The organism is Microtetraspora sp. NBRC 16547 (assembly GCF_030268965.1).
Taxonomy (GTDB): Bacteria; Actinomycetota; Actinomycetes; order Streptosporangiales; family Streptosporangiaceae; genus Microtetraspora.
In genome coordinates this window covers 1-57671 of the sequence record NZ_BSSE01000020.1, presented here as the reverse complement: position 1 = coordinate 57671, position 57671 = coordinate 1, and the positions used below count along the sequence as shown (strand labels likewise).

53 protein-coding genes and 1 riboswitch (1 of these 54 running past the window's edge) are annotated in these 57671 nt (G+C 70.3%); of the genes, 30 read left to right on the top strand and 23 right to left on the bottom strand.

All coding sequences use genetic code 11. The features are described from left to right. Positions 1-502: the 5' portion of a FadR/GntR family transcriptional regulator gene (locus QSK17_RS24695; RefSeq protein WP_285707602.1), read on the bottom strand. The gene continues 212 nt to the left of window position 1, outside the view; the window shows 502 of its 714 coding nt (coding positions 1-502); it begins with the start codon at positions 500-502; the stop codon falls past the left edge of the window. Between the two features lie 71 nt (positions 503-573). On the opposite strand from QSK17_RS24695, the gene QSK17_RS24690 reads away from it, so the two are divergent. From QSK17_RS24690 to QSK17_RS24680, 3 genes are read left to right on the top strand one after another with little or no spacing between them, the layout of a single operon-like run. Beyond that, positions 574-1290 (top strand): (Fe-S)-binding protein, encoded by a 717-nt coding sequence (locus QSK17_RS24690; protein ID WP_285707694.1) that lies wholly within the window; start codon positions 574-576, stop codon positions 1288-1290. Beyond that, positions 1287-2711, top strand: a complete 1425-nt coding sequence (locus tag QSK17_RS24685) for a lactate utilization protein B (RefSeq protein ID WP_285707601.1) — start codon at positions 1287-1289, stop codon at positions 2709-2711. Before QSK17_RS24690 ends, QSK17_RS24685 begins: the two co-directional genes overlap by 4 nt. Continuing rightward, a complete protein-coding gene (locus QSK17_RS24680; protein ID WP_285707600.1) occupies positions 2708-3373 on the top strand; it encodes a LutC/YkgG family protein in 666 nt (221 codons plus the stop codon). Before QSK17_RS24685 ends, QSK17_RS24680 begins: the two co-directional genes overlap by 4 nt. Here QSK17_RS24680 and QSK17_RS24675 read toward each other — a convergent pair. Continuing rightward, on the bottom strand, positions 3363-4430 hold the full coding sequence (locus QSK17_RS24675) for a baeRF2 domain-containing protein (protein WP_285707599.1): 1068 nt from the start codon (positions 4428-4430) through the stop codon (positions 3363-3365). The two genes, QSK17_RS24680 and QSK17_RS24675, sit on opposite strands and share 11 nt — an antisense overlap. A gap of 11 nt (positions 4431-4441) precedes the next feature. Then, the gene (locus QSK17_RS24670) at positions 4442-4762 is read right to left on the bottom strand and encodes a DUF2795 domain-containing protein (RefSeq protein WP_285707597.1); all 321 of its coding nucleotides are present in this window, start codon (positions 4760-4762) and stop codon (positions 4442-4444) included. A gap of 79 nt (positions 4763-4841) precedes the next feature. Between QSK17_RS24670 and QSK17_RS24665 the strand changes: the two genes are divergently transcribed. The 10 genes from QSK17_RS24665 to QSK17_RS24620 all read left to right on the top strand — a co-directional run bounded on the left by QSK17_RS24665 (position 4842) and on the right by QSK17_RS24620 (position 18946). Continuing rightward, positions 4842-5921, top strand: a complete 1080-nt coding sequence (locus QSK17_RS24665) for a GNAT family N-acetyltransferase (RefSeq protein WP_285707596.1) — start codon at positions 4842-4844, stop codon at positions 5919-5921. A gap of 153 nt (positions 5922-6074) precedes the next feature. Further along, a complete protein-coding gene (locus QSK17_RS24660) occupies positions 6075-6986 on the top strand; it encodes a sirohydrochlorin chelatase (protein WP_285707595.1) in 912 nt (303 codons plus the stop codon). Positions 6987-7001: 15 nt separating this feature from the next. Next, positions 7002-8090: a nicotinate-nucleotide--dimethylbenzimidazole phosphoribosyltransferase gene (gene cobT, locus QSK17_RS24655; RefSeq protein WP_285707594.1), complete on the top strand. Its 1089-nt coding sequence runs from the start codon at positions 7002-7004 to the stop codon at positions 8088-8090. A 145-nt stretch (positions 8091-8235) separates the two neighbouring features. Then, a complete protein-coding gene (cobA, locus tag QSK17_RS24650) occupies positions 8236-9468 on the top strand; it encodes a uroporphyrinogen-III C-methyltransferase (RefSeq protein ID WP_285707593.1) in 1233 nt (410 codons plus the stop codon). Further along, positions 9465-12665 carry a GTPase gene (locus QSK17_RS24645; protein ID WP_285707592.1) on the top strand — a complete coding sequence of 1067 codons (3201 nt, stop codon included), beginning with the start codon at positions 9465-9467 and terminating at the stop codon, positions 12663-12665. Before cobA ends, QSK17_RS24645 begins: the two co-directional genes overlap by 4 nt. Then, positions 12662-14293: a P-loop NTPase family protein gene (locus QSK17_RS24640; RefSeq protein WP_285707590.1), complete on the top strand. Its 1632-nt coding sequence runs from the start codon at positions 12662-12664 to the stop codon at positions 14291-14293. Before QSK17_RS24645 ends, QSK17_RS24640 begins: the two co-directional genes overlap by 4 nt. 161 nt (positions 14294-14454) lie before the next feature. Further along, positions 14455-15081: a single-stranded DNA-binding protein gene (locus QSK17_RS24635; protein WP_285707589.1), complete on the top strand. Its 627-nt coding sequence runs from the start codon at positions 14455-14457 to the stop codon at positions 15079-15081. A gap of 317 nt (positions 15082-15398) precedes the next feature. After that, complete coding sequence (locus QSK17_RS24630) at positions 15399-16691, top strand: GGDEF domain-containing protein (protein ID WP_285707588.1); 1293 nt, start codon at positions 15399-15401, stop codon at positions 16689-16691. A gap of 31 nt (positions 16692-16722) precedes the next feature. Further along, positions 16723-18387 (top strand): energy-dependent translational throttle protein EttA, encoded by a 1665-nt coding sequence (gene ettA / locus QSK17_RS24625; protein ID WP_285707587.1) that lies wholly within the window; start codon positions 16723-16725, stop codon positions 18385-18387. Between the two features lie 64 nt (positions 18388-18451). Further along, entirely contained in the window at positions 18452-18946 is a 495-nt protein-coding gene (locus QSK17_RS24620; protein ID WP_352231837.1) for an acyl-CoA thioesterase, read from the top strand. A gap of 410 nt (positions 18947-19356) precedes the next feature. Here the strand turns inward: QSK17_RS24620 and QSK17_RS24615 are convergent, their stop codons facing one another. The 3 genes from QSK17_RS24615 to QSK17_RS24605 form a co-directional block, all read right to left on the bottom strand. Then, positions 19357-19725, bottom strand: coding sequence for a globin (locus tag QSK17_RS24615; protein WP_285707586.1), 369 nt, complete (start codon positions 19723-19725; stop codon positions 19357-19359). Between the two features lie 34 nt (positions 19726-19759). Beyond that, positions 19760-20722, bottom strand: coding sequence for a mechanosensitive ion channel family protein (locus QSK17_RS24610; RefSeq protein WP_285707585.1), 963 nt, complete (start codon positions 20720-20722; stop codon positions 19760-19762). Positions 20723-21166: 444 nt separating this feature from the next. Continuing rightward, on the bottom strand, positions 21167-21427 hold the full coding sequence (locus QSK17_RS24605) for a hypothetical protein (RefSeq protein ID WP_061260529.1): 261 nt from the start codon (positions 21425-21427) through the stop codon (positions 21167-21169). A gap of 330 nt (positions 21428-21757) precedes the next feature. On the opposite strand from QSK17_RS24605, the gene QSK17_RS24600 reads away from it, so the two are divergent. From QSK17_RS24600 to purU, 4 genes are all read left to right on the top strand, one after another. Beyond that, on the top strand, positions 21758-23353 hold the full coding sequence (locus QSK17_RS24600) for an NsdA family TPR-like regulatory protein (protein ID WP_285707583.1): 1596 nt from the start codon (positions 21758-21760) through the stop codon (positions 23351-23353). Next, positions 23350-23853, top strand: coding sequence for a GNAT family N-acetyltransferase (locus QSK17_RS24595; RefSeq protein ID WP_285707582.1), 504 nt, complete (start codon positions 23350-23352; stop codon positions 23851-23853). The genes QSK17_RS24600 and QSK17_RS24595 overlap by 4 nt, the downstream gene beginning before the upstream one ends. 245 nt (positions 23854-24098) lie before the next feature. Next, positions 24099-25979: a tetratricopeptide repeat protein gene (locus QSK17_RS24590; protein ID WP_285707581.1), complete on the top strand. Its 1881-nt coding sequence runs from the start codon at positions 24099-24101 to the stop codon at positions 25977-25979. Positions 25980-26048: 69 nt separating this feature from the next. Then, on the top strand, positions 26049-26897 hold the full coding sequence (gene purU, locus QSK17_RS24585) for a formyltetrahydrofolate deformylase (protein ID WP_285707580.1): 849 nt from the start codon (positions 26049-26051) through the stop codon (positions 26895-26897). A gap of 89 nt (positions 26898-26986) precedes the next feature. Here the strand turns inward: purU and QSK17_RS24580 are convergent, their stop codons facing one another. Next, positions 26987-29044, bottom strand: coding sequence for a prolyl oligopeptidase family serine peptidase (locus QSK17_RS24580; RefSeq protein ID WP_285707579.1), 2058 nt, complete (start codon positions 29042-29044; stop codon positions 26987-26989). Between the two features lie 313 nt (positions 29045-29357). On the opposite strand from QSK17_RS24580, the gene QSK17_RS24575 reads away from it, so the two are divergent. The 3 genes from QSK17_RS24575 (at position 29358) to QSK17_RS24565 (ending at position 31043) form a co-directional block, all read left to right on the top strand. After that, entirely contained in the window at positions 29358-29867 is a 510-nt protein-coding gene (locus tag QSK17_RS24575; RefSeq protein ID WP_285707578.1) for an HNH endonuclease, read from the top strand. A gap of 12 nt (positions 29868-29879) precedes the next feature. Beyond that, positions 29880-30707: a GNAT family N-acetyltransferase gene (locus QSK17_RS24570; protein ID WP_285707577.1), complete on the top strand. Its 828-nt coding sequence runs from the start codon at positions 29880-29882 to the stop codon at positions 30705-30707. Between the two features lie 126 nt (positions 30708-30833). Then, positions 30834-31043 carry an FmdB family zinc ribbon protein gene (locus QSK17_RS24565; RefSeq protein ID WP_084259568.1) on the top strand — a complete coding sequence of 70 codons (210 nt, stop codon included), beginning with the start codon at positions 30834-30836 and terminating at the stop codon, positions 31041-31043. Between the two features lie 42 nt (positions 31044-31085). Here QSK17_RS24565 and QSK17_RS24560 read toward each other — a convergent pair whose 3' ends face one another. From QSK17_RS24560 to QSK17_RS24550, 3 genes are all read right to left on the bottom strand, one after another. Beyond that, the gene (locus QSK17_RS24560) at positions 31086-31562 is read right to left on the bottom strand and encodes a helix-turn-helix transcriptional regulator (RefSeq protein WP_285707576.1); all 477 of its coding nucleotides are present in this window, start codon (positions 31560-31562) and stop codon (positions 31086-31088) included. Between the two features lie 157 nt (positions 31563-31719). Continuing rightward, positions 31720-33558: a dihydroxy-acid dehydratase gene (gene ilvD, locus QSK17_RS24555; RefSeq protein WP_285707575.1), complete on the bottom strand. Its 1839-nt coding sequence runs from the start codon at positions 33556-33558 to the stop codon at positions 31720-31722. A gap of 66 nt (positions 33559-33624) precedes the next feature. After that, positions 33625-34329, bottom strand: coding sequence for a nuclease-related domain-containing protein (locus tag QSK17_RS24550; protein ID WP_285707574.1), 705 nt, complete (start codon positions 34327-34329; stop codon positions 33625-33627). A 259-nt stretch (positions 34330-34588) separates the two neighbouring features. Here QSK17_RS24550 and QSK17_RS24545 point away from each other — a divergent pair, with 259 nt between their 5' ends. Genes QSK17_RS24545 through QSK17_RS24535 form a run of 3 tightly spaced genes read left to right on the top strand, consistent with a single transcriptional unit; the run spans position 34589 to position 36719 of the window. After that, positions 34589-36010 (top strand): amidase, encoded by a 1422-nt coding sequence (locus QSK17_RS24545; protein ID WP_285707572.1) that lies wholly within the window; start codon positions 34589-34591, stop codon positions 36008-36010. 50 nt (positions 36011-36060) lie between these two features. Then, positions 36061-36354 (top strand): hypothetical protein, encoded by a 294-nt coding sequence (locus tag QSK17_RS24540; protein ID WP_285707570.1) that lies wholly within the window; start codon positions 36061-36063, stop codon positions 36352-36354. A 5-nt stretch (positions 36355-36359) separates the two neighbouring features. Further along, positions 36360-36719: a TPM domain-containing protein gene (locus QSK17_RS24535; RefSeq protein ID WP_285707568.1), complete on the top strand. Its 360-nt coding sequence runs from the start codon at positions 36360-36362 to the stop codon at positions 36717-36719. Positions 36720-36725: 6 nt separating this feature from the next. Here the strand turns inward: QSK17_RS24535 and QSK17_RS24530 are convergent, their stop codons facing one another. The 4 genes from QSK17_RS24530 to pepN all read right to left on the bottom strand — a co-directional run bounded on the left by QSK17_RS24530 (position 36726) and on the right by pepN (position 42486). Next, entirely contained in the window at positions 36726-37691 is a 966-nt protein-coding gene (locus QSK17_RS24530; RefSeq protein ID WP_285707567.1) for a hypothetical protein, read from the bottom strand. A 25-nt stretch (positions 37692-37716) separates the two neighbouring features. Further along, entirely contained in the window at positions 37717-39135 is a 1419-nt protein-coding gene (locus QSK17_RS24525) for a DUF2207 family protein (RefSeq protein ID WP_285707565.1), read from the bottom strand. Between the two features lie 2 nt (positions 39136-39137). Further along, on the bottom strand, positions 39138-39686 hold the full coding sequence (locus QSK17_RS24520) for a LemA family protein (RefSeq protein WP_285707563.1): 549 nt from the start codon (positions 39684-39686) through the stop codon (positions 39138-39140). A gap of 232 nt (positions 39687-39918) precedes the next feature. Beyond that, complete coding sequence (gene pepN, locus QSK17_RS24515) at positions 39919-42486, bottom strand: aminopeptidase N (RefSeq protein WP_285707561.1); 2568 nt, start codon at positions 42484-42486, stop codon at positions 39919-39921. Positions 42487-42649: 163 nt separating this feature from the next. Here pepN and QSK17_RS24510 point away from each other — a divergent pair, with 163 nt between their 5' ends. Both QSK17_RS24510 and QSK17_RS24505 read left to right on the top strand, forming a co-directional pair. Continuing rightward, positions 42650-43270 carry a mycothiol-dependent nitroreductase Rv2466c family protein gene (locus QSK17_RS24510; protein ID WP_285707559.1) on the top strand — a complete coding sequence of 207 codons (621 nt, stop codon included), beginning with the start codon at positions 42650-42652 and terminating at the stop codon, positions 43268-43270. A gap of 128 nt (positions 43271-43398) precedes the next feature. Beyond that, positions 43399-44805 (top strand): aldehyde dehydrogenase family protein, encoded by a 1407-nt coding sequence (locus QSK17_RS24505; protein ID WP_285707557.1) that lies wholly within the window; start codon positions 43399-43401, stop codon positions 44803-44805. Here QSK17_RS24505 and def read toward each other — a convergent pair. Further along, the gene (def, locus tag QSK17_RS24500) at positions 44802-45290 is read right to left on the bottom strand and encodes a peptide deformylase (RefSeq protein ID WP_285707555.1); all 489 of its coding nucleotides are present in this window, start codon (positions 45288-45290) and stop codon (positions 44802-44804) included. The two genes, QSK17_RS24505 and def, sit on opposite strands and share 4 nt — an antisense overlap. Before the next feature lie 116 nt (positions 45291-45406). Between def and QSK17_RS24495 the strand changes: the two genes are divergently transcribed. Further along, on the top strand, positions 45407-45874 hold the full coding sequence (locus tag QSK17_RS24495) for a ribose-5-phosphate isomerase (RefSeq protein WP_285707554.1): 468 nt from the start codon (positions 45407-45409) through the stop codon (positions 45872-45874). A 6-nt stretch (positions 45875-45880) separates the two neighbouring features. Here QSK17_RS24495 and QSK17_RS24490 read toward each other — a convergent pair whose 3' ends face one another. Both QSK17_RS24490 and QSK17_RS24485 read right to left on the bottom strand, forming a co-directional pair. Further along, a complete protein-coding gene (locus QSK17_RS24490; RefSeq protein WP_285707551.1) occupies positions 45881-46042 on the bottom strand; it encodes a hypothetical protein in 162 nt (53 codons plus the stop codon). 9 nt (positions 46043-46051) lie between these two features. Further along, the gene (locus QSK17_RS24485; protein WP_285707549.1) at positions 46052-47296 is read right to left on the bottom strand and encodes a GNAT family N-acetyltransferase; all 1245 of its coding nucleotides are present in this window, start codon (positions 47294-47296) and stop codon (positions 46052-46054) included. 121 nt (positions 47297-47417) lie between these two features. Between QSK17_RS24485 and QSK17_RS24480 the strand changes: the two genes are divergently transcribed. The 3 genes from QSK17_RS24480 (at position 47418) to QSK17_RS24470 (ending at position 50546) form a co-directional block, all read left to right on the top strand. Continuing rightward, entirely contained in the window at positions 47418-48530 is a 1113-nt protein-coding gene (locus QSK17_RS24480; protein ID WP_285707548.1) for a PP2C family protein-serine/threonine phosphatase, read from the top strand. Between the two features lie 75 nt (positions 48531-48605). Then, the gene (locus QSK17_RS24475; RefSeq protein ID WP_285707546.1) at positions 48606-49913 is read left to right on the top strand and encodes a M50 family metallopeptidase; all 1308 of its coding nucleotides are present in this window, start codon (positions 48606-48608) and stop codon (positions 49911-49913) included. 276 nt (positions 49914-50189) lie between these two features. Continuing rightward, a complete protein-coding gene (locus QSK17_RS24470) occupies positions 50190-50546 on the top strand; it encodes a hypothetical protein (protein WP_285707545.1) in 357 nt (118 codons plus the stop codon). A gap of 82 nt (positions 50547-50628) precedes the next feature. On the opposite strand, the gene QSK17_RS24465 is transcribed toward QSK17_RS24470, so the two are convergent. From QSK17_RS24465 to QSK17_RS24455, 3 genes are all read right to left on the bottom strand, one after another. Next, entirely contained in the window at positions 50629-51315 is a 687-nt protein-coding gene (locus QSK17_RS24465; protein ID WP_285707544.1) for a VldE C-terminal domain-containing protein, read from the bottom strand. 268 nt (positions 51316-51583) lie between these two features. Beyond that, positions 51584-51758, bottom strand: a riboswitch (cyclic di-AMP (ydaO/yuaA leader). Between the two features lie 71 nt (positions 51759-51829). Beyond that, positions 51830-52909, bottom strand: coding sequence for a galactose-1-phosphate uridylyltransferase (gene galT / locus QSK17_RS24460; RefSeq protein WP_285707543.1), 1080 nt, complete (start codon positions 52907-52909; stop codon positions 51830-51832). Continuing rightward, positions 52906-53712, bottom strand: a complete 807-nt coding sequence (locus QSK17_RS24455) for a DeoR/GlpR family DNA-binding transcription regulator (RefSeq protein WP_285707542.1) — start codon at positions 53710-53712, stop codon at positions 52906-52908. Before QSK17_RS24455 ends, galT begins: the two co-directional genes overlap by 4 nt. A gap of 151 nt (positions 53713-53863) precedes the next feature. Between QSK17_RS24455 and QSK17_RS36460 the strand changes: the two genes are divergently transcribed. Continuing rightward, entirely contained in the window at positions 53864-53941 is a 78-nt protein-coding gene (locus QSK17_RS36460) for a 50S ribosomal protein bL37 (protein WP_373282358.1), read from the top strand. Positions 53942-53978: 37 nt separating this feature from the next. On the opposite strand, the gene QSK17_RS24450 is transcribed toward QSK17_RS36460, so the two are convergent. The 3 genes from QSK17_RS24450 to QSK17_RS24440 form a co-directional block, all read right to left on the bottom strand. Next, entirely contained in the window at positions 53979-54674 is a 696-nt protein-coding gene (locus QSK17_RS24450) for a hypothetical protein (protein WP_285707540.1), read from the bottom strand. A gap of 91 nt (positions 54675-54765) precedes the next feature. After that, positions 54766-56499, bottom strand: a complete 1734-nt coding sequence (locus QSK17_RS24445; RefSeq protein ID WP_285707539.1) for an ATP-binding SpoIIE family protein phosphatase — start codon at positions 56497-56499, stop codon at positions 54766-54768. 106 nt (positions 56500-56605) lie between these two features. Beyond that, positions 56606-57496: an LLM class flavin-dependent oxidoreductase gene (locus tag QSK17_RS24440; RefSeq protein WP_285707537.1), complete on the bottom strand. Its 891-nt coding sequence runs from the start codon at positions 57494-57496 to the stop codon at positions 56606-56608. Between the last annotated feature and the right edge of the window lie 175 nt (positions 57497-57671).

The following is a 57671-nucleotide window of genomic DNA, read 5'->3' as shown; positions in this document are numbered from 1 at the left end:
CGATCGCCATGTGGAAGGCGATGTCGTGCTCGACGAACTCCTCCGGGGTGGTGGCGGCGTCCATGGCGGCGATGGCGCGGGCCATCTCGTCGAGCGCGCCCTCTCCGTCGCGCGCCGCGTGGGCGACCGCCCACTGCTCGATCATCAGGCGGGTGTCCACGACCTCGCGCATGGAGAGCGTGGACAGGCCGAGGTTGAGGCGGAGCAGGTCGGTCAGTGCGCTGTCCGGTCGCGAGGTCAGCACCGCCCCCGCGTCCGGGCCCCGGCCGACCTGGGACGACACCACGCCGAGGGTCGCGAGCGCGCGGAGGGCCTCGCGGACCGACGATCGGCTCACCTGGAGTTGCTCGGCGAGCTGGCGCTCACCCGGCAGCCGGTCGCCGACGGTGAGCCCGTCGGCGGTGATCCGCTCCTCGATCCGGTTCAGGACCTCCTCGTAGGCCCGCGTCCGGGGCCCCACCGGCCCGCGCCGGAACTCCTGGGAACGATCGACGCCGCTCAAAGTCCGTCCTCCTTGTGACCGGGTGTATGGTCAGACCATATTTGGTCAGACCATACATGCGGGAGCCGTACGTGCGGGTCGCCCTCTTCATCACCTGCGTCAACGACACGCTCTTCCCCGGCACGGGGAAGGCGACGGTGACGCTGCTCCGCCGTCTCGGCGTCGACGTCGCCTTCCCCCGGGCGCAGACCTGCTGCGGGCAGATGCACGTCAACACCGGCTATCGCGAGGAGGGCGTACGGCTCGCGCGCCACTTCGCGGACGTCTTCGCCGGGTACGACGCGGTGGTCGTGCCCTCGGGTTCATGCGGGGCCATGGTGCGCGAGCAGTATCCGAGGCTGGCACCCGCCGCCACCGGCGAGGTGGTGCCCAAGGTCTACGAGCTCTCCGAGTTTCTGATCGACGTGCTCGGCGTGACCGACGTGGGGGCGTACTTCCCGCACCGGGTGACCTACCACCCCACCTGCCACTCCCTGCGCGGGCTGCATCTCGGGGACCGGCCGCTGCGGCTGCTGCGGAACGTCCGGGGCCTGGAGCTCGTGCCGCTGCCCGGCGCCGAGGAATGCTGCGGCTTCGGTGGCACCTTCGCCGTGAAAAATCCCGACATATCCGCCGCGATGTGTGCTGACAAAGTCGGAAATGTCATGTCCACGGGAGCGGAAGTCCTGTGCGCCGCCGACAACTCCTGCCTGATGCACATCGGGGGAACGCTCACCCGCCAGAAGACCGGAGTCAAGATCATGCATCTGGCCGAGATCCTCGCCGCGACGGAGGTGGCCGAGCCGTGAGCCGCACCTTCCTCGGCATGCCCGCCCGGGCGCTCGAACAGAGCTTCCCCTCCAACGCGGCGAAGGCCGTTCGCGACTCGCAGCTGCGGTTCAACCTGCGCAAGGCGACGCACACCATCCGCGACAAGCGGGCGAGCGTGGTCGGCGAGCTGCCCGACTGGGAGGAGCTCCGACAGGCGGGCAAGGCCATCAAGGACCACACCCTCCGCAACCTGGACCGCTACCTCATCCAGCTCGAGGAGGCGGTCACCGCCGCGGGCGGCCGCGTCCACTGGGCCAGGGACGCCGATGAGGCCAACCGGATCGTCGCCGGCCTGGTCAAGGCCACCGGCGAGACCGAGGTGGTCAAGGTCAAGTCGATGGCCACCCAGGAGATCGGGCTGAACGACGCCCTCGCCGCCGAGGGCGTCACCGCGTACGAGACCGACCTGGCCGAACTGATCGTCCAGCTCGGCGACGACTGGCCCTCGCACATCCTGGTCCCGGCGATCCACCGGAGCCGCGCGGAGATCCGCGAGATCTTCCTGGAGCGGATGGGCGAGTGGGGCCGGGCGGCGCCGGAGGACCTCACCGACGATCCCCGCGCGCTCGCCGAGGCGGCCCGGCTCCACCTCAGGGAACGCTTCCTCTCCACCAAGGTCGCGATCTCCGGGGCGAACTTCATGATCGCCGAGTCCGGGACCCTGGTGGTCCTGGAGTCCGAGGGCAACGGACGGATGTGCCTCACCCTGCCCCGGACGCTGATCAGCGTCGTCGGCATCGAGAAGGTCCTGCCGACCTGGCGCGACCTGGAGGTCTTCCTCCAGCTCCTGCCCAGGAGCTCGACAGGGGAGCGGATGAACCCCTACACCTCCACCTGGACCGGCGCGACGGAGGGCCAGGACTTCCACCTCGTGCTCCTCGACAACGGCCGCACCGACGTCCTCGCCGACGAGGTCGGACGCCAGGCGCTGCGCTGCATCCGCTGCTCCGCCTGCCTCAACGTGTGCCCGGTCTACGAGCGCGCGGGCGGCCACGCGTACGGATCCGTCTATCCCGGGCCGATCGGGGCGATCCTCACCCCGCAGCTCCGCGGACTCGGCTCCGAACTGGACCGCTCGCTTCCGTACGCGTCGTCGCTGTGCGGAGCCTGCTACGAGGTGTGCCCGGTGGCCATCGACATCCCGCAGGTGCTGGTCGACCTGCGCGCCAAGGCCCGCCACCCGCGTGCCGAGCGCCTCGGCATGGCCGCCGCCGGCTGGATCTTCAACCGGCCCGGACGGTTGGCGCGGGCCCAGCGGGCCGGCGGGAGGCTGCGCCGGTTCGTGCCCAAGCGCCTGCCCGGCCCGATGTCCGCGTGGACCGACACCCGCGACATCCCGGATATCCCCCGTGAATCGTTCCGCGACTGGTGGGACCGTACCGGCGGAGGCAGCCGATGAACTCGCGCGACATGATCCTCGCCCGCGTCCGCGGCGCCGTCGCGGGCGCGCCCGACGTCGAGGTGCCGCGCGCCTACCGCGGCGCGGCCGGTGTCACGGCCGGTGTCACGCCCCGTGACACGGGCGGTGACACAGGGCCGAACGCCGACGAGCGCCTGATCGATCTGTTCGCCGAGCGGCTGCGCGACTACCGCGCGATCGTCCACGTGGTCGCCGAGGCCGAGGTCGCCTCCGTTGTCGCGGAGGCGCTCGGGCGCCGGGAGATCCGACGCCTCGTCGTGCCGGAGGGCCTCCCGGCGGCCTGGCTGGATCGGGGGCCGTACGACACGGTGGGCGACGACCCGGAGCTGAGCGCGGCCGACCTCGACGGCACGGACGGTGTGATCACGGGGTGCGCCGTGGCGATCGCCGAGACCGGCACGATCGTCCTCGACGCCGGTCCCGGCCAGGGACGACGGGCGCTGACGCTGCTCCCGGACTATCACCTGTGCGTGGTGCGCGCCGGCCAGCTCGTGTCCGGAGTGCCGGACGCCGTCGCCCGCCTCGCCCCCGAAAGGCCGCTGACCTGGATCAGCGGCCCGTCGGCGACCAGCGACATCGAGCTCAACCGGGTCGAGGGCGTGCACGGCCCCCGGACCCTCGAAGTTGTGATCAGTACCTGAGCACCGCGCCGACCCCGTCGGGAGAGTCGAGCTCCGCCGCGAACCAGAGGTCGGCGTCGGTCATGGCGGCGGCGCGGGCCAGCGCGGCGTCGGCCCGTTCTTCCATGGGCAGATCCACGCCCAGGTCGCTCAGCTCGCCGGGGTCGATCGCGAGCTGGGTTCCCTCCGGGCCGATCCACATCGTGGCGTCGGCGGACGGGTCGTCCCGCAGCAGCAGCGTCCGCACGCGCGCGTCGCGCAGCGCCCGCGCGGTGTCGGCCAGCCCGGTCGCGTACGGCCCCGCGCTGTACGCGCCGAGTAACTCGGCGCGTCGCTTCCTCACCCAGGCGTCGATGGCCCTGTCCACCTCCGCCTGGAACGACTCGCCGGCGGCCCCCGGAGCGCGGCGGCCGCGCTCGGCCACCACGACGCGCGCGGCCGTTTCCTTGCTGAGCGCTTCCATGATCATGTGGCGGGTCTGCGGCTCGCCCGCCAACACGATGACCTCGGCGCCTATCCCGTGCGCCTCCTTGTCGATCATCTCGGCGGTCGCGACCGCGTTGCGCCGCCACGTCTCCTCGGCGTCCCGGTCGTACCGGGTCTGCGACCATCCACCCTGGCCGGTCTTCTGGATGGGCCAGTCGGCGGCCCCGACCGAAAGCTCGCGTCTCCGCCCGCCGCAGGAGACGATCATGTCCGCGCCCGCGTGGTCGGCCAGCACCTGGAGGTGCGGCACGGCCTCCCCGCGCTGGGCCAGCATCGGCACCACATGAGGCAGCGGCGACCATCGGGCGATCTCGCGCGGTGGCGGCGCGGCCAGGGGCTCGGTCAGCGCGACGGACGCGCCCTCCGCGAACACGGCCCGCCCGGGCGCGGCCTCCACCGGATTGTTGACCAGCTCGCCGGCGGCCCCGCGGAGCGTGGACGGGGCTCCCTCCTTCGTCAGTTCCTCAGCGATCCGCCGCCAGCGCAGCTCGACCGCGTTCACCGCGTCCTCGGTGGTACGGGCGGTGTCCATATAGACCGAGACGAAAGGTCCCCGGCGCTCGTACAGATGACGGACTGAGTCCAGTCTCACGGGGTCTCCCCTCAGCAGTGGTGGCGTTCCACGCCGAGTCCGAGGGCCTCGGCCACCTCACCGACGTTGTGGAACTTGAGCTCGGGCAGCTGGCGCACGGCCTCGATCACGGCGTCGGGAGCGCTCTTCCTCTCGGCGTGGGCCAGCAGGTTCTCGCGGTTCGCCGGATATTCGGCGTCGCTCAGCCACTTCGCCAGATTGCTCCGGCGTTCGACGTCCGCGGGAGTGATGCCGGAGGGCGTTCTGCCGCCCCGTGTGAGACCCTCCGTCTCATGCTTCTGCTCGTCGTCCATGCGGGGGCCGTGCTTGTCGCTACCGCGTCGGATACTCATGACCTCACCTCCCGAATCGGGTCATGTGGAGGCCCGTACCCGTCCCGTCCCCCCCAAACATCGCATCCGGAGGGAATCCGTGTTTGACGAGCACCTCACGATCACCACGGAGCGGCTCGTGCTGCGGCCTTTCGGCCCCGGAGACGCCGGGCAGGTCCGCGAGATCATCAAGGAGGGCGGGCACACCACCGGCCTGCCGCCGGGCGCTCCGGGCCACCCCCTCGGCATCGCCTCCTGGCTCTCCCAGGGCGTGCACGAACTGTGGCGCTCGGGCCAGGGCATCCACCTGGCGATGGAGGCGCGGGGCATGATCGTCGGGGCCATCAGTCTGTTCAAGACGCAGTGGGGCGCGGGCACCACCGAGGTCGGCTACGGCGTACGCCCGGTCCACCGAGGGCGCGGATACGCCCCCGAGGCGGTCAGGGGGCTCACCGACCGCGTGCTCGGCATCGGGCCGCTCCGCCGGGTCGAGCTGCGCGCCAACCTGGACAACACCGCCTCCATCCGGGTCGCGGAGAAAGCCGGCTTCACCCGGGAGGGCGTGCTGCGCGGCGCCGGGTTCGAGGACGACGGCCCGCACGACCTGGTGGTCTTCGGCCTGCTGCGCGGCGACGGCCGTACGGTCTTCGACAGCCGGCTCAGCGGCGAGCGCGTCATCCTGCGGCCGTTCGCCAGACGGGACGCCTTCGACGTGCTCGCCGCGGTCACGGACGACCCGGAGATCGGCCGCTGGATGCCCTGGGCCGCCGGATACACCCTCGAACGCGCCGTGGAGTGGTGCACCCGCCTGGCGCACACGAACGGCATCTCCGGCGCCAACTTCGCGATCGAGCCGCGGGACGGCGGGCGGCTGGCCGGGGCCGTCGGCGTGCAGCGGGCCGACCGGGAGCGTGGCGACGTCGAGGTGGGCTACTGGGTGTCACCGTGGGCACGGAGGCAGGGTTACGCCACAGAGGCCACGCGGATCGTCACCGGGCATCTCCTGACGCTCGGCTTCCATCGCGTCCAACTGGTCATCGCGACCGGCAACCACGCGAGCCAGGCGGCGGCCAGAAGAGCCGGATTTGTCCAGGAAGGCGTCCTCCGTCAGGCGCTTCCGGTGCCCGGAGGCCGCTCCGATGCCGTAATGTTCAGTGTGCTCAAAGGGGAAATGCAATGAAATTTCCTAAGTATGGAGCGGCTACCGGCCGGATGATCGTCTCGCCCTCCTGACCCTTGCCTACGGCGCGAGCAGTGCCCGCCGTCGGCAGCGTCGGCTATCCTCGCGAGCCGGATTACAAATCCGCAGGTCAAGGCATGGGAGATCAGGCAGATGAAACCGCCGCTGCTGCTCGTTGGGCACGGGACCCACGATGAGACCGGCGTCGCCGAGTTCGGCAGGTTCGTCCATCGGCTCCGCTGCCGACTCGACCAGCGCGTCGCCGAGGTGACCGGTGGCTTCATCACGAAGGCCAAGCCACAGCTCAGCGACTCCATCTCCTCGCTGATCGCGCATGGCCACCACCACGTCATCGCGCTGCCGCTCAGCCTCACGGGCGACCGCGAGGCCCTGGGCGACATCCCCGGCACGCTGGCGCTGGAGCAGGAACGCCACCCGACCCTGGAGTTCGACCTCGCCCGGCCGCTCGGCCCCGATCCGCGCGTGCTCGAACTGCTCGCCGAGCGGCTCGCGGACGCCCAGGCCGACATGCCCCGGCTCGTCATCGATGAGATCCCCGAGGACGTCGACCCCGCGGAGACGGCCGTGGTCCTCGTCGGGCACGGAGCCGTCGACCCCGCCGTCAACGCCGAGGTGCACCGGGTCTCCCGGCTGTTCTGGGAGACCCACGTCCCCGACATGCTGACCGTCGAGACCGCCTACGTCTCGCACAACAGGCCCGGCGTGCCCGGCGGCCTGGAGCGCTGCCGCAGGCTCGGCGCCAAGCGCGTGATCGTCCTGCCGTACCTCCTGTTCGCCGGTGGCGTCCTGGAGCGCATCTGGGCCCAGGCCTTGGCGTACGGCGCGAACCACGAAGGCCTCGACATCCGCTGCGCCGAGGTCATCGGCGACTGCGAGGGCCTGGCCGACGTCGTCATCGACCGGTACGAGGAGGCGCTGTCCGGCGCACCGTCCGGCGCGGCCGACACGGGAGTGTGGACGGCCCGCCGCCGGTTCACGGAGGCCCTGGCCGTCGAGCGGATCGCCAGGGACGAGCCCGAGTCGGAGATCCCCACCCCCGTCTGACGTTGGAGAGCACGCGTGTCACTGCTTGATGAGACGATCTCGGCGATCCGCCCGCCCGATCAGGACGCGATGGCGCGGGCGAGGGAGCACCAGGACCGGCTCACCAAGCCGCGCGGCGCGCTCGGCGCGCTCGAAGACGTCGCCGTACGGCTGGCCGGGGCCGCGGGAGCCTGCCCGCCGCCGATGCCCGAGCCCGCCGCGCTCGCGATCTTCGCCGCCGACCACGGCGTCCACGCCCAGGGCGTCTCCCCGTGGCCGCAGGAGGTCACCACCCAGATGGTGGCCAACTTCCTGGCCGGAGGCGCCGTCGCCAACGCCTTCGCCGCTTCGGCCGGCGCCTCGGTGACCGTGGTCGACGTCGGCGTCGCCGCCGACCTGCCCGCCGCGTCCGGCCTGCGCGCCCGCAAGGTCGCGTACGGCACGGCCGACCTGTCCCTCGGCCCCGCCATGACCGGGGACCAGGCCGAAGCCGCCCTCGCGGTGGGCGTCGAGGTGGCCCGGGACCTCATCGAGGCCGGCGGCCGCTGCCTGATCACCGGAGACATGGGCATCGCCAACACCACCGCGTCCGCCGCGCTCATCTGCGCCTACACCGGGCGCAACCCCGCCGAGGTGACCGGCCGCGGCACCGGCATCGACGACGCTACCCACCAGCACAAGATCGACATCGTGCGGCGGGCCCTGAAGGTCAACCGGCTCCGGGAGGCCGACGGCTTCGCGCCGGAACACCGGGACGACGCGCTCCGCGCGCTCGCCGCCGTCGGAGGGCTGGAGCACGCCGCCATCGCCGGGTTCATCCTCGGCGCGGCCGCGGCGCGCGTGCCGGTCATCCTCGACGGCGTGATCGCCGGTTCGGCGGCGCTCGCCGCCGTGGCCCTCGCCCCCGCCGCCGCGGGCTACTGCGTCGCGGGACACCGCTCGGCCGAGCCCGGCCACGCGGCCGCCCTCGACCACCTCGGCCTGCGGCCCCTCGTGGACCTCGAACTCCGCCTCGGCGAGGGCACCGGAGGCCTGCTCGCCCACCCGCTGGTCAGCGCCGCCGTACGCGTGATGCACGAGGTCGCCACCTTCGACTCAGCCGGAGTGACCGACAAGGAGGGATGACGCCCCTACCGTAAGATCTACCGCGCGGGCGTCACGGTGGCCGCCCCGCCCGACGAACCCTGATCCGCTGAGCCGCCGGTCATCGGTCAGCCGGTAAATTTGCCTCCTAACAGATCACGCTTGACGCACGAGGGAGATTGGGGTCATGGCGCCCTACCTGCTTGGCCTTCGCCTGGATGAGCGGCGGGTCCTGGTCGTGGGCGGCGGCCGTGTCGCGCAGCGGAGGATCCCCGCGTTGCTCGACGCCGGGGCGTCGGTCACCCTCGTCTCGCCCAGCGTCACCCCGGCCCTCGACGACCTGATCGCCGACGGCCGCATCCTGTGGGAGCGCAGGCCGTACCAGGTCGGCGACTGCGACGGCGCGTGGCTCGTGCACGCGTGCACCGACCGGCGCGAGGTGAACACGGCGGTCGCCGCCGAGGCCGAGGCCAAGCGCATCTGGTGCGTACGCGCCGACGACAAGGAGGCGTCCGCGGCCTGGACGCCCGCGAGCGGCCGGGTCGGCGAGATCGGCGTCGCGGTCACCGCCGGGGGCGACCCCCGCAGAGCCGCGGGCATCCGCGACGCGGTCGTCGACGCGCTCCGCGACGGCACGGTTGACGCGCGGAGGCACCGCGGCAAGCCCGTCGGCGTCGCGCTCGTCGGCGGCGGACCGGGCGACCCCGGCCTGATCACCGTCCGGGGCCGCCAGCTGCTCGCCCAGGCGGACGTCGTCGTCGCCGACCGGCTCGCCCCGCGGGGCCTGCTCGACGAGCTGTCGCCCGACGTCGAGCTCATCGACGCCGCCAAGATCCCGTACGGCCGCTTCCTCGCGCAGGAACGGATCAACGAGCTGCTGGTCGAACACGCCAGGCAGGGCAAGTTCGTCGTCCGGCTCAAGGGCGGCGACCCGTTCGTCTTCGGGCGCGGCGGCGAGGAGATGATCGCCTGCGCCCGCGCCGGCATCCCGGTCACGGTGGTGCCGGGCGTCACCAGCGCGGTCGCGGTTCCCGCCGCCGCCGGAGTGCCCGTCACGCACAGGGGGGTCAGCCAGGAGTTCCACGTGATCTCCGTCCACGTGGCGCCCGACGACCCGAGATCGACGGTCGACTGGCCGGGACTGGCGAGATCCAAGGGAACGCTGATACTGCTCATGGGAGTCGAACGGATCGCGGAGATCGCCGACGCACTCGTACGAGACGGACGTTCGCCGGAGACTCCCGTGATGGTGGTGCAGGACGGTACTCTTCCCACCCAACGAGCACTCGCCGCCACGCTCGCCACGGTGGCGGAGCGCGTGACCGCGACCGGGATACGGCCGCCGGCGATCGTGATCGTCGGTGACGTCGTCAGAGTCGGCCAGGAGATCGAAATGGTGCGAGCGGAGCGGATCCCGTGAAATCGGCTGCCAGGAAGACGCCCGACAACGGGCCCGTCGACCGGCCCGGCCACGCCGAGAACGAGGAGCAGGCCATCGATCACACCGATGAGCACCCGGAGAGACTGGGAGAGCAGACGATCGCCTTCCGCCCCATCCGGGACACCGACCCCGCCGACGACGATCGGGCCGTTGGGGATCAGGCCGCCGCGAGCGGCCTCGCCGTACCGGCAGCCGGCCCCGCCCGTCCTGACTGGGACACCGGCGACACGTGGGACGGCTTCACGGTGCGACCCGCCACCCCTGCCAGTGGCTCCACCACCGCGGCCAAGGACACCACCGCGCCCGAGATGACCGACGCCGGCGGGCCGAGCCGCCCGGGCGGCATCGGCGACCGCACCGCGTGGGCCACCCCGGGATGGGACGCCTTCGCCACGCGGCAGCCCAGACGTACGCCTCTGGGCGGTCACCTCGGCGCGCAGGGACTCCCCACCCGCGAGACCCCCGCGACTGAGAGCGCGGGAGACGAAATGGTCGTCTGGGAGGCCGCTCGCGAGACGTCGGCCGGGGAGCCGCCGGAGCAGGACGTCTCCGTCTGGGACGCTCCCTCCACGCGTAAGCGGTCGGAGGATTCCGGGGAATGGGACGCCTTCGCACCGCGATCGGCTCCCAGTCCGACCAGGGACGATCCCGACGCGTCGGGATCCGCGCACGCGCCGGATCCGGCCGACGTGGTGAGCTCCGGATTCGCCCCCGTGGACGAGGGCATCCCCGGTTGGGACGCCTTCGACGCGGCCGGGCCGTCCGACGCGGAAGCCCTCGGACACGCGGAAGACGCGATCGCCGGGAGCTCGGCTGCGGCGGCCATGGGCGAGCACGCCGAGCCGGCGGGCGACCCGATCGACGCTACGGCACAGGCGACCGGCGCCGAGCAGACGGAGGCCGAGCACTTGCCGGACACCGGCCTGACGGCGAGTGCGGCCGAGGAACTCGACCTCACGTCCGAGGAGCCGGCCGCTTTTGACGCCTCCGACGCGTTCGGCGAGCCCGGCCTGATCGGCCTGATCGGCACCGATGCGACCGGCGCCGGGGAGGAGCGGTTCGAGGACCGTAGGCACCCCGAGGACATCGAGCGTTCCGGCGACACAGGGGATGCTCAGCACGCCGAACGAGGCGAGGCGATCGAGGCTCGCGCGGAGATCGCGGAGCTTCAGGAAAGTCTTCGCGACGGTGAGCCCGCCGGGCGGGCGGACCGCGTCGAGGAGAGCGAGGACGGCGAGCACGCCGAGCCCGGGCGCTCCGAGGAGACCTGGGGCAGCGAGGAGACCTGGGGCAGCGAGGACGCCGAGCGGCTCGGGCAAAGCGAGGAACCGCGACAGCCCGAGGACCCGGAGCAGCCCTGGGACACAGAGCAGCCCCGGGACACGGAGCAGCCCCGGGACACGGAGCAGCCCCGGGACACGGAGCAGGCCGAGGTTGCGGAGCGGGCCGACGAGCAGGCAGAAGAGGCCGAAGGAGCTCTGGCCGGCAGGGTACGTGCCGTACCGCTGCCGGATCCGGTCTCCGCAGCGTTGACGGAGTCGCTCGACCAGCTCCGTCTGGCGGTCGAGGACCTGCACTTCGGCCTCGACGTGCCGGGCGCGGACGAGGCGCGGAAGGCGCAGGCCGCGGTACTGGCCCAGCTCGAGGACTACGTCATCCCGCGCGTGCACATGAGCACCGCCCCCGCATTGATCGTCGTGGCGGGCTCCACCGGCGCGGGTAAGTCCACGTTGGTCAACACACTGGCGGCGCAGCGGGTGAGCGCGACCGGGGTGCGCCGCCCGACCACCGGGACGCCGGTGCTGGTCTGCCACCCCGACGACCACGAGTGGTTCGCCGAGGGCGACCTGCTCGGGGGGGTGACCCGGCTGGACCGGCCCGCCGAAGGCGCGGGCGTGGGCAGCGTCGTGCTGTCCACCACCGAACGCCTTCCACCTGGCGTGGCCCTGCTGGACACACCGGACATCGACTCGGTCGTCGAGGAGCACCACGAGATCGCGCATCGCATGCTCGACGCGGCCGACCTGTGGGTCTTCGTGACCACCGCCTCCCGGTACGCCGACGCGCCCTCGTGGAACCTGCTGCGGCTGGCCAAGGAACGCGGCGCGCGCCTGGTGATCGTGCTGTCCCGCATGCCGGAGAAGTCCCGTGACGTCATCGTGAAGCACTTCGGCCGGATGCTCGACGAGTACGGCCTGGCCGACGCGGAGCGGTTCGTGATCAAGGAGACCGCGGTCACCGACGGGCGCCTCCCCGACAAGGAGGTCACCGAGCTGCGGATGTGGCTGGCCGACCTGTCCGTCGACGACGAGCGGCGCGCCGCTGCCGTGCAGACGACCCTGAAAGGCGTCCTGGACAGCTTCAGGACCCGTGTCCCCGCCCTGGCGAGGCATCTGGAGACTCAGGTGGCGCTGCGCGCGGACCTGCGTTCCGACGTGGACGCCGCCTACATGGGCGCGCTGGCCGACATCGACGAGGCCACCAGGAACGGCTCCCTGCTGCGCGGCGAGGTGCTCGCCCGCTGGCAGGACTTCGCCGGATCCGGTGACCTGATCCGCACGCTTCAGCTCCGCCGGGGCGGCAAGGGCCACCAGCAGGGACCGCAGCGGCTGCGCGCGCTCAGGGCGGCGATCAGGACCGCGCTCGAAAGCATGATCAATTCGGCTGGTCAGCGGGCGGCGGAGGAGGTGATCGCGCGCTGGAAGCAGCGGGCCGGCACGGGCGACCGGCTCGCCGTGACCCCGGGCCTCGGCCGCTCCTCCGACGAGGCCACGTATCGCACCTCGCGCGCCATCGGCGCCTGGCAGGACCACGTGACCGAGCTGATCAGGACCGAAGGCGTGACCAAGCGCTCGGTGGCGCGGCTCGTCTCCTTCGACGTCGAGTCGCTCTCCCTGATCTTCACGGTCGGCCTGCTCGGCTACGGCACCACGGACGTGTCGTCCGGACCGGGCACCGGCGCGCTGCCGCAGCGGCTGCTGCGCGGGCTCCTCGGCGCGGAGTCGTTGCGCAGCATCAGCGCGAAGGCCAGGAGCGACCTGCGCGCGCGCATCGGCATGGTCTTCGACGAGGAGACCTTGCGATACGTGGACGCGCTCGACGGCGCGGGCATCCCGGACGAGGCCGCAGCCACCCGCCTGTTCCAGGCCACGTACAACCTCGAGGTCGCACGATGACTGCCAGCACCACCGACGTCCAGTACGGCCTCGGGGCCCGGTTCGCCGCTCTCGCGCGGATCGTCGAGCTGGGCCCCGGCCGGGCCGACCAGGCGTCGCTCACCGAGGCCGCCCAGCTTCTCGTACGCGCCGGTGACCGGCTCAGGCTCTCCCCGGACCACACGGTGGTCGCGCTGGCCGGAGGAACGGGCAGCGGCAAGTCCTCCCTGTTCAACTCCGTGTCCGGTCTCGAACTCTCGCCGACCGGGGTGCGCAGGCCGACCACCGCGCGCACCCACGCCTGCGTGTGGGGCCTGGACGGCGCCGGGCCGCTCCTCGACTGGCTGCAGATTCAGTGGCGCCACCGCTTCGCCAGGGCCAGCGCGCTGGACAAGGGCGAGAGCCCGCTGCACGGGCTCATCCTGCTCGACCTGCCCGACCACGACTCGATCCGGGCGCTCACCGACACGGAGGCCGACCGCCTGATCAAGGTCTCCGACCTCGTGGTGTGGGTGCTCGACCCGCAGAAATACGCGGACGCCTCCGTGCACCGGCGCTACGTCACCGAGCTCGCCGGGCACGACGCGGTGACGGTCTTCGTGCTGAACCAGGCCGACCGGCTGTCCCCCGAGGAGCGGGAGATCTGTGTGGCCGACCTGAGAGAGCTGCTCTCCCATGAGGGCGTGGACGCCCCGCGGGTGGTCGTGACCTCGGCGCTCACCGGCGAAGGCGTCGACGACCTCAAGGCCGTGCTCGCCGAGTCGGTGGCCGATCGCCGTGCCGCCTTCCATCGGCTGGAGGCGGACCTCGACCGCCTGATGGCCCCTCTGGCGAAGGACCTCTCCGACATTTCCCAGGTCGAGCCCGTCGTGGACGGCGCGCGCCGCGCGGGGCTGACCGACGCTCTGTGCGACGCGGTCGGAGTCTCCGCTCTCGGCGAGGCCATGGAGAACGTGTACGGCGTCCGCTCCGTCGACTGGGTCGGCTGGCCCTACGCGCGCTGGGCGGCCAAGCTGCGGCCCGACCCGCTGAGCAGCCTGCGCCTCGGCGACGTGAAGGAGGAGATCCGCAGTCTGGTGGGCAGCGCCGTCAGCGCGCAGCCTGCCGAGGTGGACAACGCCGTGCAGGCCCTGGCCGACGGCATCACGCCGGGTATGCCCGAGGTCTGGCGGGCGGGCGTGCGCGACGCGGCGCGGTCGCGGTCCGCCCAGCTTCCCGCGACCCTCTCCGACGAGCTGTCCCAGATCGCCCCGCCCCTGGACCGGGTTCCCGGCTGGTGGTGGCTGCTCAAGATCTGGCAGTACCTCCTCGTCGTGTTGTTCGTCGCGGGAGTCGCCTGGGCCGGGTCGATCCTCGCGTACGGCGTGTTCGAACTGGGCAAGGCGCCGGTGGGGCTCCTCGGCGACGTCGGGGTGCTGCCGTGGCTCGGCCTGGTGATCGTCGGCGTTCTCGGCGTGGGCGCCCTGTCCGGCATGGCGAGCAGGAACTTCGTCATCCTCGGCGCCACGAAGGAGCGCGAGCGCCTGGAGAAGGACATGCGACGCCGGGTGTCCGCCGTGGCGGCGGAGATGGTGATCGCACCGGTCGAGAGCGAGCTGCGGCGCTACAACGACTACATCGGAGCCGTGGCCGCCGCGTCCCGGAAATAGGCCTCGGAAGCTGGAAACCGGTCCCGGAAACAGGTCCCGAACACCGGCGTCCCCAGGACAGCGGTTGTCCACAGAACCGGATTCGGCGGCGGGCGGTCGGGGCTGGCCCGGCCAGAGTGTGTCCCGGTGTCCGGCGAGGGTCCGGACCTGGGAGGCACTCGATGAGCGACGTCTACGTCACGCTGAGCGGCAACGTGACCGCCGACCCCCGGCAGTACCAGTTCCCCGACGGTTCGCGGGCGACGACCCTGCGGCTCGCGGTCAACCGCAGGGTGCTCGACCGGCAGTCCCAGACGTGGAGCACTGAGGACACGACGTACTACATGGTCCGCTGCTACCGGGCGCTCGCCGACAACGTCGCCCAGTCGGTGCGCAAGGGCCATCCGCTGGTCGTGTACGGCAAGCTCCGGATCAAGCAGTTCGAGGACCGGCAGGGCGAGCAGAGATTCTGGGCCGAGATTGACGCCACATCGGTGGGCCATGACCTCAAATGGGGCATCGCGAGCTTCGAGAAGCCCGTCCGATCCTTCGCGGCGATGCCCAGCGCCGACGAGCGCCGGGAGATGGAGGACGCCACTCGCGAGTGGGAGTTGAGGGCCGTCCAGCACTCTGGCGAGGAGGCCCCGCACCCGGCCGAGGCCGCGTCGCGCTCCGGTGACGAGGTGGGGCGGGCGGACGGCGCCGTCGTGGAGGGGGAGGAGCGCTCGTCCCCCGGCGAGGATGAGCCGGGCTCGGCGGAGTTCGCGCCGTGGCCGGTGGAAACCGTGCCGGAGACGCTGGCGGCGTGACGCGGAGAGTCAGCGGGTGGGGAGGGCATCGGCCGTGCGCGGCCGGTGCCCCACTGTGGAACGTCCGGGGATCGGCCGATGGCGACTTCCGCGTCGCTGCGAGAGCACCCTTGTCAGGTCCAGGTCACACCCCGGCCCATGGCTGCTCCTTTCCCACACGGCCCCCTCGTGAAGGAGCGGTTACCTTCAGCCGCCCGGACACCCGGACGGCCAGACTGCCAAAGGTAGCGGTTCACGTCGCGCGACGCACACTCCGCAACTATTGTGTTACACATCGTGAGACGCTGGAAGCAGCGTATGGAGCGTGGGGAGACGGGATGACGGCGCCCAGCCAGACCTCGGCCACACGGGACGGATCGCCCTCGCGGCGCGCCCGGTGGCCCCTGCTGGCCCAGCGCCGTCCGTTCGTGGCCTACTTCTGCGGCATCGTCGCGCTGGACCTGGCCGCGATCGCGTATCTCCTGACCTCCACGACCTTCCGGCCGTCCCACGTCGCCGCGTTCGCCGCCCTGACCGCCTGCGGCGCCGTCTGCATCGAGGCCACCCGCCGGCTGGGCATGCCGGCCGGCGTGTCCCGCGACCTGCTGTCGGCCTGGTGGCTCCCGGTCGTGCTGCTGCTCCCGCCGCTGTACGCGCTGCTCGCCCCCATCCCGCTGCAGATCCTGCTGCAGGTGCGGGTCCGTGCCACGGTGGTCTACCGGAGGGTCTTGAGCGCGGCGGCGATCGGCGTTGCCGCCTGCGCCGCCTCGCTGGCGTTCCACTCCTGGATACCCGTGCCCGCCGAGTTGTCCAGCGGCCGGGCGTCGCCCATCCTCGCGGCGGTGGCCTGCGCCGTCATGTTCACCGTGCTCAACACCGCCCTCATCGCCGTCGCCGTGCGTACCGCCGATCCCGACACCCGGTGGCGCGAGTTCCTCTGGAACCGCGAGAGCGCGCTGCTCGACGCGGTGGAGCTCTGCCTCGGCGTGACCGTCGCCATCGCGTGCGGGCTCAACCTGGCCCTGCTGCTGCTCGCGCTGCCGCCGGTCGTGCTGCTGCAGCGCAGCCTGCTCCACGCGCAGTTGCAGGCCGCCGCGCGCACCGATCCCAAGACCGGGCTGCTCAACGCCGCGGCCTGGCAGCGCGAGGCCGACACGGAGATTGTCCGTGCCAGGCGCACCGGTGAGACGCTCGCGCTGCTCATCGTCGACATCGACCACTTCAAGCGGGTCAACGACACCTATGGTCACCTTGTCGGCGACCAGGTGCTGATCGGGATCGCCGCCACACTCCGCAGCCAACTGCGCGACTACGACGTGGTCGGCCGGTTCGGCGGCGAGGAGTTCGTGATCCTGCTGCCGCGGGCCGACGTCACCGAGGCCAGGCGGGTGGCCGAGCGGTTGCGCTCCCGGGTGGGCCGCATGGCGGTCCCGGCCGACCACGCCATGGTCACCGTGACGATCTCGGCCGGGGTGGCCATCATGAACATGCACGGCAACGATCTCATCGAGCTGCTCGCCGCCGCGGATCTCGCCCTCTACCGGGCCAAGGAGCTCGGCCGTGACCGCATCTGCCTCCCCGCGCGTCCCACGGCTCCTCCGCCGCGCACAGGGGATGAAATGACCGGCTGAAGCTGCCGTGGGTGCCACTACCCTTGGAGTCATGCCGGAGTACATCTACACGATGCAGCGCGTGCGCAAGGCGCACGGTGACAAGGTGGTCCTCGACGATGTCACGCTGTCCTTCCTGCCCGGGGCCAAGATCGGCGTCCTGGGCCCGAATGGCACGGGCAAGTCGACGCTGCTCAAGATGATGGCGGGGCTCGAGCAGCCGTCCAACGGAGACGCGCGGCTGATGCCCGGTTTCACGGTCGGCATGCTGCAGCAGGAACCCCCGCTCAACGAGTCCAAGACCGTCCTCGGCAATGTCGAGGAGGGCGTCGCCGAGACCAAGGCGATGCTCGACCGCTTCAACGAGATCGCCGAGCAGATGGCCACCGACTACAGCGACGAGCTGCTGGCGGAGATGGGCAAGCTGCAGGACGCGCTTGACCACCGCAACGCCTGGGATCTGGAGAGCCAGCTCGAGCAGGCCATGGACGCGCTCCGCTGCCCGCCCGGCGACGCCGACGTCACACAGCTCTCCGGTGGTGAGCGCCGCCGCGTCGCGCTGTGCAAGCTCCTGCTGGAGCAGCCCGACCTGCTGCTGCTCGACGAGCCCACCAACCACCTCGACGCCGAGAGCGTGCAGTGGCTGGAGCAGCACCTGGAGAAGTATCCCGGGACCGTCCTGGCCGTCACCCACGACCGCTACTTCCTCGACAACGTGGCCGGCTGGATCCTCGAGATGGACCGCGGCCGGTGCTACGCCTACGAGGGCAACTACTCGACCTACCTGGAGGCCAAGACCACCCGTCTGAAGGTCGAGGGGCAGAAGGACGTCAAGCGTAAGAAGCGCCTGGAGGATGAGCTCCAGTGGGTGCGCTCCAACGCCAAGGCCCGCCAGACCAAGAGCCGCGCCCGTCTCCAGCGCTATGAGGAGATGGCCGCCGAGGCGGACAAGTACCGCAAGCTCGACTTCGAGGAGATCCAGATCCCGCCGGGCCCGCGCCTCGGCACGACGGTGATCCGGGCCGAGAAGCTCTCCAAGGGCTTCGACGACCGCATCCTCATCGACAGCCTGTCCTTCGACCTGCCCCGCAACGGCATCGTCGGTATCATCGGCCCGAACGGCGTCGGTAAGACCACGCTGTTCCGCATGATCACCGGTGGTGAGACGCCGGACGACGGCTCGATCGTCGTCGGCGACACCGTCAAGATCTCCTACGCCGACCAGAGCCGGGCAGGCATCGACCCGAAGAAGAACGTCTGGGAGGTCGTCTCCGACGGGCTCGACCACATCAAGGTCGGCAACGTTGAGATGCCGTCCCGGGCCTACGTCGCGGCGTTCGGCTTCAAGGGCCCCGACCAGCAGAAGCCCTCGGGCATCCTGTCCGGCGGCGAGCGCAACCGTCTCAACCTCGCCCTGACCCTCAAGCAGGGCGGCAACGTGCTGCTGCTCGACGAGCCCACCAACGACCTCGACACCGAGACCCTGTCCAGCCTGGAGAACGCACTGCTCGACTTCCCGGGCTGCGCGGTGATCACCTCGCACGACCGGTGGTTCCTCGACCGCATCGCCACGCACATCCTCGCGTGGGAGGGCGGCTCGAACTGGTTCTGGTTCGAGGGCAACTTCGCCGACTACGAGAAGAACAAGGTCGAGCGGCTCGGCGCGGAGGCGGCCCGCCCGCACCGTGTCACGTACCGCAAGCTGACCCGAGACTAGCCGGTCGGCGTCCGTCGCGACCCCGCCCGCGGGCGGGGATCGCGGGTGGAATACGGTTTCCGGTGTGTCCGGACAACCTCTCTCCGACGGCGCCAGCCGTGCTGCTCACTATGCGGCCGACCGCGCGGGCGACAGTGCGATCCACAGTGCCGATCGACGGCATGTGTTCCACCGCCAGGTCCGCTTCGCGGACATCGACAGCCTCGGCCATGTCAACAACGTGCGGTTCTTCGACTTCCTCGAGGACGCCCGTCTCGGCATGCTGTTCGTGGACCCCGTCCGCGAGGGCGGCCGTCCGCACCAGGGTCTGGTGGTCGCCCGGCACGAGATCGACTACCGTCGTCCGCTGACGTTCCGCCCGGAACCGGTGCGGGTGGAGACCTGGGTGACCGAGATCAAGCCGGTGCGGTTCACCCTCGCCTATGAGATCAGGGACGACGAGGAGGTCTTCGTCCAGGCGCGTTCGGTGATGGTCGCCTACGACGTCGCGAACGCTCGTCCCCGCAGGCTCTCCGAGGACGAACTCGCCTACCTCAAGCGCTTCTCCGTAGAGGACTGACGGGACCCGGCATCCGTCCCGGGCCGGGTATCCCCCTTTGTGTGGAAATAGACGGGATCCTGGCGAACCTTCGGAGGAAGGTCTTTTGCCGCGGTTGGCCCTAATTCCTCCCCGCGGTAGAGATATGCCGCCCCTGGGAGGAAAAGTGTCGCCGACAGAGCGCCCGTCCCCGGGCGAGCCCGGCCGAGGGATTCCGCCACGCGAGGCCGCCGAAGACCGAGAGCCGGTTGTTCGACTCCGTATCGGGCCGTCTGCCGGGGAGGACCGGAGCATGTGCCGGTCGAGCTCAGGCGGCTCCTCCGGCGCGTTCAGGGGCCTTCCAGAACCACGGATGGGCCGTCGAGCTGTGGTCGGGGACGAGGTCCACCATGTTCGCCATCAGCCGCAGCCCGTGGTCGTGCGTGTCCGGGTTATGCGTTCATCATGCTGTGCGCGGCGTAGACGAGGTAGCGCAGCAGTTGCTCCTCGTGCTCGGGGGCGAGTTCCAGCGAGCGAACGGCGTCGTCCATGTGCTTCAACCAGGCGTCCCGTTCGGCCTCGCCGATCACGAACGGCACATGCCGCATGCGGAGCCGGGGATGGCCGCGCTCCTGGCTGTAGGTGTTGGGGCCGCCCCAGTATTGGATGAGGAACATGCGCAGCCGGTCCTCGGCGCCCGGGAGGTCGTCTTCGGGGTACATCGGGCGCAGCACCGGATCCTCGGCGACGCCTTCGTAGAACCGGTGGACGAGCCGCCGGAAGGTGTCCTCGCCTCCGACGGCCTCGTAGAAGGTTGTCACCGCTTCAGCCTAGGCCAGTTACCGGCCGGTAGGTTCAGGCGGCGAAGGCCAGGTCCTTCTCGTCGAACGCCCGCTTGACCCGGATGCGCAGCTCACGGGCCACCTCGGCCTGCTGGGCCGGAGCGGTCTTGACGCTGACCCGGAAGATGACGGCCTTGTCCGAGATCTGCTCCAGGCCATACACCTGGGGCTCCTCCACCAGCAGGACGTCGCGGTACTCCGGCTCCTCCCACATGGCGGCGGAGACGTCCTTGAGCAACTCCCGCACCACCGAGATGTCCGCCTCGTACGGCACCGGCACGTCGAGGACGGCCCGCGACCAGCCCTGGGACTCGTTGCCCACCCGGCTGATGGTGCCGTTGCGGACGTACCACACCTTGCCGTCGGCGTCGCGGATCCTGGTGACCCGCAGCGTGACGGCCTCCACCGTGCCGATCGCGACCCCGGTGTCGATCACGTCGCCGACGCCGTACTGGTCCTCCAGCAGCATGAACATGCCGGCGATGAAGTCCTTGACCAGCTCCTGCGCCCCGAAGCCGACCGCGACGCCGATGATGCCGACGCTGGTGAGCAGGGGAGCGAGCTCGATGCCCAAATTGGACAGGATCATCAGGGCGGCGGTGCCGAGGATCACGACCGAGGACAGGCTCCGCAGCACCGAGCCCATCGTCTCGGCCCGTTGCCTGCGGCGCTCGGTGAGGATCGCCGTGCTCGCCTCGGTCGAGTCGAGTGACCTGCTCCTGAGCCGCTCCGGCAGGACGCCCTCGCTGGCCCGCAGCGTCACCCGGGTGATGAGGCGGTGCACGATGCTCCGGACCACCAGAGCAACGGCGAGGATCAGGCAGAAGGTGAGCAGGACGTCGACGATCCCGGCGACGAGCGGAACCCAGGGGTACACCCCGTCGGGGAAGGCCGCGTTGAGGATCGCGCACGTCAGGCCCTTGCCGCTCTTGCATTGCGCCTGCACCACGGTCATCGCTTCCGCTGGGTCGAACATGTCCGACGTTGGAGACGGCGTGGGCGCGTACGGCAACACGAGGTGGATCCCCCCCGGATCGGTTCGGTCGGCAACAGGCAGGTAAACCTAACTCATTGTGCAGACTGAACCGGCCGTCGTCACATCGCCGGGGAAGGCGGATCGCCGTCGCCCGAGGTCGATGCGACGGGCGCGGCTTTCACTGCGACGAACGGCAGGACCGGCGCACGCACCCGGACGCGCGCGCCGTGTCGTTCTCCGGAGGGGATCCTCCTCGAGGCCGTCCGGCCCGGGGCTCTGCGGCCCGGACTGGACGGCGGCGTGCCGTGTACGGCGGGCGTCCTGCCGTACACGAGGGTGTGGGGGCCGGGGGCGCACAGCGTCCCCGGCGAGCCGTGTCTCCACGGCCGCGCTCACGGGCCGCTCCGCACCGTGCGCTCCGCCGGCCCCGCGAGCCGCGGTGGGTTATTCGCTCACCGCGGCGAGCACTCGGGCGACCTTGCGCGCCGCACCGGCCGGGTCGTCCGCCCGGTGCATCCGCTCTCCCCAGGACCACCAGTAGTCCGCGGCCCGGCACACGACGTTCTCCGCGAGGCTCGTGGCGTTCGGATTGATCACCCTGACGAAAGGGCGGCCGGACTGGGTGCGCACGACCCGGGCGAGAAGTCCGCGGGAGTCGAGTTCGGATACCAGGAGTTCCAGGCGCTGGAAATCGTCCTCCTCCACTTCGGTGTCCTCCTTGGTTCAGCTGAGCGGATGCGCTGGGCGTGCCCGCGCATTCGGTCCTGGTGGGCTCAAGATGACTTACCAAGCATGAACGGGTCAACGAGGCCGGTCGCCGCTGCGGTTAGGCAAACCCCCAAGTAGGTTGAAGAAAACCACCTGCTGAGGAACGATCCTTAGTCAGCACCTTCAACTACTCGTCCATGCCGGGCAAAAACTGGTCCATCATTCTTGTGTAGCCGCAGCGCGACAGAGACGTTACGCTGCGTCAGCAGATGAGGACCCTTCGGGACACGCGATCGGCGATGTGCGGACCGCGAGAGAGGGGCCGGAATGTCCGGCAGGCAACACAGGGAGACGGAGATCGCGCGGCAGGTCCGGGCACGAGGCCTGGCCGCCGGGCGAGGCCTGGCTCTGATCGCCGACGAGATCCATCTGGCATGTGGACCGAAGTTCGGCACGACCAAGATCAAAGCGCACCGCCTGTCGAACGGCATCGCACTCGCGGATGTGATCGAGCAGGTACGGGCGCTCTTCGAACGGGATGGCAAGGCCGTCCCGGGGATCGGCGAGACGCTTCTGTCCGCCTACGAGTCGGGGCTGAAGAAACCCGGCCCGGAGTACCTCCATTACCTGTGCTCTGTCTACCGGGTGGAACCGGCCGCTCTCGGTTACGGGGGCCCGTGCATCTGTGGCCACGGCCACGGTATGCCCGGCACTGTCCGCGGCTGCGACTTCGAAGAGGGAATACCTGACACTTCCCCCAATGTGCGTGAGCTGTGGATACAGCCGGACGGCGGCAGCCCTTCCGCGGACGGGGGCGAGGAGGACGAGAACGTGCTACGGAGGACGCTGCTGAAGCTCCTCGCCGGCACCGGCGTGGCCCTGGACGGCCACGTGCTCGGTGCGGTGGAGAACATACGACGGCACATGGACGAGACGATGGCCTCGGCCACCGTCTCGCCGACCATGCTGGACCAGTGGGAGGGGACGACCACCGGGTTCGGCAGGCAGTACATGAACACCCCGCCGTTACGCCTACTTTGCGACGTGCTGCTGGAGTTCTCCACGGTGCGCAAGGCGATGGAGCGGCGGCAGCCGGTCGACATCCAGGAACGGCTCTGCCGCATGACGGCGCAGCTCTCCGGGCTCTGCGGCATGATCATGATCGACCTGGGCGACCACCGCATGGCCCGGTCGTTCTTCCGCACCGGCCGCACCGCCGCCGACGAGACGGGCGACCGCGCGCTGCGCGCCTGGGTGACCGCTCGCGAGGCGCTGGTCCCGCTCTATTACGGCGACCCGCGTGAGGCGCTCACGCTGGCCAAGAAGAGCCGTGACATGGCCGGGCAGACGCCCTGCGCCGCCAGGACCATGGCGCCGGTCGTCGAGGCCAGGGCCCTGGCCATGCTGGCCGGCAACACGGGCGCGAAGAAGGACGTGGTCGACCAGGCCAAACGGGCGCTCTCCCGGGCCAGAACGGCCTTCGCCGAGATGAGCAGCAACGACCAGGAGGACCCGGCCTTCGGATACACCGAGCGCCAGCTCTACTTCTACCAGGGCGACGTCCTGGTCAAGCTGGGGCAGACGCTGGAGGCCGACCTCATCCTGGAGCAGGCCCTCGGCAAATACTCCGGTGAGGACCTGCTCGACCAGACCCTGATCCGGTTCGACCGGGCCCAGTGCCGCCTGATCGAGGGCGAGGTCGAGGAGGCGCTCGACATGGGGCGCAAGGCCATCGAGGTGATCGAACAGGAATACCGCACCGAGCTGCTCATGCGCCCCGCGTACGACCTGCTCAAGGCGGTCCAGTCCAAGCACGGCGAGACACCCGCGCTGGCGTCCTACCGCGAATGCCTCCTGCCCGCCCCGCTGGACACCATGGGCTCGGACGCCGCGACCGCCGAGCAGGACAGGCAGCAGACGTGACGGAAAGGCTCCGAATCCGCCGCTACCGCTGGTCCGACCTCGACGAGGTCTGGGCGTTACACCAGATCGGCCTCGCCCAGGTCGGCCTCATGCCAGGCGACGGCGTTTACTACGACGACGATTTCCCGCGGATCCACTCGGTGTACATCGCCGACCGGGGTGACTTCCTGGTCGGCGAGGAGTCCGGTGGACGGATCGTCGCGATGGGCGGCCTGCGCCGCATCGACGACGAGACCGCCGAGATGTGCCGGCTCCGGGTCCATCCGGAGTTCCAGCGTCGCGGATACGGCGCGATGATCCTGGAACGACTGGAGGAACGCGCCCGCGAGCTCGGCTACCGCGTCCTGCGCGGGGACACCACCCTGCAACAGGGGGCCGCCGTCGAGCTCTACCGGAAGTACGGCTGGCGCGAGATTCGGCGCGAAGTTCGCGGCGGCAGTGTGGTGCTATATGGAGAGAAATACCTTACTCCCGTAGTTTTGCCGCAGCTAATCAGATAAAGCCACCCTGCCGGGGCTTGCGGATTACCGTTTTGTGCCAATACTTGTTCCTTGTCACGGAAAAGAGGCACGATGAAAAAGATCATTATCCGCAAGCCCGGCACGGTGCGGCTCACCGGAACGTCGAGCGTGATTCACAAAGGGTGACGGGGAGCCCTCGGCGGAATTCTCGCCATATCTGGGTCCGGGGGAGACTTTCCCGTGATCGCCTGGCCGCCCTCCACGCCCTGGAGCTACCACCTCCTGTGGCGCCCCTGATCAACGGGCATCGACGGCTGCGCGGTCCCTACACCATCGGTGGCATGCTGCTGCGCGCGCTCGTCCCGGCCGCGCTGGAGCGTTCTCCGGATCTCGTCGCCGCGCACGGCATCGAGATCCGGGCCGCCGCCCCCGATCTCCGGCGGCTCGTTCCGGCCTGCGGGGAGCCCCTTTGGGCCTCCCTTCACGAGGACGAGCGCATCCTGGTGCCCGCCCCTCGGCGGACGCTGCGCGTCGCCAACGGCATCGCCGAGTTCGTCCGGGACTGCCTGGACGGGCGGCGTGCGCTGCGCGTCGACAACGTGCACGAGGCCGACCCCACCGACCACGAGCTGCTGGCCGTCCTCATGCGCAGGGTCCCCGGTCTCACCGTGGCGCTCGCCGCGCCCGGGCCGCCCGGCGAGTGGAGTGGCGAGAGCTTCATCCTCGGCACGGCGTCTCCGGCGGAGGGGCCGATCGACGACTACATCGCCTCCGACGGCACCACGGATGATCCGGAGGCGTATGCCGCCTATCTGGCGCTGCCGCCCGGTGAGCGGGCCCGGGCACACGACCGGAGGGCCGACGAACTCTCCGGCGACCACCTGCTGGGCGCGGTGCCGTATCACCGGGAGCGGGGCGGCGATCAGGCCGCCGCGCTGTCCGCGTTGTGGGCGGCGGTGGACCACTGTGTCGGCGAGGGGTTCCTGCACGCTGTGGCCGAGCTCGGCCTGCGCGGGCTCCGCCTGGCCGAGCCGGGATCGGATCTCTGGTGGCGGTTCATCCACCGGACGGCCACCGCGCTGGCCGGGATCGGCCGCCGCGGCGAGGCGTTCGAGCTCTACGAGTCCGCGCGGCGCGGCAGCGTGGATCCCGCCGTCCACGCCGCGGCCGCGTACGGCACGGCCATGCTGGACGCGCGTGACCCCGACCCCGCGCGACGGGACCTGGGCAGGGCCATGGGGTGGATCAACGAGGCGATCGCCGTGTCCACGCTGCTGCCCGATCACCGGGAGCGTGCCTTCAAGCTCGGCTTCGACCGGAACGGCCGCGCGTTGATCGAGCTGCGGCAGGGCAGGGTCGAGGAGGCGTTGCGCCTGGTCGAGTCGGCGATCGAGCTGGCCGACCGGGATCTCCCTCCGGACGCGCATCCCCTGCACCGGATGGTGCTGTTCGGCAACCGGGCGCAACTCCTGGCGCGATCCGGCCGGAACGCGGACGCCCTGCGGGACTTCGACCGGGCCATCGCCATCGACCCCGGCTTCCCCGACAACTACCTCGACCGCGGCAACCTGCTCCTGGCCATGGGTCGGCCGGACGACGCGCTCACCGACTACGAGACCGCGATCAGGCTCGGGTCGCCCCTTCCGGAGGCGTACTACAACCGGGCCGAGTTGCGCCTGGCCACCGGCGACAGGGAACTCGCCCTGGCGGACCTGGACCACGTACTGGAGCTGGACCCGGCCTTCCTGGACGCCTACGTGAACCGCGCGGGCGTCCTGGAGATGCTCGACGAGCACGAGGCGGCCCGGCGAGACGTCGACGCGGGCCTGGAGCTCGATCCCGGCAACCCGCACCTGCACGGCGTGCTCGGCCAGTTGGAGACCGCGGCCGGGCGGCACGCCGAGGCGCGCGCCGCGTTCGACGCGGCGCTCGCGAGGGATCCGGCCCTCGCCGGCGCCTGGGCGAACCGGGCGATCCTGCGCTACGGGACCGGCGACCTCGACGGCGCCGTGGCGGACCTGACGCGGGCCATCGAGCTGGGAGAGGACGCCGCGCTGTACGCGAACCGGGCCATCGCCCTGCGTGACCTGGGTCGATTCGCCGAGGCGGAGGCCGATCTGGAACAGGCGCGACGACTTGACCCCACCATCGACGTGGACAACTGAGTCCTCGACGGAGGGGCGGTATCATCCTCAGTTTGAGGCGAGAGCGCCAAAGGACCCAAGGATCAAGGCATGACTGCTGACTATGTGCTGACCCTCTCCTGCCCGGACCGTCCCGGCGTGGTCGCCGCCGTCTCGGGACTGCTGGCCCGGCATGGTTGCAACATCACGGAGAGCCAGCAGTTCGGCGATCCCGTCGCCAAACGCTTCTTCATGCGCGTCCAGTTCACCGGTGGTCTCCCGCTCGACGACCTGCGTACGGCCTTCGCCGAGCTGGCCCCGGAGTTCGGCATGGACCTCCAGCTCTTCGACCAGGCGGTCAAGCCGCGGGTGCTGGTGCTGGTCAGCAAGTTCGACCACTGCCTCAACGACCTGCTCTACCGGACGCGCTCCGGGCTGCTGGACATCGAGATCGTCGCTGTGGCGTCCAACCACCCCGACCTGCGGCCGCTCACCCAGTCGTACGGGATCGACTATCACCACCTGCCGGTCACGCCGGAGACCAAGGGGCAGCAGGAGGCGGAGATCCTCACCCTGGTCGCGCACTACGAGGCCGATCTGGTGGTGCTCGCGCGGTACATGCAGGTGCTCTCGGAAGACCTGTGCGCCAAGCTGGCCGGGCGGGTGATCAACATCCACCACTCGTTCCTGCCGTCTTTCAAGGGCGCCAAGCCGTACCACCAGGCCTACACGCGCGGGGTCAAGCTGATCGGCGCGACCGCGCACTACGTGACGAGTGACCTGGACGAGGGGCCGATCATCGAGCAGGAGGTCGCGCGGGTCAACCACACCCACTCGCCCGAGGACCTCGCCGCGATCGGCCGGGATGTCGAACGCCAGGCGCTGGCCCGGGCGGTCCGGTGGCACGCCGAGCATCGGGTGCTGCTCGACGGCCACAAGACCATCATCTTCCCCCGATAGGGGGCCGGCCCGACCGCTACGTCCGCGCCCCGTCGGCACGGGGGCGTGGGGTACGGCCGGGCTCGGTCAGGCCCGGCCATACCTGCCGGTCAGGAGAGCCCGGTGTGCTGAGCCAGGAAGGCGAGCTGCTCCGCCGCGAGATCGACGGTCCGGCTCACCGCCCGCGCGCCGTGCCCGACCTCGCTCTCGTTGCGCAGCAGGATCGGGCGGCCTGCGGCCTGGGCGTGCTGCAGGGCCGCCGCCATCTTCCAGGCGTGCAGCGGGTGGACCCGGGTGTCGGAGCCGAAGACCGTGAACAGCGTCGCGGGGTAGGAGACGCCCTCGCGGACGTGGTGATACGGCGAGTAACCCCAGAGCCAGCCGAACTCCTCGGGGACATCGGCTGAGCCGTACTCGACGTTCCAGGTGGCGCCGAGCCCGAACTTCTCGTAGCGGATCATGTCCAGCAGCGGTGCGGAGCAGACGACGGCGGCGTAGAGCTCGGGCCGCTGGGTGAGCGCCGCCCCGACGAGGAGCCCGCCATTGGAGCCGCCGGAGATCCCGAGCCGGTCGGACGTCGTCACGCCCGTGGCGATCAGGTGCTCGGCCGCGGCGTGCAGGTCGTCGAAGACGTTCTGCTTGTTGCCGAGCATGCCGTCACGGTGCCACTGCTCGCCCTGCTCGCCGCCGCCGCGCAACTGGGCGATGGCGTAGACCCCGCCGGCCTCGACCCAGGCCAGGATCGACGCGGAGTAGCCCGGGGTCATGGGGATCCCGAAGCCGCCGTAGCCGTACAGGATGGTGGGCCGGGGGCCCGAGCCGTCACGGGAGATCACCAGCATGTGGACCTCGGTGCCGTCCTTGGAGCGGTAGACCACCTGCTCGGTGTTGACCGAGGGCACCTCCACCGCCCCCGGCGAGGCCGCCCAGAGCGTCGTCTCGCCCGTGCGCGCGTCGAAGCGGCGGATGCTCGGCGGCGTGGTGTTGTCCGTGTAGGAGAACCACGCCTCATGGCCGCCCTCGGGGCGCTCGGTGATGCCGCCGATGGAGCCGAGACCCGGGGTCGGCACCTCGCCGATCCGCACGCCCGTCTCCAGCGAGTGGATGGAGATCTCGGAGATGGCGTGCCGGGTCCAGCCGACGAGCATGACCGGCTCGTCCAGGTCGTCGAGGATGGCGAAGTCGGTGAGAACGGCCTCGGCGTCCTCGGGGATGAGGTCCCGCCAGTGCTCGTACGTCGGGGTCTCGGGGGAGGTCACGCAGACCCGGGAACGCGGCGCGTCACGGTCGGTGAAGACGTACAGCCGGCCGTCGCGGCCGAAGTGCAGACCCGTCTGGGCGTCGACGCCCTCCTGGACGGTGACCAGCTCGGGCGCGTCGCACGGCGAGGCGGTCAGGTCCGCCAACCACAGGTCGTTGCGCGGGGCCGTCCCCTGGGAGGCGGAGATCGTCAGCCAGCGGCCGTCACGGGAGACCGAGACGCCGTAGTAGTTCGTCTTCTCCAGCCCCTCGCCGAAGATCAGCACGTCGTCGTCCGCCGGAGTGCCCACGCGGTGCAGATAGACGCGCCGGTGGAACTGCTCCTCACCCTCCGGAACCTCGGACGGCGGGAGCTTGCGCACGTAGTAGAACGCCTCGCCGCCGGGCAGCCACGCAATGGGGGAGTAGCGGCACCGGTCGATCGGGCCCTCGATGAGTGCGCCGGTCGCGACGTCCATCACGTGGAGGCGCGACTCCTCGTCGCCCCCGACCGAGATCTGGTAGGCGAGACGGAGGCCCTCCTTGTCCGGCTGGTAGGAGTCCAGCGTGGTCAGCCCCGACGCGTCGAGCGCCATCGGATCGAGCAGCGCCCGCTCGCCCTGGTCGTCCGCGACGTAGAGGACGGCGTGCTCCTGCTCCGGCGTGCGGCGCATGAAGAACTGCCGTTCGCCGCGCCAGGCGGGCGGCCCGACGGACCCGGACTTCAGCAGCGCGGCGACGCGCTCCCGGAAGCGCTCGCGGCCCGGAAGCTCCGTGCTCTTGAAGAGGACGTCCTGCGCGTCCAGCCACTCCTTCGTGGCCGGGTCGTCCACGTCCTCCAGCCAGCGGTAGGGGTCGGGGACGGCGGTTCCGTGCAGGTCATCGACGATGTCGGCGCGCTGTGCGGGTGGGTACGGCAGTCGGGTCATGTCTCGCACTTTAAAGCAGATCACCGACAGGAACGTGCCGCCGACGGGGAGTAAAAAGAGCCTCGAAAGGGGATAAACAGCACAGGCGTCCCAATCGTGAACCTCGCTCGCGCTTTATGGGGTGGCGGATGGGTCGCAGCAAAGGCCACACTGGTGGAGGGCGGTGCCGTGGTGACCATCCGCTGGACCGTCCGGCGGAGGTCGCTGTGACGGAAGCACCCGGGTCCCAACCGACGGGACCACAACCAGGGCGCACAGCTGTGCGAGCGCGCCATCTCGTCCAAGCTCACGAGATGGCGGCGGAGGTCGGCTGATGCGCCAAGTACTCCTTCTCAACGCCACCTACGAGCCGCTCACCACGCTGTCCCTGCACCGGGCGGTCATCCTGATCCTGCGGGACAAGGCGGAGGTCGTGCACCGGGACGGCCGGGGCGCCGTGCTCCGCTCGGCTACCCGCACGCTCGACGTGCCGTCCGTGATCCGGCTGAGGTGCTATGTCCGCATCCCCTACCGGTCGCGCATCCCGCTCACCCGGGCCGCGCTCATGCGGCGGGACGACTTCCGGTGCGCGTACTGCGGTCAGCGGGCGGAGACCATCGACCACGTCATCCCGCGTTCCAAGGGAGGTCCCCACACGTGGGAGAACTGCGTCGCCTCCTGCATGCCGTGCAACCATCGCAAGGCGGACAGGTTGCTGGAGGACCTGGGGTGGACGCTCCGCGTCGCCCCGGTGGTGCCACGGGACGCCCACTGGCGGCTCATCGGAGCGCAGTTCGACGGTGATCCGCAGTGGGCGCCGTACCTCGCCGAATCCGCCGCCTGACACCGGATCCGGATGACCGACGACCCGACGTGGACGTTCAGCGCCGACGCGGAGGTGTACGCGGAGGCGGCCGAGGCCTGGCTGCTGCGCGATCCGGTGCGCAACACCGCCGTGCTGACCGTGCTCCGGAGCGTACGGAGTGGCCAGTTCTCTGAGGATCCCCTCATGGGGTGGTTCACCGAGGGTGGTTCAGTGGTGGGGGCGATGATCCACACCGCCCCCTATCCTCTGCTGCTCGGCGTCGTTCCCCTGCACGCCATGCCCTCTCTGGTGAGTGAGCTGATCGCCCTCGACAGGTCGCTGCCGGGTGTCAGGGGCCCCGTCGAGCAGGCGGAGGCGTTCGCCCGCGCCTGGTGGGAACCGGAGCGGGACCGCAGTTCCGAACGCCTCTACCGGCTCGGCTCCCTGGTCCCGCCCACCGTCCCCGGCTCGGCCCGTACGGCCGTCGCCGGGGACGCGCCGCTGGCCGTCCAGTGGCTCCGGGAGTACCAGGTAGAGGCGGATGTGGACGTGGCCACCGATCCGACGCCCGTGGTCTCGGCCAGGATCAACAGGAACGAGCTCGTGTGGTGGGAGGACGGCGGCCGTCCCGTCGCACTCGCCGGAGTCTCGGTGCCCATCGCCGGCATGTCACGGGTGGGGCCGGTCTACACGCCGCCCGCGTTCCGCCGCAGCGGGTACGGCTCGGCCGTGACGCACGCCGTCACCCGCAAGGCGCTGGACGAGGGAGCCACCGAGGTGCTGCTGTTCACCGATCTGGCCAATGCGCGCTCCAACTCCGTCTACCAGGCGCTGGGCTTCGAGCCCGTGGCCGACTACGTCGCCATCCGCTTCCACTGACGGCCCCGGTCTGTCTGTGCGCTCGGTCTGTGCGCTCGGTCTGTGCGCTCGGTCTGTGCGCTCGGTCTGTGCGCCGACCCGACCCGGCGCGACGCCGCCGCCTGATCGAGGCCGTACGCTACGGACATGCCTCGTTATGACTACCGCTGCCGCTCCTGCGGATCGACCTTCGAGCTGAACCGGTCCATGGCCGAGGCCAACGCGCCGGCCACCTGCCCCTCCGGACACGACGACACGGTGAAGCTGCTCTCCACCGTGGCCGTCACGGGCGGCGCCGCCGCCCCGCGTCCCAGCGGTGGCGGCGGCGGGTGCTGCGGCGGCGGTTGCTGCGGCTGACCGGCGCGGCGGCTGACCGGCGGGGTAGAGCGGCGAGGGGCGCTACGCCGCCTTGCGGCGCTGGAACGGCAGATAGCGCTCGGGAAGGTGCGGGCGGGCCGGCAGGTCGGTGGGCTCCACCGCGGCGACGCGGTCGAGCCGGAACGCCCGGATCCCGCTCCGCGTCCGGCACCAGCCCACGAGGTACCAGTGGTCGCGGTGGGCCATGAAGGTGACCGGCTCGACGTTCCGGGTGGTCATCCGGCCGGTGGCGTCGCGGTACTGGATCTGGAGCACCAGCCGGGCGGTGATCGCGTTGGCGATCACCCTGGCGCGCCGGGCGACGTCGGTGGGGAGCGGCGTGGTCAGCGTGGTCAGGGTGGTGGCGGTGACGTCGTCGTTCAGGTCGAGGTGCTGGAAGGCGTGGCGCAGCCCGCGGCGGGCGGTGACGGACTGCGGGCCGGTCCCGAGGTGGGCCAGGGACAGGGCCAGTGCGGCGAGCTCAGCGGTCGTCAGGGTGTTCCTAATGACGTTGGCCATACCATAATTTTACCTCCCCCGACTGACATTTTTTCGAACGCGTGGTCGGCGGAGAGGTGATTGTCCCCTCTCAGCGAGCCCGTCCCCGAAGCGCCCTGAAACGGCCGGAGGGGACCGGGGCGGCCGCCCCGATCCCCTCCGTATGACGGAAGACCGACTAACGCGAGAGCTGCGAGATGTCCCTGGAGGCCCCCGTCGAGGCGGAGGTGGTCAGGGCCGCGTACGCCTGGAGCGCCGCCGACACCGGCCGGTTGCGGTCGCGCGGACGGTAACCGCCGAGCTCGGCGAGCAGCTTCTCGCGGCGGGCCGCGAGGTCGGCCTCGGCCACCTTCAGCTCGATGGACCGGCCGGGAATGTCGATCTCGACGAGGTCGCCGTTCTCGACCAGGGCGATGATGCCGCCCTCGGCCGCCTCGGGGGAGGCGTGGCCGATCGACAGGCCGGACGTGCCGCCGGAGAAGCGCCCGTCGGTGACCAGCGCGCACGCCTTGCCGAGGCCCTTGCCCTTGAGGAAGCTCGTGGGGTAAAGCATCTCCTGCATGCCCGGACCGCCCTTGGGGCCTTCGTACCGGATGACGACCACGTCACCGGCCGTGACCTTGCCGGAGAGGATGCCGTCGACTGCCTCCTCCTGCGACTCGAACACCACGGCGGGGCCGGAGAACTTCCAGATCGACTCGTCCACGCCCGCCGTCTTCACGATGCAGCCGTCGGGGGCGATGTTGCCGTACAGCACGGCCAGGCCGCCGTCCTTGGTGTAGGCGTGCTCGGCGTCGCGGATGCAGCCCTCCGACCGGTCGAGGTCGAGCGAGTCCCACCGGGCGTCCTGCGAGTACGCCTTGACCGTGCGGACGTTGCCCGGTGCGGCGTGCCAGAGCTCGATCGCCTCGTCGCGGACTTCCGGCGACTTGGGGTCCCAGGCGGAGAGGTACTCGCCGAGCGAGGAGGCGTGGACGCTGGGCACGTCGCGGTGCAGCAGCCCGGCCCGGTCGAGCTCGCCCAGGATGCCGGGGATGCCGCCGGCGCGGTGCACGTCCTCGACGTGGTACTTGGCCGTCGCGGGAGCGACCTTGCACAGGCAGGGCACCCGCAGGGAGAGCTCGTTGATCTCCTTGAGGCCGAAGTCGACGCCGGCCTCGCGCGCGGCGGCGAGCAGGTGGAGGATCGTGTTGGTGGAGCCGCCCATGGCGACGTCGAGCGCCATGGCGTTCTCGAACGCCTCGCGGGTGGCGATGCTCCGCGGCAGCACCGACTCGTCGTCCAGCTCGTAGTAACGCCGGGCGATCTCGACGACCGTGCGGCCGGCCTGCTCGAACAGGGCCTTGCGCGCCTTGTGCGTGGCCAGGGTCGTGCCGTTGCCGGGCAGGGCCAGGCCGATCGCCTCGGTGAGGCAGTTCATCGAGTTGGCGGTGAACATGCCGCTGCAGGAACCGCAGGTCGGGCAGGCGTTCTCCTCCATCTCCAGGAGGGCCTGGTCGCTCACGCTGTCGTCGGCTGCGGCGATCATCGGGTCGATGAGGTCGAGCTTGCGGCCGGGCGTCTTGCCCGCCTCCATGGGGCCGCCGGAGACGAACACCGTCGGGATGTTGAGCCGGAAGGCGGCCAGCAGCATGCCCGGGGTGATCTTGTCGCAGTTGGAGACGCAGATCAGCGCGTCCGCGCAGTGGGCGTTGACCATGTACTCGACCGCGTCGGCGATGAGCTCGCGCGAGGGCAGGGAGTAGAGCATGCCGCCGTGGCCCATCGCGATGCCGTCGTCGACCGCGATCGTGTTGAATTCGCGCGGGATGGCCCCGGCCTCACGCACCGCGGCGGCGACGACGTCGCCGACCTCGCGGAGGTGGACGTGACCCGGAACGAACTGGGTGAAGCTGTTGGCCACCGCCACGATGGGCTTCCCGAAGTCACTCCCGGCTACGCCGGTCGCCCGGAGCAGGGCCCGGGCACCGACCATGTTTCTGCCGTGTGTGACCGTACGCGACCTGAGGGCTGGCATGACGTCGCTCCCATCGAAGACAGTGAGTCCTCAAATGGTACGGCCGTCGCCATAGGAAACGGACCCTCAGCTCTCGGGGTAGCGGGCGGGCAGGACGCGCTCCGCCGCACGGTAGATGGACTCGATCTCCGCCGTGGTGAGCGACCGCTCCCGCTTGGTGATCCACTTGCGGACGAGGCTGCCGGAGAAGACGTCCACCTCGCGCACGTTCAGGATCCGCCACGGGATAGACGGCCCGTAGATCGCCAGTGACGGGACCACGTGGATCTCACGGCCGAGCGCCTTGCCGATCAGCTCGCTGGCCTGGGAGGCCTCCCAGCGTGCCTCGTCGAGACGCGGCTTCTGGTTGAACGGTCCGTGGAACAGCTTGCGGTGCGACTGCACCCGCACCGGCAGCCGCCTGTCCCACTTCTCGGAGTCGACGGCGTACACCCCGGTGGGGCCGATCACGAGATGGTCGATCTGGGCGTCGCTGCCGGGGACGGCGCGGGCGTGCAGCGTGCGGAAACCGCTGCGCTCCAACCGCTTCAGCTGGGACTCGGTGCGCCGCTCCGCCGCGGAGGGGCGCCGCCACGCCGGCACGGAGGACACGCTCCGCGCGCGGTAGACGGTGTCGGCGATGGCCGCGACGATGGCGGCGGTCAGCCCGATCCGCCAGCCGCCGAGCAGGAACCCGACGATCACGCCGGCGGCGAGGGCGATCAGAGCGCGTCGCCGCAGGTGGTGGTACTCAGGCCGCCGGACGAGACTCTTCAGCGAGGCCCGCTCCACCGGGGCATATGTGGACGCAGGCGCTTCAGCCTGCGTCGAGGGTCGCTCTGACGACTGGTCACTCACCCAGATCGGTGACGTATCGTGACCGTCTTCTGGCGCTAGACCGGTATCCACATCACTCACGGTAGTTGAGCTCTCGGCGAGTTGCCTAGTGTTGGGGGGTTCATACTTTTGTGGCGGGCTTCATCGGATTGCCGGGCCCGATAGATGGGTATCGTCTCTAGATATCTTCGCGCCGCGGGCCTACCGTTCGGTAGTGGCCCACATTCACGATCTTACTGCGTTGGAGCAGGCGGCAGCCGTACGAAACCGAGAACTGTCGCCGGTCGAGATCACCGAGCACTATCTGGAGCGAGCCGATCGGCTGGACGGCGAGGTGGGTGCCTTCGTCACCCTCACCGCGGACCGGGCTCTGGATGAGGCGCGCAAGCACGAGGCACGCGTCCTGGAGTCCACCGACCCGCCCCCGTTCCTCGGCGTGCCGATCCCCATCAAGGACCTCAACCTGGTGAAGGACGTGCCGATCTTCTTCGGCTCCGCCACGTATGAGGGCTTCACGGCCCCCGTGGACGACAGCGTCGTCGAGCGGCTGCGCGCGGCCGGCACGATCATGCTCGGCAAGACGAGCACGCCCGAGTTCGGGCTGCCCTGCTACACGGAGACCGCCGTCGGCCCGCCGGCGCGTACGCCATGGGATCTGTCGCGGTCGGCGGGAGGGTCGAGCGGGGGAGCGGCCGCCGCGGTCGCGGCCGGTCTCGCCCCGGCGGCGCAGGGCAGCGACGGGGCGGGCTCCATCCGCATCCCCGCCTCGGTGTGCGGCCTGTACGGCATCAAGCCGACCCGGGGCCGCATCTCGTTCGCGCCGATCGTCCCCGACCTCGCGGGTCTGTCCACCAACGGCCCCATCACGCGGAACGTCGCCGACGCGGCGGCGCTGCTCGACGTGATGGCCCACAACAATCCCGGCGACCTGTACTGGGCGCCGCCGCCGGAGCGCGGTTCCTTCTCGGCCTATGTCGGGGTGGACCCGGGCCGCCTGCGGATCGCGAGGTACGCCACGCCGGTCGTCCCCGACGCGGACGTGCACCCGGAGGTGCTGGCCGCGTACGAGAGCGCGTCGGCGCTGCTGGAGTCACTGGGGCACGAGGTGGTGGAGATCGCGCCGCCGTTCGGCGCCGACGTGGTGCCGGAGTTCGTGAAACTGTGGTTCACCTTCGCCTGCATGCACCCGGTGGCCGAGGGCATGGAGTCCCGGCTGCGCCCGCTCACGGCGTGGCTGCGGGAACGCGGGTTCGCGACCGCCGCCCCCGACTTCCTCAAGGCGCAGTCCGCGCTCCAACTCGCCACCCGGTTCGCGCTGCTCGTCACCGACGAGTACGACGCCGTGCTGACGCCCACCGTCACCCGGCCGCCGGTCCCGGTCGGCTGGTTCGAAGACGTCGACACGCCGGAGGAGACCTTCGAGCGGATGAAGCGCTTCGCGCCATTCGCGGCCACGTACAACATCAGCGGGCAGCCGGCGGTCAACCTGCCGCTCCACTGGACGCCGGACGGCCTGCCGATCGGCGTCATGCTGGCCGGGAGGTTCGGCGACGAGGGGACGCTCATCTCGCTCTCGGCCCAGGTCGAGGCGTCGGTCGGCGGCTTCTGGGGGGAGCGCCGCCCGCCGGTCTGGTGACACGCCGGGGCGGCTCGACCGGCTCTCACGTGCGGAGTTACGTTGATGAGGTGCACAGTGAGCTCCAGATCGCCGGATTCCTGATCGGGGTGTCGGCGGGGCTGTTCCTGCTGATCACCGTGCTCGTCCTCGCGCTCGGGCGCCCGGCCAAGAGCCAGACCGTCTCGGAAGGGGTGGTCTGGTTCGGCGGGCCCGGCCGGAGCGAGCACGGCGCCGACACCTCCGTCCTCGTGCTCACCGGACGGCCGCCGCACTGGCTGCCGTACACCGACGTTCAGTGGACCGCCCTGGCCAGGGACGCCGAGCCGCGCGCCCGCACCGGTGGCGCCTCCGCCGGGTGGTGATGGCCGTGCGCGCGCTGACCCCACTGCAGAACGACGACATCCGGGCCGCCCTGAAGGCGGCCGAAGCCCGCACCCACCTGCGCTTCGCCGTCTACGTCGGACGGGCGGAAGGCGCGCGACGGGAGTTCGCCGAACGGCTCCACGCCGCGCTGGGAGCGGTCGCCGACGACGCCGTGCTGATCATGGTGGATGTGGACGGCCGGGCCCTGGAGATCGTGACGGGAGAGCGGGCCAGGAGGTTCATCACGGACGGTGCGTGCCAGTTGGTGGCGGTTTCCATGGCGGGCGCCTTCGCCGCGGGCGACCTGACCGGCGGCCTGGTCACCGGCATCAGCGCCCTGGCCGAGTGCGCCACGCGCGGCTAGCCCTCCTCACAGCAGCCTCACCAGATGGGCGGACACGTCGGCCAGCAGGGTGGCCGGCCGTACTGGCGAGGCCGCGACCGCGGAGAACAGGCTGGGCAGGCCGGGCAGGGCGAAACCGTCGTCCTCGGTGGCCCGGTGGGCGACCTCGTTCTTGTCCAGCACCGAGCGGCTGCGCTGCCAGGCCTCCTGGACCTCCTCCGGGGACGGCACGCCGAACCCGTGGCCGACCGGGGCGGCGTGGCGCAGCCGCACGAGCGGGGTCTCGGCGAACGCCAGCGCGACGCGGGCGCGAAGCGCGAGATCGTCCCGATCGGGCGCCCAGTCCATGGCCGTGCAGGGGGTGCGGCACCGGGCCACGCAGGTGGCGAGGGCGCCGGCGACCTGGCTGTGCTGGCGGTCGAAGTAGGCGCGCCAGCCCGGGCCGGGTTCGATCGCCACGCGGAGCGTCCGCTCGGCCGCCGACTGCTCCGACCTGGTGTGGTCGCACTCCCGGTCACCGATCGATCCGAACCTGCTGCCTGTGGCACGCAACCCCTCAGGCCAGAGCACGGGGTCGCCCGCGTGACCGAGGGCGGGCTCGAAGGCGAGCAGCGGGAGGTACTCGCTGGCGATGTGGACCGCCGAGATCATGGCGCTGAGCTCGCGCCGCCTCCAGCGGATCTCGATCACCTCGAGGAGCAGTGCGTACGAGGGCCGCAGCGACTCCAGGGCGCCGCGGGGCTGCTCACGGGGCGTCTGCGGCATGTGGCAGGCCCTGGCACGGCGGCGCAGGTCGGCGGGGACACTCCGGGCGTCGTTGTCGTCGGCGAAGTCCTCCGCGTCCAGGGTGAGCAGCCGCTGACCGAACTCGCACACCGAGGCGACCGCGTCGGTGAGCTCCCCCTGACCGAGGACCTCGGGAGCGAGGGCTCCCACGTCACCGAACGAATACCGCTGCGCGAGCGCGATCAACAGGTCCCTGGCCGACTTCATCGGAACACCCTCTCACGGCCCGCCGTCACTCCTGACGGGTGTCGAAGATCCGGATCTCGCCGAGGTTCTCCGGGGCGTCGATCCGTTGCTCGCCGGTGTCGTCGTACGTCGCCGCCCCCTGGAGCCGGGACCGCCCGACGACCTCGATCGCGTCGATCCAGCCGAGCTTCCTGCCGACATGGGCGCGCACCCTCTGGCCCTCGGATAGGGAGCTCCACATGTCGGCGCCGATGCCGTACGCCTTCACCTCGCGGGCCCGGCCCTCGTCGATCGCGCACCAGTAGGCGTACTTGGGGTCGTCGTCGCCCTTCTTGCCGACCTGGAACCGGCGGAGCCGGACGATCTGGCCCTCGACCCCGGCCTTGCCGCTCAGGTCGATGATCGCGTAGACCAGCGGCACGCCCGCCGCGGCGGCCCCGAGCGCGAGGGCGCCGGGGTAGACCAGCGCGTCCGGCCACAAATCGACGGCCGACAGGACCAGCAGCACGATCCAGGTCCAGAAACCCGTGAAGAATCCCGCGACCAGGGCGTAGAACAGCATCGGCAGCGGCTCCCTGGCCCACAGCAGGCGCCGGGGATAGCGGACGTTCACCACGTGCCACATGCCGCCGTAGTCGGACCAGGCCCGCCGGTCGTCCGCGGGGACGCTGACAGGGAGGCTGGTCACCGCACGCGGCGCGAGGCCGAGCGCCGCCGCGTAGGCCAGGTGCCGGCCCCAGATCGTGACGGACGCGGCGGGCTGCTCGGCGAACCTGCCGGTGCCGGCCAGGTGCTCGCGCACCCCCAGCCACTGCCCCGCGGCCTCGGCGCCGCGCCGCGTGCCGCGCTCGCCGTTGAGCCGGCCCATCAGCATCACGAGCACGCCGAAGGTCACGACTCCCGCGCCCAGGCCGCCGTCGTGCTTCTCGTCGCTCAGCGTCATGGCGACGGCGACCGCCAGTGCGGGTATGGCCGCCGCCGCGGTGAGCAGCACGGCGTGGGCCCTGCTCCACCGTGGCTGGGACAGACCCTGGGCCCTGGCCTCCGCGATGACCTTCTTGCGGAAGCTCTTCCACCACCGGTCGAGGTTCCGTGACCCCTCGGCGAGCGCGCCGGTCGCCACCACGCCGTCCACGGCGAGCGACCGGACGTGGTCGTAGACGAGCCGCTCGTACGGCTTCAGGTCGCCGGGGTCGCGGCGCAGCCGTACGAGGGACAGTTCGGGGCCGATCTCCTCGATCCGCACGGCGCCCCTGGCGGCGAGGTCGAGCAGCGTGGCCGAGGTGGCCTCGTCGCACAGCCGCCAGTGTCCCGTGATCAGATCGACGATCGCGGGGGAGTGCGCGGCCAGTTCGTCGGTCGGCGGCACCGGAACGACGTCCGGATTGCGGGTGGCGACGGCGAGCGCCGCCAGAAGCAGCAGCCAGAGCGCGACGGCCGCCGCGGCGGCCAGCCAGGCGAGCATGGCTAGAACCGCACCTGTACTGGGCCGCGCTCCTCGCCGGGAGCCTGGAAGTACTCGCGGGCGGCGAAGCCGGTCATGCCCGCGATGATGTTGGCCGGCACCGTCTGGATCGCGTTGTTGTAGGTGAGGACCGCGTCGTTGTAGTACTGCCGGGAGTACGCGATGCGGTTCTCGGTGGCCGACAGCTCCTCCTGGAGCTCGGAGAAGTTCCGGCTGGCCTTGAGATCGGGATAGGCCTCCGCCAGCGCGAACAGGCTCTTCAACGCGCCGGAGAGCGCGTTCTCCGCCGCCGCCTGGTCACGAGGCGTCTGGGCGTTGACCGCCTGCGAACGCGCGGCGACGACTGCTTCCAGGGCCTGCCGTTCGTGCGAGGCGTATCCCTTGACGGTCTCGACGAGGTTGGGGATCAGGTCGTGCCGGCGCTTGAGCTGTACGTCGACCTGGGCCCACGCGTTGTCCACCGCCCCACGCTTGCGGACCAGGCCGTTGTAGAGCGACACGGCGGCGAAGGCGAGCAGCACGGCGACGACGGCGACGATGAGCGTGATCACGGGGGGCCTCCTCGGGGTCGGGCACACGGTAGACGCGGCGCGCCGCGCTGTAAACGGCTCGACACCGCAATGTCACCCTCGGGGCCTTGCGCCGCGCTTGCGCGACGCTTTCACCCGCTCATCGGGTGCGCGCGTGGGAGGCGCACACGAGGTGCGCACATGGGGTGCGCACATGGGAAGGCCCCGGCGCGGGGCCGGGGCCTTCCCGTAGAACCAGCTGACGAATCCGGGATCAGGAGGCGGAGGCGTCCTTCTCGCGGGCGCGCAGCGCCCGGCTGATGCCGTCCGCGCCTTCGAGGACCAGCCGGCGCAGGGCGTGCGGAGGCTGCGTCGAGGAGATGTAGTCCTCGGTCCGCGCCACGGTCTCCGGCCTGATCAGCATGGCCGGGTAGCAGCCGATCGCGAAGTTTTGGGCGCTGTCGGACGTCCAGGTCTTCCAGATGCGGCCGACCTCCTCGAGGTACTTCTCGCCGTACGGCTCGAGCAGCTCGACGTGGGCCGGGTCCATGAATCCGGCGATCGTGGAGCGCAGCACCGCGCCGCTCAGCGTGCCGCCGGTGATGGCCGCCCAGGTCTCGGCCTTGGCCTCCGGCGTGGGGATCGACGCCCGGCACATCGCGGCCGAGCGCTCGCCCTTCGCCGTGGCGTCCCGCTGGAGCTCGGCGTCGATGTCCACGGCGTCGAGCACGCCGCCGGAGACCAGGGACTGCGTCAGCGTCCAGCGCAGGTCGGCGTCGACCGCGAGCCCCTCCGGCGTGGCGGTGCCGTCGAGGATGCCCTTGACGAACGCCAGGTCCTCGGCGGAGACGGCCACCGTGGTGAACGCGTTGACGTAGGCGAGCTGGTGGTCGGAGCCGGGCGCGGCCGAGGCGATCAGACGGCGCAGGGCCGCGGCCAGCTCGGCCATGCCCTGCTCGATCCAGGCGGGGTCGGCGTACTGCTGCACGGCGAGGCGGGCCTGGCGCAGCACGGCCTGCACGACCGTGATGTCCTTCACCGAGTCGATGCCGGAGACGACCAGCTTGACGTAGTCGCGGGTGGCCATCTCGGCGTCCCGGGTCATGTCCCAGGTGGCCGACCAGCAGAGCGCGCGGGGCAACGAGTCGGCGAACGCGGTGATGCCGCCGTTGATGAGGGTCGAAAGCGACCCCTCGTCGAGCCGGATCTTGGCGTAGGTCAGGTCGTCGTCGTTGACGAGGACCAGGTCAGGCCGCACCTCGCCGACCAGCTCGGCGACGGCCGTGCGGGCGCCCACGACGTCGAGCTCGACCCGCTTGGTCCGGGTGAGCACGCCGTCGGCCATGGAGTAGAGGCCGATCGCGACCCGGTGCGAGCGGAGCGTGGGGTGCTCCTGCGGCGCCTCCTGCAGCACGTCGAACGTGAGGAACCGGCCCTCGTCGTCGGTGGTGAAGGACGGGCGCAGCGTGTTGACCCAGGAGGTCTCCAGCCACTCCTTCGACCAGGAGGACAGGTCGCGGCCGGAGGTGCGCTCCAGGGCCGACAGCAGGTCCTGCAGGGTGGTGTTGCCCCAGGCGTGCTCGTTGAAGTAGTCGCGGACCCCGGCGAGGAAGTTGTCCAGGCCGACGTAGGCCACGAGCTGCTTGAGCACCGAGGCGCCCTTGGCGTACGTGATGCCGTCGAAGTTGACCTCGACGGCCTGCATGTCGGGGATGTCGGCGGCGATCGGGTGCGTCGACGGGAGCTGGTCCTGCCGGTACGCCCAGGCCTTCTCGACGTTGGCGAAGGTGGTCCACGCGCCCTGGCCCCAGCGGGTGGCCTCGGCCTGGCACAGGACCGACATGTAGGTGGCGAACGACTCGTTCAGCCAGAGGTCGTCCCACCAGCGCATGGTGACCAGGTCGCCGAACCACATGTGCGCCATCTCGTGCAGGATCGTCTCGGCGCGGCGCTCCACCATGGCGTCGGTGACCCTGGAGCGGAAGACGTAGTCCTCCAGGAAGGTGACCGCGCCGGCGTTCTCCATCGCGCCCGCGTTGAACTCCGGCACGAACAGCTGGTCGTACTTGCCGAAGGGGTAGCGCAGGCCGAAGACGCGGTGGAAGAAGTCGAAGCCCTGCTTGGTGACCTCGAAGAGGTTGTCCGCGTCGAGGAACTCGGCCAGCGACTGGCGCACGTAGAGGCCCAGCGGGATGCCGTCGTGCTCGTCCCGGACCACGGCGTACGGCCCGGCGATCAGGGCCGTGATGTAGGTCGACATGACCGGCGTGGCGGGGAAGTGCCAGCGCCTGGCCGCCTGCAGCACGCCGTGCCGGCCCGCGTGCTCCTCCAGCTCCTCGACGGAGTCGGGGGCGGCGTTGGACACGATCTCCCAGTCGGCGGGAGCGAGCACGGTGAGCTCGAAGGTCGCCTTCAGGTCGGGCTGGTCGAAGCAGGCGTACATCCGGTGGGCGTCGGCCGTCTCGAACTGGCTGTGCATGTAGACCTTCTGGTCCACCGGGTCGACGAAACGGTGCAGGCCCTCGCCGGTGCGCATGTAGGTGCAGTCGGCGTCGATGCGCAGCTCGTTGTGCTCGGCCAGGCCGGGCAGCGGGAGGCGGCCCTTCTCCGCGTCGTAGGTGCTGACGTCGAGTGCCGCGCCGTTCAGCTGGGCCGACCTGACGTGCGCGCCGTGCAGGTCGATGAAGGTGTCCGCCCCTGGCCGGCTGGACGTGAAGTGGACCGTCGTGATGCTCTCGAACCGGTCTTCGCCCTCTGTGAGGTCCAGCTCGACCGCATAGGACTGGACGGTCAGCAGCCGGGCGCGCTCCCGGGCCTCGTCACGGGTCAGATTGCCTGCCACATCCGCTCCTCATCACACGTCCCGCCGCGCCTTCGCGGGGGGATGACCTGATCCTGCCATGCCCTGACGACGAAAATCGCCCTCAATTCGGCCGGCGGAATAGCGAGATCCGGTTTCCGGTTACGGACCGATGCAACCACATTGCCCATTGAGAGGCGCCTTCATGTCTGAAACCAAGATCGTCGACTTCTGGTTCGACCCCTTCTGCCCGTGGGCCTGGATCACCTCCCGCTGGATGGTGGAGGTCGAGAAGGAGCGCCCGGTGCGGACGCGCTGGCGGATCATGAGCCTCGCCGTGCTCAACGAGGGCAAGGACATCCCGCAGGAGTACCGGGACAAGCTCAGTAGGGCGATGGAGCCGGTGCGGGTGCTGGCCGCGGCGGAGGCGAAGTACGGCGACGAGGTCTTGGGCGCCCTTTACACCGAGCTCGGCACCCGGTTCCACAACGAGGGCAGGCGCAAGCGGCCGGAGACGTGGACGGAGACGTTCGAGGAGGCGCTCACGGCCGCCGGACTCCACCCGGAGCTCGTCCGAGCCGCGGAGTCCGAGGAGTTCGACGACGCGATCCGCGCCTCCCACAACGAGGGCATCGAGCTGGTCGGCGAGGAGGTCGGCACGCCGATCATCGCGGTCGAGGGCGTGGCGTTCTTCGGCCCGGTCATCTCGCCGATCCCGCGCGGCGCCGACGCGGCCCGCCTGTGGGACGGCGTCCTGCTCGTCGCGAGCACGGACGGCTTCTTCGAGCTCAAGCGGTCCCGCACCCGCGACCCGATCTTCGACTGACCTTACATTTCGGGGTAATGCGGATTTTGATGCCTTTGTCAGGCTCTGTTGGCCTTCCGGGTTAACCTGGACGCCGCGCCGGGGGCGCACCCTCACCACCTGACAGTTCTCGCGCAAGGATGAGGTTCATGCGTCAGCTATATGTGAACGGAGCCTGGCTTTCGTCCACCTCGGGTGAGGGGGTCGATGTGATCAACCCCGCCACCGAGGAGGTCGTCGACCGCGTTCCCGCCGGTTCGCCCGCTGATGTCGAGTCGGCGGTGGCCGCCGCCCACGCCGCGTTCCCCTCCTGGTCCGGTACGGCTCCCGCCGACCGCGGCAAGATCCTCGCGGCGGCCGCCGAGCTGCTCAAGGAACGGGCCGAACAGGTGGCCACGACGATCGCCACCGACATGGGCGCGCCGTACCCCATCGCGTTGCAGGTGCAGACGCTGATGCCCGCGGGCGTGCTCGCGACCTACGCGCAGCTCGCCGAGAGCTACGCCTTCGACCGGGACAGGATCGGCAACTCGCTGATCGTCAGGGAGCCCGCGGGCGTCGTGGGCGCGATCACGCCCTGGAACTATCCGCTGCACCAGGTGATCTGCAAGGTCGCCCCCGCGCTCGCGGCCGGGTGCACGGTCGTGCTGAAGCCGAGCGAGGTGGCCCCGCTCGCGGCGTACGCGCTGGCCGACATCTTCCACGAGGTCGGCCTGCCGCCCGGCGTCTTCAACATGGTGAGCGGGCACGGCCCTGTCGTCGGCGAGGCGCTCGTCGCCCACCCCGACGTCGACATGATCTCCTTCACCGGCTCCACCCGAGCCGGCCGGCACGTCGCGGCACTGGCCGCCGAGACCGTCAAGCGGGTCGCCCTCGAACTGGGCGGCAAGTCCGCGAACGTCATCCTCCCCGACGCCGACCTGGTGACCGCGGTCAAGGCCGGAGTGGCCAACGCCTTCCTCAACTCGGGTCAGACCTGCTCCGCCTGGACCCGGATGCTCGTCCACTGGGACCAGTACGACGAGGCGGTGGGGCTCGCGGTCGAGGCGGCGCGCAAGTACACCGTGGGCGACCCCTTCGCGGAGGACACCCGCCTCGGGCCGCTCGTGTCCGCCGCACAGCGCGACCGGGTGATCCGCTACATCAACAGGGGCCAGGAAGAGGGGGCCCGCCTCGTGCTCGGCGGCACGGACGCGCCCCACGAACGCGGTTACTACGTCGAGCCCACGATCTTCGCCGGGGTGGCGCCCGGCATGACCATCGAGCAGGAGGAGATCTTCGGGCCCGTCCTGTCGATCGTGCCCTTCGGCTCAGAGGACGAGGCCGTCCAGATCGCCAACGGCACGCCGTACGGCCTGGCCGGGGCGGTGTGGGCGGGCACCGAGGAGCGGGCGCTCGGCGTGGCGCGCCGGCTCAGGACCGGTCAGGTGGCGGTCAACGGCGGCCGGTTCAACCCGCTCGCGCCGTTCGGCGGCTACAAGCAGTCGGGCCTCGGCCGCGAGCTGGGCGAACTCGGCCTGGAGGAGTACCTGGAGACGAAGGCCATCCAGTTCTAGTGAGTCTGCTGGAGGATCTTCCTGCGGTCGTCCTTGGGCAGCCTGTCCACGTACAGCGTGCCGTTCAGGTGGTCGAACTCGTGCTGGAAGCAGCGCGCGAGCATGCCGCGAGCCTTGACCGTCACGGGCCGGCCGAGGCGGTCGAAGCCGCGCAGAGTGACGCCGGCGGCCCGGGCGGTCGGCGCGTACAGCGGCTTGCCGGTCTCCCTGCCGGGTACGGACAGGCACCCCTCCTCCTCGACGACCTCCTCGGGGTCGTCGATCGTGAGCTCGGGGTTCACCACATGGCCCTTGCGGTTGCTGATGTCGTAGACGAAGAGCCGTCGGCCGACGCCGATCTGCGGACCCGCGAGGCCCACGCCGTCGGCCATGTACATCACCGAGAACATCTCGTCGATGAGGCGGCGCAGCTCCCGGTCGAAGTCGGCGACCGGCTCGGCGGGGGTGCGCAGGACGGGGTCGCCCACGTAACGGATCTCGTGCATGACTCTCCTGGTCTGTCGGCCTCCGCGTGCCCGGTAAGGAGTCACGGGGGAAGTGGTTGTTACTTTAGTGGAGGCCCTGAGTCGTGTCTCCGACGAGCACCTGCGAGACTTGGGGGGTGCGTGTCTACATCGGTGCCGACCATGCCGGCTACGAGCTCAAGAACCACCTCGTCTCCTGGCTGAAGGAGCAGAACCACGAGGTGGTCGACTGCGGTCCGTTCGTCTACGACGCCGAGGACGACTATCCGGCGTTCGTGCTTCGCGCCGCCCAGGGGGTGGCGGGCGACCCCGGCAGCCTCGGCGTGGTGCTCGGCGGCTCCGGCAACGGCGAGCAGATCGCGGCCAACAAGGTTCGCGGCATCCGGGCGGCCCTCGCCTGGAACGACGACACCGCGAGGCTGGCCCGCGAGCACAACGACGCCAACGTGATCAGCCTGGGCGGCCGCATGCATCCCGTCGAGGACGCGGTGCGCTTCGTGGAGATCTTCCTCTCCACGCCCTTCACGGGAGCCGAGCGGCACGCCCGCAGGATCGCCCAGCTCTCCGACTACGAGACGACGGGCGAGCTGCCGCCCCTGCCGTAAAGCGCGTTATTCGCCCGACTGCTCCTTGCCGCGGCGCGTCTCGCGCCGCGGCATCTCGTCGCGCAGGAGCCGCTGTTCGGCGGCCTCCTGCTGCTCGGTCGTGGGACGGGACACATCCCGCGCCCGCATCGCGATGACCGCGGTGATCTGCAAGCTCTGCAGCGCCATGCGACGAGCCTAGAAGATGAGACCGCCCCACGGGCGCGGCTCCCACGACATCGCGGTGGACAGCTCACGCAGCGCGCCCTCGCTGTGCTCCGTGACCAGACCCGCGGCCCCCATCGGGATGAGAGGACGTCCGCCCAGGTAGGCGGCGCCGAGCGCGCCGACCGGAAGGGTCACGTCGGCGGGGTCGCCGGTCCGCTCGCAGGACGCCTTGCCGGTGCCGGAACCCGCGCTCGCGACCAGCCGGAAGCGTCCCGCGTTCCACGGGCACAGCCGGTCCTCCACCTCGATCACCAGGTCCACCGGGGAGGCGTAGGCGCGATCGGCCAGCGCCCGGTCGACGTCCACCAGGCGGATCCAGAGGTCGTCCAGCCAGCCCGCGTTCAACTGGCGGGGCTCCGCCAGCAGATGCGTGATCGGATCGTCCACCGGACGGCTCCACGCGTGCAGCCGGGCGCACAGGTCCCGGTCCAGCACGCTTCGCCAGACCAGCGCGTACGCCGCGGGATCGGTGGCGAACAGGTCGTTCACCAGGATCTCGCCGTCGGGCACGTTGTGGTCGGTCCACCCGCCCTTGACGCGGAAGAGGGCGTAGCCCCGCGGCCCGTTGTCGTCCTCGGCGATCACACAGCGCAGCGGGCCGGCGCCCCTGCGGTGGAACTCCTCGTCGCCGAGGACGTCGAGTCGCCAGCGGGCGTCCGACCTGGCGTAGAGGCCCGGACGGGTTGACCGTACGGACTCGAAGACCTTCTCCAGGTCGGCGCGCGCCTCGGAGGGTACGGCGATGCGCACCCGGAGGGACGGGTCCACGGGCGCGTGTGGCACGAACGCCGAGCGGTTCGTCGGGATGCGAAAGAAGAGGGTGTCGGCGGCCCTGCCGTACCCGAACCGGCCGTAGATCGCGGCCTCGGAGGCGTAGAGGGCGGCGACGGACTCGCCGCGCTCGTGCAGGTCGTTCAGCTGGCGGGTCATCAGTGCGGTCAGGACGCCCCGGCGGCGGTGTGAGGGCAGGACGCTGACGGCCGTGACCCCGGCGACCGGCACGGGACCTCCGGGCACCGTCATCGTGAGGCTGAGCACGCCGGTGCCGCCGACGAGGAGATCGCCGTCGAAGGCGGCCAGCGAGCGTTCCAGCTCGAACAGCTCCCGCCACTGATCATGCACCTCCGGCGGCAGGGGGGAGTTGAAGGACTCCCGATCGACTGCCGCGAAAGCGGGCCATTCGGACTCTGTGATGGGACGAATCTGGACAGTCACCCGCTCACAGTAGGAGCGTGTAAAGGGTGAGGGCCAGCGAATAACCCTCCGTGCTTAGTGATCTAGGCATTGGTCAAGTGGCTGCCCTCACCGGCGACGGACGGATACAGTCGAGGTCATCATGAGTTCCCGTCGGACGCCGCTCATCCCTCCACGGCTCCGTGCTCTGCTGGTGCGTGTGCCGCTTCTGGTGCCGCTTGTCCGCTTTCTAAGGAAGAGTTCGTCGAAGGATCGCCACCGCCTGATCGTCCTCGTCGTCGCCACCCTGCTCATAGGGGTGCTCGACGTCCAGGTCTCCGCGCACTGGTTCGCGCCCGCGCTGCTGGTGCCCGTGATGCTCATCGGCGGCCTCCAGCTCCGGCTGCGCAGCCTGGGCATCCTGCTCTGCGCGGTCGTCGCCTCCCTCGTCTACATGGCGGTGGCCGGGGGCGTCATGCAACTCGGGCCGGGCACGCTCATCACCGCCGCCTTCACCGCGGTGCTCGCCTGGATCATGGCCCGTACGCGCGGCAAGCTCGGAGTCCAGGGCCTGCGCGGCGACGCGATGCTGCTGGAACTGCGTGACCGGCTCAAGCGGCAGAGCGAGCTGCCGCACCTTCCCAAGCACTGGGGCGGCAAGGTGGTGCTCAAGCAGGCCGGCGGCTCGTCCTTCGGCGGCGACTTCGTGGTGTCCGTACGGCAGGGCGACAGGGTGGAGGTCGCGGTCGTCGACGTCTCGGGCAAGGGCGTGGACGCCGGGACCCGCGCGCTGATGCTCTCCGGCGCGTTCGGTGGGCTGCTCGGCTCGGTCGACGACTTCCTGTACGCGTGCAACTCCTACCTGCACCGGCAGCGCGGCGACGAGGGGTTCGTCACCGCCGCCCATCTGAGCCTCGACCTGTCCACAGGGGAGTACCTCATCACCTCCGCGGGACACCCGCCCGTGGTCAAGTTCGATGCGGGAACGGGCACCTGGCACGTCGCCACGGCCAAAGGCGTGGTGCTCGGGGTGGTGCCCGACCTCCATTGCGAGCCCGACACCGGCGTGCTGCGCAAGGGCGACGCGCTCATGCTCTACACCGACGGGCTGATCGAGCAGCCGGGCCGCGACATCGACGCCGGTCTCGACCGCCTGCTCGGCGAGGCCGAGCGGCTGCTGCCCTCGGGGTACCGTGAGGGCGCCAGGCAGCTCGTCAACTCCATGTCGTCGGGGCACAACGACGACTGTGCCCTCGTTCTGATCTGGCGCCCTTGAGGGAAGGGGCGGTGGACTACCCTCAAAAAGGCAACGCAGGGAAAGACACCTTCTCCTCCACGGGGGTACGCGCTGATGAACTGGCTATACATAGCCGGATTCCTGGTCCTCTTCGCGGGGCTTCTTCTCTCCATCGCGTTGCACGAGATCGGGCATCTCGTTCCCGCCAAGATCTTCGGCATCCGTGTCACGCAGTACATGGTCGGCTTCGGCCCCACCATGTGGTCGCGCAGGCGCGGTGAGACCGAATACGGCGTGAAGTGGATCCCCCTCGGCGGATACATCCGCATGATCGGCATGTTGCCGCCACGGCCGTCCGACGATCCGAACAAGCTGCGTAACGTCTCCACGGGTCCCTGGCAGGGCCTCATCGAGAACGCCAGGGCCGTCGCCTCCGAGGAGATCCAGCCCGGCGACGAGGACCGCGTCTTCTACCGCAAGCCGTGGTGGCAGAAGGTCATCGTCATGTTCGGCGGTCCGGCGATGAACTTCGTGCTCGCCTTCGGGCTGTTCGCGATCATCATGATGGGCTTCGGTGTCCCGGTGTCCAAGCCCGTCGTGTCCACGGTGTCCCAGTGCGTGATCCCGGCCACCCAGACCGAGCAGCAGCGCGAGTGCCGTCCCAGCGACCCGCCCACCCCGGCGGCCAAGGCCGGGCTGCTTCCCGGTGACCGCATCGTCTCCGTCGGCGGGAAGCCGGTGAGCACCTGGGACGCGGCCACCGCGCTGATCCGCGCGCACGGCGCCGGCCGTACGGACCTGGGCGTGGTCCGGGGCGACAAGGAGATCACGGTCGGCGTCGACCTGATCGCGCAGGACCGCCCGTCGGTCGACAACCCGGACAAGATCGAGAAGAACGTCGGCTTCCTCGGGGTCGCCCCCACCATCGTGACCGAGAAGCAGGGGCCCGGCTACGTCGTCGCACAGATGTGGGACTACACCGAGCGGACTGTCGTTGCGATGGCCAACATCCCGAAGAAGATGGTGGGCGTCTGGCAGGCGGCCTTCTCCGGCGAGAAGCGCGATCCGAACGGGCCGGTCGGCATCGTCGGCGCGGGCCGGATCGGCGGCGAGATCGCCGCTTCCTCCGCGCCGCTGGAAAACAAGATCATCTTCTTTGTCAACCTGCTCGCCGCGCTGAATCTCGCCGTCGGGATGTTCAACCTCATCCCGCTGCTTCCGCTGGACGGCGGCCACATCGTCGGCGGTCTCTGGGAGGGCCTCAAGCGCGGCATCGCGCGGATCCGCCGCAGGCCCCTGCCGGGGTACGTCGACGTCGCCAAGGCGCTGCCGCTCACATACGCCATGGCGGCGCTGCTGCTGGTCATGGGTGGCCTGCTGATCTACGCCGACCTGGTGAACCCGATCCGCCTGTCCGGCTGACCGGGCTGAGCGCGCACTCCGCATGATCTCGGTGGAGATCACCGGATGCGAGCGAGCGGCCTCCCGCTTTGCAGATCACAGACGTGCCGGTCTGGTACATCGAGATCGGATCTGTCCTGACGGCTGACCTGCGGCGACTGCCCAGCTCATGCGCTGAGCTGGGCTTTCACTGTTCGCTGGTGTTGTCACGCAGTTTGTCACGCAGGGAAATCGCCCGCCAAGGCGCGCAGCAAGGTGGGTGTTGCGGGTATGGCCTGCCGCCCTGATCATCGAGACATGGTGCCGGACAAACCCAGTTTCGACATACGCCCCGGCGGGCTGAACCCCGAACGAGTGGACGACCTTGCCCGACGCGTACACCAGGCCCTGTCCGGCGGTGGTGGAATGACCGCTCATCAGATGCTCGCGGAGTTCACCCGGATCGTAGTCGATGCGTCGGAATCGGCCATGGGCTACGACACCCAGCAGGTGGTCAGGGCCACCGAGGAGTGGGCACAGCGATTCGAGGAGATGCAACCGGGTTACGGCAAGCGGTTCCTCGGGGTGAGCTTTGCCACCTGGCGGAACGTAATTCCCGGATTGATCTGGGTGGCGCTCTGCTTGGCCCTCATCGTGGTCTGGACGATCGGGTGACGGACGGTCCTTCGCACGTCGGTCAGGTCCGAGGGGCAAGGACGAGGTGACCGTATAAGCGCAGATCACAGACGTGCCGGTCTTAGTACATCGAGATGTGGACGTGGTCGTAGTGGTTCGCGGTGATCCCGCCGCGGTCCGACATGGTGCGCCAGCCGGGGCTGCCGAGGTTGTAGATCCGCTGCTGCCAGATCACGTACTTGACGCCCAGCTTGGAGCCGTTCTCGATGGCCCAGGCGGCGACGCCGTCGCCCAGGGCCTTCATGTCCGGGCTCGGCATGGAGCCGCCCGAGCTCATCATGAAGTCACAGGCCCGGCCGAGTGGGTGCTCGCCGCCGTCGTTCTCGGCCCGGTAGCAGCCGACGGAGTAGCGTAGGTCGAAGTGCTCGGCGACCTGTGTCTTCATCAGCCGGGTCCGGGGTGTGATGTTGTCGCTGCCCGAGGGGAGCTCCGGTGTCCACCCGCCGCCGGGGAGCTTCCCCGGCGCGACGGGGATGAGCTGGTCGAGCTTGTCCGTGATGTCGCCGATCAGCTTCTCGGCCGCCTCGCGCTGCTTGGCGACCTCCTCCGACCGCGTCTTGATCTGCGCGATCAGGGCGGCGGCGGCGTCCGCCGCGGCCTTGCGCTCCGCCTTGATCGTGGCGAACTGCGAGACCAGCACGGCCTGCTCGTCCTGGAGCTGGGTCAGTACAACGGAGCCCTGCAGGTCGGGCGTGCCGAACAGGTCCAGATCATGCGTCTGGTAGCGCAGACCCGCGAGGCCGACCATCTGCTGTCTGGCGGACTCGAAGTCGGTCTCCGCCTTGGCCAGCCGCTCCTTCGCCGCCTTCTCCGACTGCTGCGCCTTGGCGAGCTCGACCCGCTTGGTGTTGTAGTCGGCGATCAGCTTGTCGACCTTCGTGCGCAGATCGGCGAGCTGCTTCTTGAGCTGGCTCTCGCTCGGCTTGGGAGCGGCGTCGGCCGCGGAGGCCGTACCGAAGACAAGGGTGGCGGCGGCCAGAGCCGCGACGGCCGCCGGGAACGCGCGGGGCAGAGCCCACTCCTCTCCATCTGCCGGCCGGGTTAGCTGACGGGTTCGGACTGGAGAAGCCCTGGCACTGGCGTGCCTTCACCCCAGGTGCAACGGCGATCCCCCCGGAAAAGGGACAGATCACCAATGTCGTGGGTCCCCGGCTCCCGGGCGAGGCGCCCGAGATTAGGCGCACCGGCTGTGACAGCCGGTGCGATGGATAGTAGTGGTAAAGCGTGGTTGTTTTCTACTTAAAGTCGCAATGTATTAGAGATCAACCCGTTATCACCGATTCGCGCAGCATCCTGGCGGCGTCCTCCGGGCTCACGTCGTTGACGAACGCTCCCATCGCGGACTCCGACCCGGCCAGGTACTTCAGCTTGTCCGGAGCCCTCCGGATGCTGAACAGCTGGAGGTGGAGCCGGGCCAGGTCCCGCCGATAGGTCACCGGCGCCTGGTGCCAGGCCGCGACGTACGGCATGGTCACCCCGAACAGCGCGTCGAGGCGGCGCAGCACCTCGGTGTAGAGCGGTCCGAAGGCGGCGCGCTCGTCCGGCTCCAGCGCGGGCAGGTCCGGCACCGGTCGGTGCGGGTAGACGTGGACCTCGAACGGATACCGTGCGGCGGCCGGGACGAACGCCGTCCAGTGCTCGTTGGACGCGACGACCCGGGGCCCCTTCCGCTCGGCGGCCAGTACGTCGGCGAAGAGGTCGCCACCCCCGCTACCGTCCCGATACCGCGCCGCGATGCCGAGCATGTGCCGGGTACGCGGGGCCACGTACGGATACGCGTAGATCTGGCCGTGGGGATGGGGAAGTGTGATGCCGATCTCCGCGCCCCTGTTCTCGAAGCAGAAGACCTGCTCGACGCCGGGCAGGGCGGAGAGTTCGGCGGTGCGGTCGGCCCAGGCCTCCATGACCAGCTCGACATGATCCGCGCTCAGAGAGCCAAAGGACGCGTCGTGGTCGGAGGTGAAGCAGACCACCTCGCATCGCCCCACGCCGGCCCGGGCCTCGCTCAGACCTCCGGGATCGGTGAAGTCGCCCGTCGCCTCCACGAAGCTGAACGAGGGGAAGCGGTTCTCGAAGACCACGACGTCGTAGTCGGAGGGGATCTCCGAGGCGGGATGGGCCGGGCAGAGCGGGCACTCGTCGGCGGACGGCAGATGGGTCCTCGTCTGGCGGTGCCCCGCGATGGCGATCCACTCGTCCATCAACGGGTCGTAGCGCATCTGCGAGGCGGGCGGGCGCGGCGGCAGGTCGCGGGGATCGGTCGCGCCGCGGTCGGTGTCGTCCCGCCGGTCGTAGTAGAACAGCTCCCGCCCGTCGGCCATGTGGGTGATCGTGCGCTTCACAGGACCGAAACCTCCCGCTCGCCGGCGCCGGAGGGATCCGCCAGCACAAGCTCGCCCACATGCTCGGACAGCTCCGCGCGGGCCTCGTCGGGCAGGCCGGTGTCGCTCACCACCACATGGGCCTGGTCGAGGTGGGCGATCGTGCTGATGCCGATCGTGCCCCACTTGGTGTGATCGGCCAGGACGACGAGCCGCTGGGCCGCGTTGACCAGCTCGCGGTCGGTCTCGGCCTCCAGCAGGTTGGGCGTGGTGAACCCCGCCTTCACGCTCATGCCGTGGACGCCGAGGATCAGCATGTCGACGTTCATGGAGCGGATCGCCGCGACCGCGACCGGGCCGACCAGGGCGTCGGAAGGGGTGCGAACGCCGCCGACCAGCACCACGGTCTGGTCGGGCCGCCCGGTCCGGTGGAGCACGTCCGCGACCTTGACCGAGTTGGTGATGACGGTCAGCTCGGGCACGTCGGCGAGATGCCGCGCGAGCGTCCACGTGGTCGTCCCGGCGGACAGCGCCACCGAGCTTCCCGGCCGGACGAGACGCGCGGCGCTGCGGGCGATGGCCTCCTTCTCAGCCTGCTGCCGGGCCGACTTGGCGGCGAATCCGGGTTCCTCCGTCGATCCCGCGCCGGCGATCGTGGCGCCTCCGTGGACCTTCTCGATGAGTCCGCGATCCGCGAGGACCTCCAGGTCGCGACGGATGGTCATGTCGGAGACGCCGAGATCCCGGACCAGCTCCGCGACGCGCACACCTCCGGTCCTGCGGATCCTCTCGAGGATCGCCTGCTGCCGTAGCTGGGCCAGCATCACCACTCCAATCAACAGATTCCAACAAACTATGCCACATCCCTCGGGCAGTGATGTTGAATCATGGTGATATCGGTGGCGGTCCTGTACGGCCTCCGGCGCGGTGATGAAGAGTGGGGGCACAAGCCATACGACGAAAGGCGGTTCCCACATGGGTAAGCGAGCGCGCAAGTCGAAGGCACGGAAGAAGAAGCAGGCGAACCACGGCAAGCGACCCACCGGGCGCTAGTCGGCGCGCCGCCGCCGGGCGGTGAGGAGCGGGCGGATCACCTGGTACGAGGACGGCTCCGGCGGAAGTCGGCGGCGGCCGCCGTCAGCAGGCCGAGGACCATGAGCACGCGCAGCCCGACGTCGGGGAACCGCGTCATGGTGTCGAAATACCGCTCGGCGGCGACGAGGTTGAGTCCGTGCGACGCCACGGTGCTCATGTAGACGCTCCTGGCCATGGACAGCACGGCCGCGAGCCCGAGAGCGCAGACGGCGACGCCCAGACCCGCCCCCAGCGCGGCCCGGCGGCGGCTGCGCGCCAGGAGGAACCCCACAGTGAGCAGCGCCGCCGACGCCGCGGGAACGACCCACCCGAGTGAGGAGTACGCGAAGCGGCCGGACGTGATCGCCCGCAGGCCCTTGCGCGCCACCCTTGCGGTATCGGTCCACAGGCCCCGGTAGACGGCGCTGTGCGACAGGCGCGGCATCTTCTCGTCCACCAGGCTCCTGACGTGGGCCAGCTTCACGTCGAGATCCATCGGAAGCCCCCGCTGTTCGAGGGCGGCGGCGGCCTCGTCGACGCTCCACACCTCACCCGCCGTCCACACCGCGACCATGGCGACCGGCGCGAGCACGCATCCCAGAGCGATCAGGGTGATCGCGACGGCGGAGGCGAGGTGACGGCACGGGCGGCGCGACGCCGCGACCTGCTCGCGCAGGCGGAGCAGTTCGGCGTGCTCGGCCGTGTCACTCACACCACCGCTCCCCTCCGTACGGCAGGCGTCTGCCGGGGAAGATACCCGCGGCCGAGGGCGGCGCCGGGAAAAGACGAGTCAAGATAGCGACTCAGGGAAGGCGCTGCTCCACCCAGACGATCTTCCCCTGCGGCGTCGGGCGGGTTCCCCAGCGGTAGGCGAACCGCTTGATCAGCAGGAGGCCACGCCCGCTGTCGTCGTCCGGGGTGGGCGAGCGCGGCGCGGGAACCGTGGAGGAACCGTCGGAGACCTCGCACACCAGCGTCCGGCCGCGAAGCAGCCGCAGCTCGATCGGGGGCCACCCGTGCTTGAGCGCGTTGGTGACCATCTCGCTGACGATCAGCTCGGTGGTGTCGGCCAGGCTCGCCAGCCCCCACGCCGCCAGCGTGTTCCGTACGAACCTGCGGGCCGAGCGGACGAACCGTGGATCGTCGGACAGGGGGAAAGTCGCCATCTCGTCGGGGTCGAGATCCCGGACCCGGGCCAGCAGCAGGGCGATGTCGTCACGCTCGTGCCCGGGACGCTGGCTGTTGATCGTCAGATCGCACATGTCCTCGAGATCTTGGAGCGGTCCCGCGAGCAGGTGGCGCAGGGCCATGATTCCGGCGTCGATGTCCCGGCGCCTGCTCTCCACCAGCCCGTCCGTGTAGAGCGCGAGAACGCTGCCCGCGGGCAGCGTCAGCTCCCGCGTCTCCAGCGGCTCGCTGCCGATGCCGAGCGGCAGTCCCGGAGACATCTCGATGATCTCGGTCGAGCGGTCGGGATGGATCAGGACCGGAGGCACGTGGCCGGCCCTGGCGATCGAGCAGTTCCGCGTGATCGGGTCGTACACCGCGTACACGCAGGTGGCGATCTGCGTCGGGTCGAGGTCCTGGCTCATCAGGTTGAGCCGGAAGAGCACCTCGTCCGGGGAGAGGTCCAGGCTGGCCAGAGTGCGTGCCGCGGTGCGGAGCTGGCCCATGGTGGCCGCCGCCCTGGTGCCATGCCCCATGACGTCGCCCACGACCAGAGCGGAACGGCATCCGGGCAGGGGGATCACGTCGTACCAGTCGCCGCCCACGCCCATGAGGTCGCTGGCCGGGAGGTACCTGGAGGCGATCTCCATGCCGAGCGGGTGGGGCAGATCGGCGGGCAGCAGGCTGCTCTGCAGCGTCAGGGCGGTAAGGCGCTCGCGTGTGTACAGGCGCGCGTTGTCGATGCAGACGGCGGTCCGCGCGGCGAGCTCCTCGGCCACCGCGACGTCCTGCTCCTCGAACGGCGGGCCGCCCGGCCGCCTGGTGAAGACCGCGCATCCCAGCACCCGGCCGCGCGCGCTCAGCGGGACGGCGAGGAAGGACGCGCCGGTGAGGAGCGTCGCGATGAGCGTCTCCCGGTCGAAACCGCCGCCGATCAGCCGTGCCGTATCGAGATCCAGTTGGGGATACATGATCGGCTGTCCGGTCGCCATGCACTGGGCGTGCGGCAGCGCCGGGGGATAGACCGCCACCTCGTCGAGCGGGATCGCCCGTACCCACACCTGTGGATCGTCGTCGGCCACGCCGAGGGCCACCCGCCGGACCAGCGTCGTGTCGTCCAGCGGCCGGGACGGGAATTCCCCCTCGGTGACCAGCCGGTCCTGGATCAGGATCTCCGCGGTGTCGGCGAAGCGCGGCACGGTGACGTCCATGAGCTCACGGCCCGTCTCCACGAGATCCAGCGTGGTGCCTATCCGGCGGTTCGCCTCGTTGAGGAAGGTCAGCCGCTCGTTCGCCGAGACCGCACTGCTCCGGCGCCACTCGGACTGGTCCCCCTTGGCGGGGTCCTTGATCAGGTAGTTGCGGTTCAAATCCGTTCTCCGGGGATGCAGCAGATGTCCCCGAATCGTAAAGAGAAGATCCGCCGCATTTCAGCCGTTTGCCACATGACGGCGAAGCCGTGCGGACGCCCGCCGGTCACTCGCCTCGTTCGAGCGCCACCCGCTCCCGTACGGCGGGCACCACCTCTTCGGCGAACCTCCTGAGCTGGGTCTCCTGGTCGCCTTCACCCCAGAAGACGAAGGTGTCCATGCCATAGCCGACGGCGAGGTCGGTCAGCTCGTCCGCCCACTGGTCGGCGGGGCCACGCAGGAAGCCCTCCGAACCGCCGTCCGTGATCGTGCCGTTGACGTTGTACAGCCTGCGGATCTCCTGGGGTCGGCGTCCCGCCGCGACGGCCGCCTCGTCGATCCGGGCGTTCAGCTCGGGCAGGCGCTCAGGGGAGGCCCAGCTCGACGAAGGCAGCCAGCCGTCGGCCAGCCTGCCGGTGAGCGCGAGGGCGCGCGGACCGCCGACCCCGAGCCAGAGCTCCATCGGGTGCGCCGGGGCGGGGCCGCCCTTGGCACCCTTGAGCCGGTAATGGACGCCGTCGACCCGCAGATTGGACTCCGCGCTCCATACCGCCCTGATGACGGCGACGGCCTCCTCCAGGGCGCCGATCGCGTCCTTCGGGGCGCGCCGCGGCCCGCCGTACGCCTCGATCGCGTCCCAGAACGCGCCCGCGCCGAGGCCGAGCTCGACCCGGCCGCCGCTCAGGAGATCGAGGCTGGCCGCGGCCTTGGCGAGGACCGCGGGCTGCCGCAGCGGGAGGCTGGCGACGTCGGGGAACACCCTGATCCGCTCCGTGCGCGCGACGATGACGCTGAGCAGCGTCCAGGTGTCCACATACCGCTTCTGGTACGGATGGTCCTGCACGCCGAGCAGGTCCAGGCCGAGCCGGTCGGCGCTCTTCGCTGTCTCGATCAGGGGGTCGTCGGCGTTCGGGACGAGGAAGTATCCGAACTCGACTGCCCTGCCATAATCACCCATGCCCGCCAGAACCGGGCAGGTCCCGCGGTTGTTCCCGAACCCCGATGGGACCTAGTAGTACTTCGTTAGATCGATGATCACTTAACGTGATCATTTTGATGAGTTACTTCGGGATCATGCTGTCGTGACACCTGACGAGATGGCGCTGGTACGCCCGCGGCTTGAGAAGTTTGCA

Bases quoted from the DNA above. Each gene is read 5' to 3' on its own strand.
- QSK17_RS24680 (WP_285707600.1), top strand. From the start codon at position 2,708: ATGAACTCGCGCGACATGATCCTCGCCCGCGTCCGCGGCGCCGTCGCG.
- QSK17_RS24670 (WP_285707597.1), bottom strand. From the start codon at position 4,762: ATGAGTATCCGACGCGGTAGCGACAAGCACGGCCCCCGCATGGACGAC.
- QSK17_RS24660 (WP_285707595.1), top strand. From the start codon at position 6,075: ATGAAACCGCCGCTGCTGCTCGTTGGGCACGGGACCCACGATGAGACC.
- cobA (WP_285707593.1), top strand. From the start codon at position 8,236: ATGGCGCCCTACCTGCTTGGCCTTCGCCTGGATGAGCGGCGGGTCCTG.
- QSK17_RS24640 (WP_285707590.1), top strand. From the start codon at position 12,662: ATGACTGCCAGCACCACCGACGTCCAGTACGGCCTCGGGGCCCGGTTC.
- QSK17_RS24635 (WP_285707589.1), top strand. From the start codon at position 14,455: ATGAGCGACGTCTACGTCACGCTGAGCGGCAACGTGACCGCCGACCCC.
- QSK17_RS24630 (WP_285707588.1), top strand. From the start codon at position 15,399: ATGACGGCGCCCAGCCAGACCTCGGCCACACGGGACGGATCGCCCTCG.
- ettA (WP_285707587.1), top strand. From the start codon at position 16,723: ATGCCGGAGTACATCTACACGATGCAGCGCGTGCGCAAGGCGCACGGT.
- QSK17_RS24610 (WP_285707585.1), bottom strand. From the start codon at position 20,722: ATGTTCGACCCAGCGGAAGCGATGACCGTGGTGCAGGCGCAATGCAAG.
- QSK17_RS24600 (WP_285707583.1), top strand. From the start codon at position 21,758: ATGTCCGGCAGGCAACACAGGGAGACGGAGATCGCGCGGCAGGTCCGG.
- purU (WP_285707580.1), top strand. From the start codon at position 26,049: ATGACTGCTGACTATGTGCTGACCCTCTCCTGCCCGGACCGTCCCGGC.
- QSK17_RS24580 (WP_285707579.1), bottom strand. From the start codon at position 29,044: ATGACCCGACTGCCGTACCCACCCGCACAGCGCGCCGACATCGTCGAT.
- QSK17_RS24575 (WP_285707578.1), top strand. From the start codon at position 29,358: ATGCGCCAAGTACTCCTTCTCAACGCCACCTACGAGCCGCTCACCACG.
- QSK17_RS24570 (WP_285707577.1), top strand. From the start codon at position 29,880: ATGACCGACGACCCGACGTGGACGTTCAGCGCCGACGCGGAGGTGTAC.
- QSK17_RS24565 (WP_084259568.1), top strand. From the start codon at position 30,834: ATGCCTCGTTATGACTACCGCTGCCGCTCCTGCGGATCGACCTTCGAG.
- QSK17_RS24560 (WP_285707576.1), bottom strand. From the start codon at position 31,562: ATGGCCAACGTCATTAGGAACACCCTGACGACCGCTGAGCTCGCCGCA.
- ilvD (WP_285707575.1), bottom strand. From the start codon at position 33,558: ATGCCAGCCCTCAGGTCGCGTACGGTCACACACGGCAGAAACATGGTC.
- QSK17_RS24530 (WP_285707567.1), bottom strand. From the start codon at position 37,691: ATGAAGTCGGCCAGGGACCTGTTGATCGCGCTCGCGCAGCGGTATTCG.
- QSK17_RS24525 (WP_285707565.1), bottom strand. From the start codon at position 39,135: ATGCTCGCCTGGCTGGCCGCCGCGGCGGCCGTCGCGCTCTGGCTGCTG.
- QSK17_RS24510 (WP_285707559.1), top strand. From the start codon at position 42,650: ATGTCTGAAACCAAGATCGTCGACTTCTGGTTCGACCCCTTCTGCCCG.
- QSK17_RS24505 (WP_285707557.1), top strand. From the start codon at position 43,399: ATGCGTCAGCTATATGTGAACGGAGCCTGGCTTTCGTCCACCTCGGGT.
- def (WP_285707555.1), bottom strand. From the start codon at position 45,290: ATGCACGAGATCCGTTACGTGGGCGACCCCGTCCTGCGCACCCCCGCC.
- QSK17_RS24490 (WP_285707551.1), bottom strand. From the start codon at position 46,042: ATGGCGCTGCAGAGCTTGCAGATCACCGCGGTCATCGCGATGCGGGCG.
- QSK17_RS24480 (WP_285707548.1), top strand. From the start codon at position 47,418: ATGAGTTCCCGTCGGACGCCGCTCATCCCTCCACGGCTCCGTGCTCTG.
- QSK17_RS24475 (WP_285707546.1), top strand. From the start codon at position 48,606: ATGAACTGGCTATACATAGCCGGATTCCTGGTCCTCTTCGCGGGGCTT.
- QSK17_RS24470 (WP_285707545.1), top strand. From the start codon at position 50,190: ATGGTGCCGGACAAACCCAGTTTCGACATACGCCCCGGCGGGCTGAAC.
- QSK17_RS24465 (WP_285707544.1), bottom strand. From the start codon at position 51,315: ATGGTCGGCCTCGCGGGTCTGCGCTACCAGACGCATGATCTGGACCTG.
- QSK17_RS24455 (WP_285707542.1), bottom strand. From the start codon at position 53,712: ATGCTGGCCCAGCTACGGCAGCAGGCGATCCTCGAGAGGATCCGCAGG.
- QSK17_RS36460 (WP_373282358.1), top strand. From the start codon at position 53,864: ATGGGTAAGCGAGCGCGCAAGTCGAAGGCACGGAAGAAGAAGCAGGCG.
- QSK17_RS24440 (WP_285707537.1), bottom strand. From the start codon at position 57,496: ATGGGTGATTATGGCAGGGCAGTCGAGTTCGGATACTTCCTCGTCCCG.